The organism is Rhizobium sp. UBA1881, assembly GCF_002338015.1.
Classification (GTDB): Bacteria; Pseudomonadota; Alphaproteobacteria; order Rhizobiales; family Rhizobiaceae; genus Rhizobium.
This window is the reverse complement of sequence record NZ_DDHH01000150.1, coordinates 1-50,423: the sequence shown is the minus strand read 5'-3', so window position 1 is coordinate 50,423 and position 50,423 is coordinate 1. Positions and strand designations below refer to the sequence as shown.

Genomic DNA, 50,423 nt, shown 5'->3' with positions numbered 1-50,423 from the left:
CTCTTCCGATCTCTCCCCGGGTGGGGAGGGGCGCCGTCGTCGTGCGGCTAGGGTCAGACCGCGCCGGTCTTGCGCTTGTTGAGGATGTCGAACGCGACGGCCGCAAGGAGCACCAGACCCTTGATGGTCTGCTGCCAGGCGGCGTCGACGCCCATGATCGACAGGCCCATGTTGAGCACGCCCATGATGAGCGCACCGATGATCGCGCCGGTCACCTTGCCGACACCACCGGTGACGGCCGTACCACCGATGAAGGCCGCGGCGATCGCGTCGAGCTCGAAGTTGGTCCCAGCGGAGGCGACCGCCGAGCCGGCGCGTGCCGTGGTGACAACGCCGGCCACCGCGGCAAGCAGACCCATGTTCACGAAGATCATGAAGTTCACGCGGCGGGTGTTCACACCGGAGAGGATCGCGGCGGAGAGGTTGCCACCGATCGCATAGATGTGGCGGCCGAACACCGTCTTGTTCATGACGAACGTGTAGATCACGACGAGCGCGCCCACGAGGACCAGGACGATCGGCGTGCCGCCGGCCGACTTCGCCAGCAGGTACGTGATGAAGCCGATGATCAGCGCGATGACGACGAGCTTGCCCACGAACGCGACCAGCGGCTCAGTGACGAGGCCCTCGCGCCGAAGGACACGGCGGGTGCGGAGCTGGCCGAAGACGAGACCGCCGATCGCGAGGCCGCCGATCAGCAGCGTGAGCGCGTCGAGGTCCCCGGCAAACCCGAGGACGTTGGGAAGCGAGCCCTTGGAGATCGCGTTGAAGTTGTTCGGGAAGCCCGAGATCGTGGTGCCGGCGATGACGATGGCCAGTCCTCGGAAGATCAGCATGCCAGCGAGTGTCACGATGAACGCGGGTATGCCCATGTACGCGATCCAGAAGCCTTGCCACGCTCCCACGACTGCACCCACGGCGAGCCCGATCACGACCGCGAGGAGCCACGGGATCTGCTCCTGCACGATCAGCACGCCCATGACGCCACCGACGAAGGCGACGACGGAGCCGACCGACAGGTCGATGTGCCCCGCCACGATCACCATGACCATGCCGATGGTCAGGATGAACACGTACGCGTTCTGCTGGACGAGCGCAGCCACGTTGTTCGGGATGAGCAGGCGGTTGTCCGTGAGGAACTGGAACACCACGACGATGATGATGAGCGCGGCCATCATCCCGTAGTCGCGGAGGTTCTTGCTGAGGTACTGCGTCAGTGCGCTCATGCCTGAGCACTCTCCTTCTCCATGGTCATGTAACGCATCAGGGACTCCTGGTCCGCTTCGCCGCGGGGCAGCACCCCGGTGATCCGGCCCTGACTCATCGCGAACACGCGGTCGCAGATGCCGAGCAGCTCGGGGAGCTCGGACGAGATCACGATCACGGCCTTGCCCTGCTCCGCCAGCTTGTTGATGATCTGGTAGATCTCGTACTTCGCACCGACGTCGATGCCGCGCGTGGGCTCGTCGAGGATGAGCACGTCCGGGTCAGCGAAGATCCACTTGCTCAGGACGACCTTCTGCTGGTTGCCGCCGGACAGCGAGCCGATGGCGGCCGCGCCACCGTCGGTCTTGATGTGAACCTTACGGATCGAATCCGTAACCAGTTCGCGCTCGCGGCCACCCGAGGTGAAGAGCCCCCTGGTGAAAGCGCCGATGCTGGCAAGCGACAGGTTGGTGCCGACAGTCATCGTCTGCACCAGACCATCGCGCTGGCGGTCTTCGGGCACGAGGCCGAGGCCACTTGCGATCCGGTTGGCAATGCTAAGGCCGGCGACGTCCTGGCCTTCGAGAAGAATGTGCCCGCCGCTGGCGTGCAGGCGTCCGGCCACGCATTCGAGAAGCTCGGTACGTCCGGCGCCCATGAGGCCATAGATGCAGACGATCTCGCCAGCGCGCACATCGAGCGACAGGCGGTCGACCGCGTTATAGGCAGCACCGGAAGGGCCGGGAACGGTGAGTTCCTTGATCGACAGCGCAACCTTGCCCATCTCGTAGCCATCAGGCGGGCTGCCGAGGTCGAAATTCTCGCCCACCATGTTGCGGACGATCCATTCGAGATCGATGTCCTTGCGTTCGGCATAGGCTGTCATGGTGCCGTCGCGCAGAACCACTGCGTGATTGGTGATCTGCAGCGCCTCTTCGAGGTGGTGCGAGATATAGACGATCGATACGCCGCGGCTGGTGAGGTCGCGGATGACCTTGAAGAGCACTTCGACTTCGGTGGCGCTGAGCGCAGACGTCGGCTCGTCCATGATCAGGATACGCGAATTAACCGACAGTGCACGGGCGATTTCCACGATCTGCTGCTGGCCGAGGCGGAGATCCTCAACGGGGGTCAGCGGATCGATGTCCTCTTCCAGCTCTTCGAGCAGCGCGCGGGTCTGACGCTCTTCTTCGGCGAAATCGACGGTTCCGGCCGTGATGATCTCGCGCCCCATGAAGATATTGTCTCGGACGCTCAAGTTGGGCGCCAGGCTCAGTTCCTGGTGGATGATCGAGATGCCGCATTCGCGGGCATGCGTTGACGACACGAAGTTGACGGTCTGTCCGTCGAGGATGATCTCACCCGAAGTCGGGCGCACGACACCCGACAGGATTTTCATCAGCGTTGACTTGCCGGCACCATTTTCGCCGAACAGCGTGGTGACCTGGCCGCGATGGATGTCGAAGTTCACGCCCTTGAGGGCCTGCACGCTACCATAGGTCTTGGCAACGTTGCGGGCGCTGAGGACGACCTCACCGATCTCACCTTTGATCTGGCGTTGGCTTGCCTGGCTCATTTGACTTCAACCTTGACGGGGGTGACGAGCCAGTTCTTCGGGTTGATGAGCTTGAAGACGCCTGTGACAGTGACCGTCTTGCCGGTCAGCTGAGCGGGGTCGATGCTTCCGAGTACTGCCTTCTTCATCTCGTTGTTGATTGCCGAACCGGCGTCCTGGTACTCAATCTGATTGGTGAACTGACCGAACTCGATTGCGCCCGTTGCATCGCGTAGATCTGTGCCGTTGATAGCTGGACCGGTCTGCATGCGAATGACGACTTCGGGAGGCAGCCCATCAACCTTCACTTCGTTAATGTTGCCCTTGCGCTCGCCGACGACGCCGGTAAACGACACAGGCAGAACCGGGCCGGTGGTCGTTGCGACGCCGTATTTCTCGCCCGCCGCCTTCTTGTCGGCGAGGGCAGCCGGTGCAAGCTCGGCAGCTGGAACCGCGCGCTTCTCGACATCAGCCGCGATCTTCGGGAACTGCTCCACACCGTAGGTCTGCGAGGAGAACGCCTGCTGGCGCACGTCGTTTTCGGAGCCGATATGGACAACCTTCGTGTCCAGCGCGATCGCACCGACGACAACCACGACCGCCGCAATGCCGACCGCGATTTTCAGTTTGCCGCTCTTTGGCTGGGAAGCCGCGTAGTCCGTTTCTATGCTCATTTTCTGACAACCTTCGGCGCGAGGCCGGATTTCCTGTTGAGGGAAAGAAAAGGGGGGGAGGGATTATCGACGTCGCGACCGGTCGGTCGGGCAACAATCCTGTGTACTGGCTAAGGAGTTGGCGAGGAGGCCGCCAAGCGGCGATCGCGCGTCGGGGCGGAAGTGCTGGCGTGACGCCAAGCCATGTCTGGAAACAGAAATTCGCACCGTCGTGATCCTCCTCAATAACCCGGCGTTTGTTTCTCCTCCAACCGCCAGGCGCGTCACGCAGATACCGTGGAAGCCCGTAAGCTATGGTATCGCCGTGTTATCAATGGCAGTAAACATGTTATAAAGATTGCACCTTGTCAATCGACCATTCGGTGGCATTTTCGATTTTCGCCGATGTTTGTGGACTCTGAGGATGATCGCATATGCGCCCGGCAAAGGCGCCTACAAGGCAACATTTTGTAATGCCTCGCATTCTTGGTTCGCGTGCTCGGCCCAAGCTTATGTGATCACAAGATATTGATATATATATTTTTATTAGAGTCGCTAGATGGCATGCGCGTCGGTGCGGTGAGGGGCGGTCGCTTCACTTGCATGATGGCATTCCGTCGAACGCATCGCGCATCATGTCCATTTGATGATCGACAGTATATCTGAAAAAAATTGCGACGACAGAAAAAAAATTCATTTGCGGTGATAAGTTTGTGTTATATTCTTAGTGACACGAAATCCGGCGCTTGCCGGTTTCCGGTTGCTGTCCAATGTGAGGTCTTTCAGTCTGATCTCGCGAGGAGCAGTCGCAATGCGACGTACTTGCCTGAATGGCGGCGCTTGGCGCGGTCCGTCGGCGGTCGTCTGGGAGGAGTGATCATGAATGGGATGAGGATGCCGTATTCAGCGGCATGGATTATCGCGGGAATTGTCGTAGCCGACGAGGCTTGCGATGTCTGAACGTGGACAGATCATTATCGGTATCGATGCCGGGACCTCGGTGATCAAGGCGGTTGCCTTCGAGCTTTCCGGGCGCCAGATCGCGTCCGCTTCGGCGCGCAACCAATATGCGACGGGCGATGATGGTTCGGCGACGCAGTCCCTGACGCAAACCTGGGCCGACTGCGTGACCGCGCTGCGCGGCCTCAGCGAAAAGGTGCCGGGACTTGCCGAGCGCACTGCCGCCATTTCCGTGACGGGGCAGGGCGACGGCACATGGCTCGTCGGTGCCGGCAACCGGCCGGTTGGCGATGCCTGGCTCTGGCTCGATGCCCGCGCGGCTCCCACCGTGACGCGGCTCAGCGCTGGCGCTGGCAATCGCGCGCGTTTCGAAGCGACCGGCACCGGCCTCAATACCTGCCAGCAGGGCGCGCAGATCGCCCATATGGACCGCAATCAGCCCGATCTTCTCGATCGCGCCGAGGTCGCGCTTCATTGCAAGGACTGGCTTTATCTCAATCTCACGGGCATCCGCGCCACCGATCCCTCGGAAGCAAGCTTCACCTTCGGCAATTTCCGCACGCGGCAGTATGACGACGCGGCGATCGATGCGCTGGGCTTGTCGCGCCGCCGTTCGCTATTGCCACAGATCATCGATGGCACCGAGGTCACTCATCCGCTTTCCGCCGATGCGGCGCGGGCCTGTGGGCTTCTTGCCGGTACGCCCGTCAGTCTCGGCTATGTCGATATGGTGATGACAGCACTTGGCGCTGGCGTGCGCAGCGCGGGCCAGAATGCTGCCTGCTCGACCATCGGCTCCACCGGCGTTCATATGCGCGCCAAGGCAGTGGCCGACGTGCAACTCAATGCCGAGGGCACTGGTTATGTGATCGCCTTGCCAATGCCGGGGATCGTCACCCAGGTGCAGACCAATATGAGCGCCACGATCAACATCGACTGGCTGCTGCAAATGGCCGGCTCGCTGATGGCCGACGGTGGAAAGACCGTGTCTCATGCCGATCTGATCGCCCGCATCGACAGCTGGTTCGCTGAAAGCCGGCCCGGTTCAGTGCTCTATCACCCCTATATCTCGGATGCCGGCGAGCGCGGTCCATTCGTCAATGCCGCGGCTCGAGCTGGGTTCACCGGTCTTTCCATGCGCCACGGCTTTGCCGATCTGTTGCGCGCCGTCGTCGAGGGTCTCGGCATGGCGACCCGCGATTGCTACGCGGCGATGGGCGATATGCCTGAAGAGCTCCGGATTACCGGTGGCGCGGCACGCTCGCGCGCGCTTCGCGGTTGCCTGTCGGCGGCGGTCAATGCCCCGGTCAGGGTGTCGCGGCGCGAAGAGGCGGGTGCCGCCGGCGTCGCGATGATGGCGGCGGTGGCGATTGGCGCCTACCGCAACATGGATGATTGCATTGCCGAATGGGTGACGCCGCTTCTTGGCGAGGCTGAAGCGCCCGACAGCGAGCAGGCCGAGCGCTTCGAGCGCCTGTTCAAGGCCTACGTGATGGTGCGCGAGGCGGTCGCGCCCGCCTGGGATCAGCTGGTCGCCACGCAATAAACGGAAATCCCGCGCCGGGCCGCGACTGATGCGCGGCCGCGCTGAATGAATGTGTTGATGCACAAAGCATCCGAAGGAGCATGTTGATGACTGAGTCCGGAATGGTGGATCTGTTCGTGATCGGTGGCGGGATCAATGGTGCCGGCATCGCGCGTGATGCGGCGGGCCGTGGCCTGAAGGTCGTTCTGTGTGAGAAAGACGATCTGGCGCAGGGGACATCGTCGCGCTCAGGCAAGCTGGTTCATGGTGGCCTGCGCTATCTCGAATATTACGAATTCCGGCTGGTGCGCGAGGCGCTCATCGAGCGCGAGGTGCTGCTCAACGCCGCCCCCCACATAATCTGGCCGATGCGCTTCGTGCTGCCGCATTCGCCACAGGATCGCCCGGCCTGGCTCGTCCGTCTCGGCCTCTTCCTTTATGATCACCTGGGTGGCCGCAAGAAGCTCCCGGGCACCCGCACGCTTGATCTGCGCCGTGACCCCGAGGGTACGCCTATCCTCGACCAATACACCCGCGGCTTCGAATATTCAGACTGCTGGGTCGACGATGCGCGCCTCGTGGTGCTCAACGCGGTCGATGCCGCCGAGCGTGGGGCCGAGGTTCTAACCCGCACGGCAGCCGTCTCCGCTAGGCGCGAGAACGGCGGCTGGAGCATCACCACCAGGAACAGCGTCACCGGCGAAACCCGCAATTTCCGCGCCCGCTGTATCGCCAATGCCGCAGGCCCGTGGGTGTCCGACGTCATCGGCCGCGTGGCCGGTGCCAACAGCAGCCGCAATGTCCGGCTGGTCAAGGGCAGCCATATCATCGTGCCGAAGTTCTGGGCGGGCTCCAACGCCTATCTCGTGCAGAACCACGACAAGCGCGTGATCTTCATCAACCCCTATGAGGGCGACAAGGCGCTGATCGGCACGACCGATATCTCCTACGAAGGCCGGGCCGAAGACGTCGCGGCTGACGAGAAGGAAATCGAATACCTCCTCACCGCCGTCAATCGCTACTTCAAGGAAAAGCTCCGCCGTCAGGATGTGCTGCACAGCTTCTCCGGCGTGCGCCCCCTGTTCGACGACGGCAAGGGCAATCCGTCAGCCGTGACGCGCGACTACGTCTTCGATCTCGAAGAGACCGGCAACGCGCCGCTTCTCAACGTCTTCGGCGGCAAGATCACGACCTTCCGCGAGCTTGCCGAGCGCGGTATGCAGCGCCTGAAGCATATCTTCCCGCAAATGTCGGATAATTGGACGGAACACGCAGCGCTTCCGGGCGGCGATATGCCGAAGGCCGATTACGAGACCTTCTTCAATGGCCTGAAGGAAACCTATCCCTGGATGTCACGCACGCTTGCCGGTCACTACGGCCGCCTGTATGGCACCCGCACCCGCAAGATCGTTGGCAATGCAACGGGTCTCGAAGGCCTTGGCCGTCACTTCGGTGGCCATCTTTATGAGGCTGAGGTTCGCTATCTCGTTGCGAGCGAATGGGCGCTCACCCCCGAGGACGTGCTTAAGCGGCGCACCAAGCACTATCTGCACCTGACCGAGGCCGAGCAGGCCGCCTTTGCCGATTGGTTCGCCGGCGCGAATCTCGTTGCGGCCGCCTGAGGATACCGATCATGGCATTGACCCTTTCCTTGAACACCAATCCGCTCGTCAATCGTTTCGCCGAGCCTGATGACCTGATCGAAACCGTGGCGCGGGATTTGCGCATTCGTGACCTGCAGCTCACCCACGAATTCATCAATCCGAGCTGGCAAGCGCCCGTCATCCGCAGGCTGACCCGCGACATGTCCGCAGCACTCCAGCGCACCGGCGTCCGGGTGACCTCGGGCATGACCGGGCCTTACGGCCGGCTCAATCATTTCGGTCATCCAGATGCAGATGTTCGTCGCTACTATGTCGACTGGTTCAAGACCTTCGCCGATATCACCGCCGATCTCGGCGGGACTTCGGTTGGAACGCAGTTCGCGATCTTCACCTACAAGGATTTCGACGATCCCGCGCGGCGCGAGGAGCTGATCAAGATCGCCATCGACTGCTGGGCCGAGGTTGCCGAGCACGCCAAGTCGGCTGGTCTGTCATACGTGTTCTGGGAGCCGATGAGCATCGGTCGCGAATTCGGCGAGACGATCGCCGAGTGCATGAAGCTGCAGGACCGCCTGACGGCCGCCAACATGGCCGTGCCGATGTGGATGATGGCCGATATCGACCATGGGGACGTGACCTCGAGCAACCCCGATGATTTCGAACCCTATGCGTGGGCGCGTGCCGTGCCCAAGGTCTCGCCGATCATCCACATCAAGCAGAGCCTGATGGACAAGGGGGGGCATCGGCCCTTTACCGCCGAGTTCAACGCCAAGGGCCGCATCCAGCCGCCGGAGTTGCTCAAGGCATTTGCCGAGGGCGGGGCCAAGGATAACGAGATCTGCCTTGAGCTGTCCTTCAAGGAACGTGAGCCGAACGACCGCCAGGTGATCTCGCAGATCGCCGAAAGCGTCGCGTTCTGGGCCCCCCACATCGACACCGGCATCGCCGACCTGCATATCTGAGCGAAAGGCGAATCAAAAAAAGAGGCGGGATATGCGCGTGGGAAAATCGGGAGAAGACTGTCGATGAACGATCCGGAAGAATCGCTTGCGGTGCGAGCCGCCTGGCTGCATTACGCTGGCGGATTGACGCAGTCCGAGGTGGCCAAACGTCTTGGACTGCCCTCGGTGAAGACGCACCGCCTGATCGCGCGCGCAGTGGCCGAAGGTGTCGTCAAGATCAGCATCGAAGGCGACATCATCGAATGCGTGGCGCTGGAGAACAGCCTGTCTGAGCGCTTCGGCCTGCAATATTGCGAAGTGACGCCCTATGTTGGTGAAGACGAGTCGATCTTTCGCACACTTGGCCTTGCCGGCTCCAACTTCCTGAAGCGCGAGATCGAGCGTGGCGACAATACCGTGATCGGGCTTGGCCACGGACGCACGCTGTCGACCGCAGTGCATCTTTTGCCGCGCGTCTCCGCCCGTGACCTGCGCTTCGTCTCGCTCCTCGGCGGCTTGACCCGAAACTACGCGGCCAACCCCTACGACGTCATGCACCGCATCGCCGAAAAGACCGGCATGCCGGCCTATGTCATGCCCGTTCCGTTCTTCGCCAATACGGCTGAGGACCGCGAGGTGCTGTTGGCCCAGCGTGGCGTGAAGGAAGTGATGGACCTTGCAAACACCGCCACGCTCAAGCTGGTCGGACTCGGCACCGTCGACACGCATGCGCAGCTTGTGCAATCGGGCATGATCGAGGCGCGCGAGATCAAGGAAGTGGCGGCTGCCGGCGGTGTCGGTGAAATCCTCGGCTACTTCTTCGATGCCAACGGCCGCATTCTCGACACCGCGCTGACCGAGCGAACGCTCTCGGCCAACCTGCCGCAGCCGAGGACGGAGCGGTTGGTGGCGCTTGCCGGTGGCGGCGGCAAGGTTGAGGCGATCCGCGCGGTTCTGCGCAGTGGCAGCCTCCACGGGCTTATTACCGACGAACGCACGGCCGAAGCGCTTCTGCGCTAGCCGGATGATCAGATAGACGACGATAGGGAATAGGATTGCAGATGGCCAACTCACCGCGTTTCTGGATCGGCACCAGCTGGAAGATGAACAAGACGCTTGCCGAGGCGCAGAGCTTTGCGAGCGGCCTGAAGGCCGCGGATGGCGCGCGCGATCCGCGCATCCAGCGTTTCGTCATTCCGCCCTTCACGGCGGTGCGCGAGGCCAAGGCCATGCTGGCCGAGACTTCCGTCAAGGTCGGTGCGCAGAACATGCACTGGGCCGACGACGGCGCATGGACCGGCGAGGTGTCGCCGGTGATGCTCAAGGACTGCAACCTCGACATTGTCGAACTCGGTCACTCCGAGCGGCGGGAGTTCTTCGGCGAGACCGACGAAACCGTTGGGCTGAAGACCGAAGCGGCCGTCCGTCATGGTCTGATCCCGCTCATCTGCATCGGCGAGACGCTGGCCGACCGCGAGAGCGGCCGTGCCGCTGAGGTGCTTGCAACCGAGGTTCGCGGCGCACTTTCCAAGCTGACTGGCGCGCAGAAACAAGCCGAGATCCTGCTCGCCTACGAGCCGGTCTGGGCGATCGGCGTCAACGGCATTCCGGCGACGGCTGAATATGCCGATCAGCGCCAGGCCGAAATCATCGCTGTTGCCGAGCAGGTGCTGGGTCGTCGTATTCCTTGCCTCTACGGCGGCTCGGTCAACCCCGGCAATTGCGAAGAACTCATCTCAAGCCCACATATAGACGGACTTTTCATCGGCCGTTCGGCCTGGAACGTCGAAGGTTATCTCGACATCCTGGCGAAATGCGCCGCCAAACTTGACGCAAAACTCGAAGGAGAAAAAGCATGAAACTGGCAATCGCAGGAGACAGCGCGGGCGAAGGCCTCGCCAAGGTTCTCGCCGACCATCTGAAGGATCGCTACGAAGTGTCGGAAGTCTCACGCACGAGCGCGGGCGCCGATGCATTCTACGCCGGTCTTTCGGATCGCGTGGCGTCGGGCGTCATCGATGGCACCTATGATAAGGCAATTCTTGTCTGCGGCACCGGCATCGGCGTTTGCATTTCCGCCAACAAGGTCCCCGGCATCCGCGCCGCGCTGACGCACGACACCTATTCCGCCGAGCGCGCTGCACTGTCGAACAATGCCCAGATCATCACCATGGGCGCGCGCGTTATCGGACCTGAACTCGCCAAGGCCATCGCCGATGCGTTCCTGGCGCAGACCTTCGACGAAAACGGTCGCTCCGCCGGCAACGTCAAGGCGATGGACGAACTCGACGCGAAGTACAATCAGCGTTGATTGAATAAACCATACGGCCCGCGCCTTGCGGGCCGTACCTCCATGAGCGCGTTGACCAGGTCCGCGTTCATCGCGCAGCGGCCTTGCGCCGGCTGCCACGTTTCTCCACACGAATATCCAAACGCCACTGAAAACGACAATCGCCAGCCGCGTCGTTTCCATAAGCTCTTGACATCAAAGGGCGGCGAAGCCGGCTCTGATGATTTGAGACGGAGCGCCCTGTGACACACGAATTTTTATTCCCGCTTTCTCGCCGCCAAGCAATGCTTGCCGGAGCAACGATTTCATTCGCGATGGCCACACCGGCCTTTGCCGCTAAGCAAAAGACACCACACACTGCAAAAGGAGCAACTCCCATGACTGGGAACTTTGTGAAGACAAAAGACGGCGTTGAAATCTTCTTCAAGGACTGGGGTCCGAAGAACGCCCAGCCAATCGTTTTCCACCATGGCTGGCCGCTTTCATCCGACGATTGGGACGCACAGATGCTCTTCTTCGTCAGCAAGGGCTATCGCGTCATCGCCCACGATCGTCGCGGCCACGGCCGCTCCGCCCAGGTAAGCGACGGTCATGACATGGACCACTATGCCGCCGACGCGTCCGCCGTTGCCGAACACCTTGATCTGCGCAACGCCGTCCACATTGGCCACTCGACAGGTGGTGGCGAGGTCGCCCGCTATGTCGCCAAGTATGGTCAGCCGCAGGGACGTGTCGCCAAGGCCATTCTGGTCAGCTCGGTTCCTCCGTTGATGCTGAAGACGCCAGCCAACCCCAATGGCACGCCGATGGAAGTCTTCGACGGCTTCCGCACGGCGCTTGCCGCCAACCGCGCCCAGTTCTACATCGACGTCGCCTCCGGCCCCTTCTACGGGTTCAACCGGCCTGGCGCCAAGGTCTCCCAGGGTGTGATCAACAACTGGTGGCGGCAAGGCATGATGGGCTCAGCCAAGGCGCATTATGACGGCATCAAGGCATTTTCGGAAACGGACCAGACGGAAGATCTAAAGGCGATCACTGTGCCGACGCTGGTGTTGCAGGGCGATGACGACCAGGTCGTGCCCTACAAGGACGCCTCGCTCTTGCAGGCGAAGCTTCTGAAAAACAGCACTCTGAAGGTCTATCCCGGTTTCTCGCACGGCATGCTGACCGTGGATGCCGATGTGATCAACCCCGATCTGCTTGCCTTCATCAAGGGCTGATCGCGCATTGATCGATCACCGTGGCGTGCGTGGACGACTCATCTCGTCGGTCACGTACGCCCTGGTGCAAAATTTGGCTTTGCCGGAAGACCGATTGCGATTCTCGGATGTCTCTTATGCAAATTTATCTCTGCTCATTATCAGGGCAATGAGATACATAATTGGGCATTCAAAAAGGAGAAATGCAATGAATATCGCCAACAAGATTGTCGAGTACTTTCAGCTCGGCAGAGCATACCGCGAACTTTCCCGCCTTGACGACGCTGCCCTCAAGGACATCGGTGTTAACCGCTCCGATCTGAAGCGTCGCGTATACGGTCGCTGATCACATCACTACCTGATTGCTTCCGATGGGCCTGCTTAAGCGGGCCTTTATCGTTTTTAGGGCTTCACAATACGAATTCAGGGCGTTCGATACTGCCTATCCGCCCCCGAAAAATGCCCCGTCGTCGACGCCGCTCGCAGCCGGCTGATGCACTCGTGTTAACCTTTTGTTAACCAATTCATCGTTAATAAATCTCAACGATTTCTTAACGTAGATGACCAAGTTGCTAACAGACGCCCGCTCCATCCGTATCAAGGGCCGCTCGTTTCTGGCGGTGATGCTTTCGCCGGACCTGCCGCTCGATGACTGGCTGGTACGGCTGGATGATCTGGCCGCACGCTCGGCCGGTTTTTTCCTCGGGCGCCCGGTCGTCCTCGATATCAGTGAGCTTGATATTGACCGCGCGCAATTGAAAGAGCTGATCGCAGCGCTCGGCGAGCGCAATGTCAGCATTATGGGCATTGAAGGCGGGCGTCCTTCGCTGATCGGACCAGGTATGCCGCCGGCGCTCAAAGGCGGGCGTCCGGTTTCCGATTTCGAAATGCCGCAGAACGAGCCTGTTCTCGAAGCGCCACGCAAGCCTGACGCAATCGAGACGCGGCAAACTCCGCAGTCACTGGTTATCCGAGAGCCGGTTCGCTCTGGACAGTCGGTGATTTTCGCGGAAGGCGATGTGACCATCATCGGGTCGGTTTCATCGGGTGCGGAAGTCATCGCTGGCGGTTCGATCCACGTCTACGGTGCCTTGCGTGGACGGGCAATGGCGGGGTCGTTGGGTAATGCCTCGGCGCGTATCTTCTGCCGCAGGCTCGAGGCTGAACTGGTTGCCATCGATGGCATTTACAAAATGGCGGAAGACCTGGAGCCGGGGCTTCGCGGACAAGCAGTCCAGCTCTGGCTGGAAGACGACGCGATCAAGGCCGAGAAACTTAGCTGAGCCCAGGTTGGCCAGGATATTAGGAGAGAAAGATGGGGAAAGTCATCGTCGTCACTTCAGGCAAGGGCGGAGTTGGAAAGACAACCTCCACCGCGGCACTTGGAGCGGCTCTTGCACAGAGAAACGAGAAGGTTGTCGTGGTCGACTTCGACGTCGGGCTGCGTAACCTCGACCTGGTCATGGGCGCCGAGCGCCGGGTCGTTTACGACCTGATCAACGTCATCCAGGGCGACGCCAAGCTGTCACAGGCCCTGATCCGCGACAAGCGTCTCGAGACCCTCTTCCTGTTGCCTGCCTCGCAGACGCGTGACAAGGACAATCTGACGGCCGAAGGCGTGGAACGCGTCATGGCGGATCTTAAGCGCCATTTCGACTGGGTCATCTGCGACAGCCCCGCCGGCATCGAGCGCGGCGCGACACTTGCCATGCGCCACGCCGATGTTGCCGTCGTCGTCACCAATCCCGAAGTTTCGTCGGTTCGCGATTCGGACCGCATTATCGGCCTGCTCGATTCCAAGACGCTGAAGGCAGAGCGCGGCGAGCGCATGGAAAAGCATTTGCTGCTCACCCGCTATGATGCCAACCGCGCCGAGCGCGGTGACATGCTCAAGGTGGACGACGTCCTGGAAATCCTCTCTATCCCGCTGCTCGGGATCATTCCCGAAAGCATGGACGTTTTGCGCGCGTCCAACATCGGCGCCCCGGTCACGCTCGCAGACACCAAGAGCGCGCCCGCCATGGCTTACTTTGACGCCGCACGCCGCCTGGCCGGCGAAGAAGTGGCGATGACAGTGCCGGGTGAGAAGCGTGGTATCTTCGGCAAGATTTTTGGAAGGAAGGCCGCATGAGCATTTTTCGGCTTTTTGGAAAACAGAGAACCGCACCGGCTGCCCGCGAGCGCCTGCAGGTGCTCTTGGCTCATGAGCGGTCCTCGACCGGCTCGGATCTGATTTCGGTTCTGCGTGAGGAAATCCTCGCGGTCATCGCCAAGCATGTGCAGGTCGACAGCGACCGTGTGCACGTCAAGATGGATCGCGATGAGCACATGTCGATCCTCGAGATCGACGTTGAAATCCCGCTGAACGCAGCCCGTGCTGCCTGAGCGAAAATAGGGCAGGCGGCATATCGGTGCCGCCTTTCCATGGCCAGAAGGTTGGCTTAGTCCCGGCCAATCGGCAAGCTACCAGTTATTCTTGGCCAGTTCCCACTCGCCATCAGCGCCGATTTCAACGCGCTTGTTGCCGCGGTAAAAGACCGGTTTGCCGGACTTCTTGTCGATCGCGAAGCGGCTCGGCGAAAACTTCGCCTTCTCCTTGCCGTCCAAGGCAAGCGTCAGCGCTTCCTTGAACTTCCCGTTTTTGCATAGTGCCATGAACTGGGCTTCATTCATCGGAGCACTCCTTATCGACGCATGCCGTTGTTTGACCGCCCTACGCGGCCGCAATGGTTGAGAGCAGTGACCTACTGCAGACACATGGCGTTCCGCAAGCCGAATGTCACCTCAGCGTCCGCCCGCGATCATGCGCCGGGCCGACGATGAACGGGGCGGATGGCTTCGCCCCATCACCGATTTGCCGATGTCCTGTCCCTACGAAGGCATGCTAGGTCGCCCCGATCAACCCGCCATTAGTCCAGTCACGCCTCGCCTCCAGTAGCCCGCAGCCAGCGTCTGGTCGCGTCCGCAGGCCAGCGTGTCGCGCCAATATTCGCGGATCTCCTTGGTGGCCTCGTTCTCGGAGGCAAACCAACCGAAGCCAGACAAGCCCGTCGGCCATTGCACGGCTCGGATCGCGCGAACCAATTCGCCGTGCTCGCCACTGGGAATGCCGTTGCGATGGATCCAGCGAAGTTCGATCCCCTCGGGATGAGCGATCGGCTGTTCGTCGGTCGCTTGCGCGACTTCGACGAAGGCGTGGCCGCGCGCATCAGCCGGCAGTCGTTCGAGGATGCGGCTGAGTGCCGGCAATCCGGTCTCGTCGCATCCCATGATGTACCAGTCAGCCGGTCTTACAGGACGGCCTAGCGGCCCCATGATGCCGACCACGTCGCCTTCCTTGGCGTGCATGGCCCAGGCGCAGCCGACACCTTCGTGCGCGCTATCGCCATCGCCGTGGACGACGAAATCGACGTCGATATAGCCTGCCTTCGCGTCCATCTTGCGAATGGTGTAAACGCGCGCCACCGGCTTTTGCTCTTCCGATGGCCAGAATGTCAGGCCGTTTGGCCCGGCGATCGGCCATACCGGCTCGGGAATGTCCGCCGTCGGAAAATACATGCGGATGTGCATGCTGCTGGGGTTGTCGAAGCGCTCGAGGTTGCTGCCCGTCAGGCGCACGCGTCGCATGCCAGGCGTGACCTGCCAGGCGCGCTCGACCCGCATCAGCCGGAAGGACGAGAGTGTCGTGTCGCCGGCGAGGTCGCCCGTCCAGACGAATTGCGGCTTTTCACTCTTCGCATAGAGTTCAACGGCAACACCGAGAAGCTCCTTGGCGCGGCGAAGGCCCTCTTCATCAGGCGACGAGGCTTCCATCGTCAGCTGTTCGGATGTCATGTCGAAGCGCGCGGAGGCGAAAGGGAATTCGAAGGTCACACTGTCATCGGTCTGTACGACGGCGGCATCGAAGCTCGCCAGCCGGTCGACGATCAGGTGCAAATATTCAGGCAGCTTCAGCAGGCGGATGTCAGTGCTGCAGCGTAATCGTGTGGGTTCGGTCATCGGGTATCACCTCGGGTAAACGACCGGGGAATGGCAAGCCATCCCCGATGGGACATCGGACACCCCGATCCCGCCCGTGGAATGATCCCGGAGCTCGTGTTGTTGCCATAACCTTTTGTACCTGCCCTGAAGTGCGCATGCACGGAACGGTATAGGCCACGTGTCGCCGGTTTTCTACACCCATGCCGGCTTTAGACGTCCGCAATCTTGCCAATCCGCAAGGAGGTGGGCGAATTCGGCTGACCGGTTAGTGAGGCATGCGCCGGGCATATGAGACTAAGTGCAACCGGCGTATCATTGCGCGCGACGCGCCATCCCTGATAAAGCCGGTTGCTGGAGGCCTAATCCGAGAACGCGGGAAAACGATCAATGGCGACACTGCGCCAAGTTGCTGAACGTGCGGGCTGCTCGACGGCGACGGCGAGCCGCGTTCTGAACCATAGCGGCCCGGTCAGCCCCGCGATGGTCGGCAAGGTGCGCAAAGCGGCTGGCGAACTTGGTTATCGCGCTCCTGGAGCGACCGCCAAGGGCGGCCGGCGACCCGTCATCGGCGTCCTCGTGCCGAGCCTCACGAACCCTGTCTTCGCCGCATCCCTGTCGGGTATCCAGAATCGCATGCTTAGCGCCGGTCACAGTGTGCTGATTGCTCAGTCCAATTATGATCCGCTGCAGGAAGCGGACGCCGTGTCGGGCTTGATGAGCGAACGGCCGACCGGATTGATCTTGACCGTCTGCAACGGCCTGACCAGTCAGGCGCTACTGGTAGATCTGCCGCCGACAGTGCTCTTGCACAATCTGCCGACGGAGCGCCATCCGGCTGCCGTCACTGTCGATAATTTCGCGGCAGGCCGGGACCTTACGCGCTACTTGCTGCAGATGGGGCATGAGCGGATATTGTTCGTCTCGGGCAGCTTCGCCGCTTCCGACCGTGCCGCGCGCCGCTACCAAGGCTATATCGAAGCGTTGCGGGAAGTCGGGAAGCGGCCGCTTGCTGCCATGCAGATCTCCTTTGTTTCGGAATACGACCAGATCGATATCCTGACCGCCATCAGGGATGGTCGCCCGACCGCGATTATCGGATCCAATGACCTTCTGGCGCTTGGGGTGATCGCAGCGCTCCGTCGCGAGGGCCTCTCCGTGCCGCAAGACATGTCGGTGGCAGGCTTCGATGGTATCGTGATCGGCCGGCTGGTCGATCCGCCTTTGACCACGATGAACATGCCGGATGCGAGCATGGGCACGACAGCGGCGTCTCTGCTCCTCGACATGGTCGAAAACGCCGCGCCCGACCGACATCTGGAGCTTGCCTTTTCGCTAAACAAGGGCGGGACGGTCCGCGATCTGAACCAGTCATCCAAATAGGAAAGCCGCCGCACGAGGTGCGACGGCCAGGCATGATCATCAGGTCGAGCTTAGCTTAGCTGCGCGGCAGCATGCCTTCGACGTCGGCGGCTGCGTCGTCGAGTGCTTCCTTCGGTGCCGAAGACTGGTCGACGATGCGCGAGAGGTTGTCGACGATCGTCTGGGTGACGCGAACACCGTTGGAGCCCGGGAAAGCGTACCACGGAACCATCAGCGGCATCTGCTTCAGGCCGGCGTGGAACAGCGGATTCTTGGTGTAGAAATCGCCCAGATAGTCTGGCGACTTGGCGGCCAGTTCGTTGTTCGGAACGTAGCCGGTGCCGGGGACGACGACCGAGGCGCCGTAAGGACCTGCCGCGAACTTGGCGAACTTCCAGGCGGCTTCCTGCTTGGCGGCATCCTTGGTCAGGATCACGACGGCGTTGCCACCGGTCGGTAGGTGGCCCTTGGCGGGGTCGAGCAGCGGCAATGGAGCCGTGCGCAGGTCGAACTTGTCGCCAACGTTCTTGATGGTGTTGCGCAGCGCGCCTGTTGTCTGGAACTCGAAACCGACCTTGCCGGCCGCGAAGGCCTGCTCGCCGGCAGACTTCGTAAACACCGGCAGGCCGCCTTCCTTGACCATGCGCTCGATCACTTCGCCGGCCTTCTGGCCTTCTGGACCGTTGAAGGTGACTTTGCTCTCGTCTTCGCTGAGCATGGAGCCGCCGGCGCCGAACAGCAGCGCCGAGAACATCCAGTCGTCGCCCTGCCAGCGGAAGTCGATACCATCGACGCCGTTGCCGAGCGCCTTGATCTTACCGCCGAGCGCGATCACTTCGTCCCAGGTCTTCGGCGGGTTCTCGGGGTCGCCACCGGCAGCCTTAACGAGATCGGCGTTGTAGTACATGATCGGGGTCGAGGTCGCGAAAGCGAGGCCGATCTGCTTTCCCTTGACCTGGGCGAGCTTCAGGATCGTGTCCGAGAAGCCCTGCTCGGCCATGTTGCCGTCTTTCTTGACGAGCGGGCCGAGGTCGACGGCGACATCGCGCTCGTCGATCATGCGCAGGCGGTTCAGCCCAATGAAGGTCAGATCAGGCATTTCCGACGTGCCGACCTGGCGAAGGATCGTCTGGATGCCTTCTTCATAGGTGGCGGACGGGCTTGCGAACTGGATCTTGATATCCGGGTTTTCTTCCATGAACTTCTTCGAGATCGTGTCCATCACGTCCTTGAAAAAGCCTGGCATCGGATAGTGGACCGTCAGCGTCGTCTCGGCAAAAGCCGGCACGGTTGTCGCCATCGAGATGGCCGCTGCGGCGAGAAGCTGGGTGATACGTTTCATCGCTCGTTCTCCTGGATTGAGGCGACCGGTCAGCCTTTGAGACCGGTCATGGTGATACCCTCGACGAAGCGCTTCTGCGCGAGCAGGAATGCGGCGACGAGGGGAAGGGTAATGATCATGGTGGCGGCCATCAGCGCGCCATAGTCGTCACCGGCCTCGGCGGCGCGGAAATACATCAGTCCGAGGGGCGGCGTGGCGTAGTCCTGCTTGGTGATGACGACGAGAGGCCAGTAGAGGTCGTTCCAGTGGGCGACGACCGAAAAGATCGAGAAGGCGGTGACGGCGGGCCAGGCATTTGGGACGATGACGCGCGCGACAATCCCGAGTTCCGACATGCCGTCCAGGCGTGCCGCATGGATCAGATCGTCGGGCATCGCCCGGAAGAACTGAAGGAACATGAAGATCGCAAAGACCGAGATCGAGAACGGAGCCACCAGCGCAGTGTAGCTGTTGAGCAGCGACAGACTGTTGAAGCCCACATAGAGCGGCAGGGCGGTTGCATGGATCGGCACCAGTAGGCCAAGCATGACGAGAACCATCATCAGCCGCGCCGCGCGGAACTTCAGCTTTGCCATGGCGTAGGCGCAGGGAATGGCGATCAGCACCTGGAAGAAGAAGATCAGCCCGCAGACCAGCACCCCGTTCCACAGTAGCGTTCCCATCGGTACGCGGGTCAGTGCCTTGGTGAAGTTGGCGACGTAGTAGAAGTTGGTCGGGATCAACGACAGGGCGGAGGTGAAGATCTCGCTCTGCGCCTTGCCTGCCGTCGACAGCATGAAGACATAGGGCGCGAGGAACAGCAGCGCGCCGAAGGAGAGCAGCGCCAGGCGGCTGACGCGGCCGAGGGTCCACCGGTTGGTGGTCATCGTGTTTACGCTCATGAGTAGTGCACCCGACGGTCGAGAACATTGTACTGGAGGAAGGTGAGCACCATCAGGATGGCGAGGAACACCACCGTCATCGCCGATGCATAACCGACGCGCAGATAGACGAAACCTTCCTGGTAGATGCTGAAGAGCAGCACTTCGGATGCATGGTTCGGCCCGCCTTGAGTGAGGGTCTGGACTGTTTCGAAGACCTTCACCGAGTTGATGATGCTGATCGTCGTGACGAACAGCGTCGTCGGTCCGAGCATCGGCCAGGTCACCAGACGGAACCGATCGAAAGCCGAGCGGGCGCCATCGACTTCGGCAGCCGCATAGAGCTCACGCGGAATGGCGGTGAGACCGGCGAGGAATAGCACCATGTTGAAGCCGACGGACTGCCAGACACCGATGATCGACAGGCTGTAGAGCACGGTGCTCGAGGCTGCCAGCCAGTTGGGGCCGGGAATGCCGACCAGCGCCAGCAGGCTGTTGATCGGCCCGATGGTCGGGTGGAAGAGATATTGCCACACGGTTGCCATGGCGACGATCAGCGATGCCACCGGCAGGAAGTAGACCGTGCGGAAGAAGCTGCGCGCGGTGGTCTCGCTTTCGATCATGAGAGCGACGACAAGGCCGAGGACAATCGAAACAGGGGCCACGATCGCCGTATAGCAGGTCGTGTTCCACAAGGCCTTGCGGAAGGCGCGATCGTTGATCAGGTGCGCATAGTTCTCGAAACCGACAAAGCGGAACTTGCCCATGCCGAGCTCAAAATCGGTGAAGCCGAGCAGGACGACGGCAACCACGGGCAGGAGCACGAAAACAAAGATCAGGATGATGGCGGGCAGTGCCAGGAGCCAGGCGGTGCGCGCTTCGTTGCGTTCGCGTGCTGCCGTGGTCTTGCGGGTTGCAGGTGCGTCCATGGCGATACTAGCCATGAGCCTTCTCCAAAGTCGCTTCGATGGTAATCGGGCTTGCTTTCAGGCGGCTGCCGTCCTCTGCAAAAACCATCGCCTTGTCCGCCGACAGCGAGAGAGAAACAGGCATTCCCGCCGAGACACCGCTGGCCTCCGCCGGCGAGAGCTTGGCGATCATGATTTCGCCGATCGCATCGAGCTTGCAGTAGAGGATGACCTCGGAGCCGAGGAACTCGATGCGCTCGACCTTCGCCGCGAGACCGTCCTCACGATTATCCGCCAGACGGACAAATTCGGGGCGGACCGCCAGGCTGACCGGCGTGCGGGCTGCGATCGGAGTGTGCAGGCCGAGCCTGACGCCGCCGAAGGACACCAAGCCGCTTTCGGCGAGCGCCGGCACGACATTGATGCGTGGCTGGCCGACGAAGCGGGCAACCTCGAGATGCGCGGGGTCATCGTAAATGACCTGCGGGCTTGCCAGCTGAAGCAGGTTGCCGCTGATCATCACGGCGACGCGGTCGGCCATCGACAGGGCCTCGGCCTGGTCGTGGGTAACGTAGACGGTCGGCACGCCGGCGCGCCGATGCAACTCCACGATCTCGCCGCGGGCGTGGACGCGCAGGTTCGCATCGAGGTTGGAAAGCGGCTCGTCCATCAGGAACACGCTCGGATGGCGCACCATGGCGCGCGCCAGAGCCACACGCTGGCGCTGGCCGCCCGACATCTGGCCCGGCTTTCGGTCGAGCAGATGGTCGATCTTCAGCGACCTCGCCATTTCGGCGACATCACGCGCGATCGCCGCGCTGATTGCGCGCTGGCCGGGAAGCATGGAGCCGACGAATGGCAGGCGCTGCGCACCGGAGAGGCGGCGCATGGCGAGCGGAACGGCAATGTTCTGGCCGGCCGTCAGATGGGGATAGAGCGCGTAGGACTGGAACACCATCGCGATGTTGCGATCGGCGGCCGCAATCGCTGACATGTCCTCGCCACCGATGATGATCTGGCCCTGGTCGGCGTGATCGAGGCCGGAAAGGATGCGCAGCAGCGTGCTCTTGCCGCAACCCGACGGACCGACCAGCGCGATGAACTCGCCCGGCTCGACGTCAAGGCTGACGCCCTTGAGGATGGCGTTGCCGGAGAAGGATTTGGTGATGCCGCGAAGGGAAAGCGCGCTCATTGCGCTCGCTCCCGCTGCTTCTTCGGCGCTGCCTGCGGGTAGACCTCTTCCACGACATCGTCGAGGAAGTAGGCGGTCATCCCTGGTACGGCGACCAGTTCGGTCGTGACGTCGTCACCAAGCTCGTGCACGGCCGCACCCACCAGGCGCTCTCCCGGCATTTCACGTTCCATCGTGTCGAGGATAAAGGCTGTCGGCGGCGCCCAGACGACCGAGGTCTGGCCGAACTCGCCCTTCCACGTCCAGTGCAGGTGCCCACTGCCGAAGAGCGCGACGTCGTGAGCGGCGATCAGGTCGTAAAGCTTGCGGCGCTGCATCGGGCGTACGCTCCAGTAGCCGGTGTCGCCTTCATTGGCGTCGTCTACGAATAGCGGTTTGTGCGCGAAGATTGCGACGCGGCGCTCACCGCGCTCGGCGAGCGTCTTCTGCAGCCAGTCGAACTGTGCCTGTTCTTCTGCATCCTCGAAGCCCATGAGCAGGCTGTTCAGACCGATGATGCGCCAGTTCCCGATATCCTGCGCGAAATAGTCGGGGCCGACGAGATTGCGCCAGCGGGCGAGACGCTCCGCATTGACCGGCTGGGCCGAGCCCGGGAGGTGTCCGACATCGTGATTGCCGGGAACGATCAGCATGGGGATCGACACCTGGCGCATCAGTTCCATGGAAAAGGCCAGATCTTCGTCCTTGTCGGCGCCGTCAACGCTGAGGTCACCGGTGTGCACGATGAGGTCAGCGCCGGTTTCCTCGATCCAGCGGAGCAGGGGCGCCCAGTTGCCGTTGAAATGCGGCTTGTTGGGGCTCAGATGTGTATCGGTAATATGGATGATCTTCACGGCGCTTCTCCAATTCCACACGCCGGCCAGGCTGCGGCCAGCGACGTCTTCGGCGCCTCTTTAAAGCGATCATGTGTCGGGGGCGTAACACGGCTTTCCAACCGCGTTTCATTTTCGTCATCGAATTGTCACCGCGCATTCGAGCCTTTCTCTAGGGCCCGTTCAGGACCGACACAGCGCAGGGATCATCCATTCGATGCAGTGGACCGCGGGAACGCGCCAACCGTCATCTAACTGTAAAGGAAACATTCTAACTAGCTGCTGGACAGATTGCACAGCTGTGCAACGGGAGTTGAGAGATGGTTCAAGGCGCGTTTTTGGAATTGCGGTCGGTTGCCTGCAGATATGGCAACACCCAGGTTCTGGAGGACATAGACCTCAATATCGAGCGCGGGGAATTCGTCGCCTTGCTCGGGTCATCAGGCTGCGGAAAGACGACACTGCTGCGCGTCCTCGCCGGCTTCGTGACGCCGTCCTCGGGATCGGTCTCCGTGCGCCATCGCGAGGTGACGCACCTGCCGCCCGACAAGCGCGGGATGGCGCTCGTCTTCCAGTCCTATGCGCTCTGGCCACATATGACGGTAGCGCAGAATATCGGCTATGGCTTGAAACTGAAGAAGGTCCAGCGCAGCGAAATCGACAAGCGGGTCTCCGCCATGCAGTCTCTTCTGGGGCTGGATGGACTGGGAGCACGAAAGCCGGCGGCCTTGTCCGGCGGTCAGCGCCAGCGCGTCGCGCTCGGCCGTGCCTTGGCGGTTGATCCCGAGATCCTGCTGCTTGACGAGCCGCTTTCCAATCTCGACGCCCGCATAAGGCTTAGCGTTCGCCACGAGCTCCGCGCACTGCAGAAGCGCCTTGGCATCACCGCCGTTCACGTGACGCATGATCGCGAAGAAGCGATGGTGATGGCCGACAGGATCGTGATCCTCAATGCCGGTCGGATCGCTCAGCAGGGCACGCCTGAAGACGTCTACAACAGGCCGGCCTCGGCCTTCGTCGCCGCCTTCATGGGCGCCGAGAACGTGATCTCGCTGACTGGCGCGCCTGATGGCAACGACTTCGTTATCGCCGCGGGCCCAACGAATGCCGTCGGCCATGTCGCTCTGATGGGGCGGGACCTCGTGCAAGGCACCGTCGAGGCGCGCTTCCGGCCGGAGGCGGCGCAAATCCTCGCTGCCGAGACAGCGGTTGTCGGGTCGGGCGTTACGCTCGATGGCGAGATCGCAGCCGTGAGCTATCCAGGTGGCCATTGGCGCCATGCCGTTCGTGTCGGCGACCGCGAGATCATGGCGGACGCTACCCGCGCATTTGAGCCGGGCGAGCGCGTCCGCGTTCATGTGCCAGCCGAGGCTCTGTTTCTCTTCAATTCGCCGAGCACCGAGCCGGCAAACGCCATTTCCCAGGTTTCGCCCGGGAAAGGCCACGCCTGACCTTTTGATGCCTGACTTTCAGAACCTCACATTTTCATAACAAGGAGAAGCCTGATGCAGAGATTGACGTATGCCGCTATCGCCGTTGCTCTCGCGACGTTGCCGGTAAAGGCCGAAGAGCTGACGGTCGCCACCGCAGGCGACCAGAACATGGTCGATTACATCAACCAGTATCTCGGACCGTTGTTCGAGAAGGCCAATCCGGGCGACACGGTTCGCGCCGTCGGCACCGGTCCCGGTGATGCAGGCTCGCAGAAGATCCTGGAGCGTTTCGACGCGCAGGCAGCGGCCGAAGCCAAGGTCTGGGATGTCGACGTTGCCGTCGTGCACGAAAAGTTCGCCGGCCCGATGGTCCAGAAGGGTTACCTCGAGAAGTATCGCGGCAACATTGATACCGGCAAGCTGGTGACCCGCGGCAACGCGAAGAACGCGCTCGGCTCGGATGTCGATGGCTTCGTCATGCCGATGTTCAACAGCCAGACGGCGATCGCCTATAACCCGGCACTGGTTGCGAACCCGCCGAAGAGCTACGCGGAACTCGCCGAATGGGCAAAGGCTCATCCGAAGCAGTTCGGGTACAACGGCATCAAGGGCGGCGCTTCTGGCGTGTCCTTCGTCATGGGCTGGGTCTATGCCTTCGGCGGTGGCGATGCCAACAACCTGATGACGGGTCCGTTCAAGCAGGAAGAAACCACCAAGTGGGACGGCGCCTTCAAGAGCCTGGCCGATTTCACCAAGAACGCCACGCTGACGCCTGGTAACGCCGGCACGCTCGATCTTCTCAGCCGCGGCGAAATCGCCATGGGCCCTGTCTGGGTCGACATGTTCTACAGCTGGCAGGCCAATGGCCAGCTGCCGCCGGAAATGAAGCTGGTGCTGCCGGCCCCGGGTATGCCCGGCCAGCCGATGCACTATGTCGTTCCTGAAAAGTCGGGCCACAAGGCGCTTGCGGAAAAGTTCATCGCGCTCGCCACCAGCCCGGAAGTTCAGGCCGAAGGCATCGTGAAGCGCTTCAACTGGTATCCGGGTATCGACGCCAACTTCGTCAAGCCGAAGCTCGACGACGCGACCTGGAACAAGCTCTTCGTCGACATCACGCCTGACGATCTTGCCAACAACGGCAAGCCTTTCCCGATCGCGCCTTACAATACCGCGATCCTCGAAGCCTACGAAAAGTCCGTAAAGTAAGTCTGCGAACCGCCTTCTCTCCCGGGGGAGGGCGGTTCGATTGACCGGATGAGAGGTGGCACGCGGTGTCGTCGTCCTTTTCGGCGGCGCTCGTCTCTGTCACCGCCTCCTCTCATCCGCCTCGCTCGCGTCTCAAGGTCGTAACATGTCGAAACGCCTACTTGGTCTCCTGCTTGTCCTGCCCGCGCTGGCGGTCATTGCAGCCCTGTTCATTCTTCCGTTGATCATGTCGGCGGTCGGCGCCTTCAGGGTGGAAGGTGGAGCGCTCGGCTTCGACAATTTTGTCAAGACCTTCGACCTCTACACCAGCGACATCGTCTTCACCGTTGTTATCGTTGGCCTATCGACCGTGTTGATCGGCATCGGCGCGATCGCGATTGGCGGCTATCTGACGCTCGGCGAACATCCGCGCGCCGTCGCGATCCTCCGCTGGCTCTATCGCTGGCCGATGTTCATTCCGTTCATCGTCGTCGGCCAGATCCTGCGTACCTTCCTCTCCAAGAACGGCATGATGAACAACACTGCCGTCAGCCTCGGCCTGATGAACCCACTCGATGCCGTGAGTTTCCTCGACTGGCGCGGCATCGTCATCGCTTTCGTCTGGAAGCAGACGCCGTTCGTGGCATTGCTGGTCGCCGGCGCGATGGCCTCCATCAATCGCAATACCATCGAGGCGGCCCGCAATCTCGGCGCGTCGAAATTACGACTGCTGTTGGAGATCATCGTCCCACAGGTCGCCGTCACGCTCACCGTCGGTCTGATCCTCTCTTTCGTCACCATGATGTCGGTGCTTTCGGTGCCTTTGATGATCAACGCGCAATCGCCGACCATGCTCACCGCCGATATCGCTTTCCGCGTCAACGCCTATGGCGACTACGGCGTTGCCAACGCGCTCGGCCTGGTCTCGCTGGTGCTGGCGTCCTCCGTCGCCTGGATTTATCTCCGCCAAAGCCTGAAGGAGCGCGCGTGATGACGACGATTTCTCGATCACGAGCCTCTCTTGCTGGCCTGTGGTGGGTGCCGCGCGGCATCGTCTTCGGACTGATGGCCTTCTTCATCTTCGGCCCGCTCGCCAATCTGGTTTTGTGGACAGTTGCCGAGAAATGGTACTTTCCGCATAGCCTGCCGCTGGAATACGGCTTCAGCTCGTGGGTGAAAGTCTTCGCGCCGCGGGGCGGGGCGCTGGATTCGCTGCGCAACTCACTTGTCGTTGCGGTCTTCACCGTCATCGTCTCGCTTCTTCTCGCCATCCCGGCCGGCTATGCGCTGGCGCGGCTGAAGCTGCCGCTGCGCAGCGCGATCCTGCTCGCCTTCCTCATCCCGCAAGCCTTCCCGAACCTCACGGTCTATGTGAACGTTGCGCGCATCTTCTACGAGATTGGCCTCAACGGGACGATCCCAGGTGTTGTCCTCGTGCATGTCTCGCACGGCCTGGTTTACGCGGTGTGGATCGCCACGGCGGCCTTCTCGGCGATCGATGCGGAGCTGGAGCAGGCTGCGCGCGTAACCGGCGCGGGCGCCATGCGTACCTTCTTCGATATCACCCTGCCGCTTGCCGCTCCCGGCCTGATGGCAAGCGCGATTTTCGTCTTTCTGGAAAGCCTTGATGAGTTCACCGGCAGCTACTTTGTCGGCGCGCCTGATGTGAACATGCTGCCGCTGCTGCTCTACACGACGGCCTCAGGTGGCAACTATCAAATCGCCTCGATCACGGCTCTGCTTCTCCTCATCCCGTCGCTTGTCTTCATGCTGATTGTCGAGCGGTTCCTGAAGGCGGATGTGATATCACGCGTCGGACACTGAGGCTTAAACCGCTAGTGGCGGCTAGTTGGCCGGAGCGACCTTGTAGACGTCGTCTCCGACAAAGACGATGACATAGCCGCCACGCCCGGCTGCCTTCGTCGCCCACGACGTCAGCTGGCTGGCGTATGGCTCCTCGCGCCACGACTGCGGGTGGTCGGGATCGACAAGCACCGTGAGTTGATCGCCCTGACCGTACACCATCATCTTCGCGACGACAGGGTCCCATTGCGGTCCAAGCTTAGGGTCTGTCATCCATGCGCAGAGAAAATCGCGACAGAGATCCGGACGGTCGTCGTAAATGAGGCAGCCCTGTCCCGTCACGCAGTTCACGCACAGGGCATTCGCAGGCTTCGAGAGCTGATCGATCTCCGGCAGCCGGCAGCACAAGGTGCAGGTGCCGCAGGCGCGGGATTCCATGACGGATGTCACTTGATTGGTCATCGCTGGCAACGGTTCACATCCCGCTTCCTTCGGGAAGACCTGATCTCGGTGCGATCGTGACCTCCGCACCATAGGCCTCACGCATGTCATGCTCCTCGCCCGGCCCGCGATCGGCGGCGTGGTGGAGCAGTGTCGAGGCGTATCCCTGCGCATTCGATCCCTGGATTAGCGTCACGTCTGCATTGCCGGGATTATAGGATCGCTCGAACCAGTCGACCGGTTGCTGCAGGAAGTTCATTTCGAACGCCCGGTTGGTGACACCGTGGCCGACGATGACGACGGTGTCGTCTCCATCGCGGCTGTCGTGCAGTGCCGTCTGGATGAACAGGCGCATGCGCTGGGCGACATCGGCGCGGCTCTCGCCATCGGGCGGTCGTGCGTAGAATTTTCCACTATTGTTGCGCAGCCTTGCCCATTTCTCGAATTCGTCGGGAAACTTCTGCCTCTGCTCCGCGTGGTCGTAGATCTCGGTGAAGAGGCCGAAATCCTGCTCGCGCAACAGATAGTCTTCGCGGACCTTGCCTATGAGGTTGGGCGACAGAACCGAAACAAGGGCATCCTTGGTCTGGCGCGTTCGCAAGAATGGGGAATACCAGATCTGCAACTGCGGGACGTCGGCCAACGTCTTCAGGTGGGAGGCTATCGCCTCGGCCGCGCCAATCGCCTGCCGGTGTCCCCATCTGGTCAGCGGGACATTGTGATCGCCGAACTGGCCGTAAGCCCGCTCATCAAGATTGCCGAGGGATTCGCCGTGGCGAACAAGAAATATGCGCATCATGCGGCCCAGAATGTCCGAAATGGAATCGTCTTATCATGACCGCTGCGCGCTTGATGGGCAACGCCGGGGATGTCGGGCCCAAGGGCCCGACCCGCTATCGACGTCGGCGCAGCTCGCTGCGCAGGACGAAAACCAGAAGGCCGGCCACCATCGCGGCAAGCGCGAACCAGGTCAGCGCATACTGGAGATGGTTGTTGGGGAAGCTCACCTGCGTCAGCCCCCCGACGGGAAAGCCACCCGGATTGGCGGTGGCAACGGCGTCGATGAAGTATGGGGCGATATCGGTGACGCCCCGCTTTGCAGCCATCGCCTCCACGTCGCGCGAGTACCAGCGATCGTTCGCCGGATCGTTCGACTTGATGAAGGTGCCGCCCGGCTCGTTGAGACGTAGTAAGCCGGTAATCTTGACCGGGCCGGAGACCTGACCCTCAAGGCGCGTGTTCACGTCGCGTTTGTCCGTCGGCACGAAGCCGCGGTTGATCATCACGGATGTCCCGTCGGCAAGCGTCAGGGGCGTGATCACCCAATATCCGGCGCCCAGCGTCGTGGCCGCGAAGACGAGGCTTTCCTTGTCGTTCTGCAAGGCGCCTTCAGCCGTGACGCGGCGGTATTCGTCATTTTCTTTTGTGATATTTCCCCAGTCAGCGCGGGCGGGGGCGGCCAACGGTTCGGCATGGATGCGCTGATCGACACGGGCGATCAGATCCAGTTTCCAGGCGCGGCGTTCGACCTGCCAGACACCAAGCGCGAAAACCGCACAAAGGACGACGACGAGGAAGCCGCAGAAGATCGTAAGTGCGATCGCCGAACGACGTTTGGGAGCTTGGTCTGCAGGGGAGTTTGTCAAGGTCTTGAACCGTAACGGGCGGCGTTGCCGCCGCCCGTCCATTGTGCCCGTCAGGGCATGTTTTTCATCATTTCCGGGTTCATCGGCATCATGTTCGTATTGAGATGATGCATGACCCAGAGCGAGCCGGAGAGTGCGATAACCACGAGCAGGATCGTGAAGATCAGCGCCAGCAACGTCCAGCCACCCTCGGAGCGAGAGTTCATGTGCAGGAAGAAGATCATGTGAACGACGATCTGGATCACGCCGAAAATCATGATCAGCGCAGCAGTGACAGCCTTGTTGTCGAAGACGCCGGCCATGACGAGCCAGAATGGAATGGCCGTCAGGATGACCGACAGGACAAAGCCGATCATGTAGCTCTTGAAGGTGCCGTGAGCGGCTTCATGCCCATGGCTGTGCCCATGATGGGCTTCGTGAGCATCCTCGTGTGCGGGTGCGTGCGAACTCATCCGAGTACTCCCATAAGATAAACAATCGAGAAGACGCCAATCCAGACCACGTCGAGGAAGTGCCAGAACATCGAAAGGCACATCAGGCGACGCTTATTCTCGGGGATCAGGCCATGCATCGAAACCTGCACCATCAGCGTCACCAGCCAGATGATGCCGAAGGTCACGTGCAGACCGTGGGTCCCGACCAGCGTGAAGAAGGCCGACAAGAACGCCGAACGCTGCGGCCCCGCACCTTCATGGATCAGGTGGATGAACTCGTAGAGTTCGAGCGCGATGAACACGGCGCCAAACACGCCGGTGACGGCGAGCCAGAACAGTGTTTCAGCCTTTTTCGCTCGCTCCATCTGCAGCATGGCGAAGCCATAGGTGATGGAGGAGAGCAGCAGCATGGAGGTGTTGACCGCCACCAGCGGCAGATCGAAGAGATCTGCCGGCGATGGGCCGGCCGCATAGCTGCGGCCGAGAACGGCGTAGGTTGCGAACAGGATCGCGAAGATCAGGCAGTCGCTCATCAGGTAGAGCCAGAAACCCAGCATGGTGCTGTTTTCGGGGTGATGCTCTTCCGTCAGGTAGAATTCGGGCTTCTCAGCCGTGTCGATTGCAGAGTTGCTCATGATCTTACACCTGCTCGGCAAGCAGCTTGGTGCGCTTGTCTTCCGTTTCCACGACTTCCTCTACGGGGATGTAGAAGTCACGCTTGTAGTTGAACGTGTGACCGATGGTGACCACGAGCATGGCAAGCGCGGACGCCGCGACCAGCCACCAGATGTACCAGATCATCGCGAAGCCGAAGACGACGCTCAGAGCACCGAGGATGACACCGGTACCGGTGTTCTTCGGCATGTGGATCGGCTTGAAGCCTTCCGTCGGACGGACGTGGCCGCGAGCCTTCATGTCGTACCAGCTGTCGTGGTCGTAGACGATCGGCGTCATCGCGAAGTTGTAGGCCGGAGGCGGCGACGAGGTCGACCACTCGAGCGTACGGGCACCCCACGGGTCGCCGGTTGTGTCACGCAGCTCTTCGCGCTTCAGGAAGCTGACGACGAGCTGGATCAGGAACGAACCGATGCCGAGCGCGATGAGGAATGCGCCGAAGGCAGCGATGATGAACCAGATCTGCAGCGACGGATCTTCGAACTGCGACATGCGGCGGGTTACGCCCATCAGGCCGAGAACGTAAAGCGGCATGAAGGCGAAGTAGAAGCCGACCAGCCAGAACCAGAAGGACATCTTACCCCAGAACGGATCGAGCTTGAAGCCGAAAGCCTTCGGGAACCAGTAGGTCACGCCGGCCATCAGACCGAACACCACGCCGCCGATGATGACGTTGTGGAAGTGGGCGATGAGGAACAGCGAGTTGTGCAGCACGAAGTCAGCCGGCGGGATCGCCAGCATGACACCGGTCATGCCGCCGATGACGAAGGTCACCATGAAGCCGATCGTCCACAGCATCGGGACTTCGTAGCGGATACGACCGCGATACATCGTAAACAGCCAGTTGAACATCTTCGCCCCTGTCGGGATGGAAATGATCATCGTAGTGATGCCGAAGAAGGAGTTCACGCTTGCGCCCGAACCCATGGTGAAGAAGTGGTGCAGCCAGACGAGATACGACAGGATGGTGATGACGACTGTGGCGTAAACCATCGAGGCATAGCCAAACAGGCGCTTGCCGGTGAAGGTGGCGACGACTTCGGAGAAGATACCGAAGGCAGGCAGCACGAGGATGTAAACTTCCGGGTGACCCCAGATCCAGATGAGGTTCACATACATCATCGGGTTGCCACCAAGGTCGTTGGTGAAGAAGTTCGTGCCGGCGTAGCGGTCGAGCGACAGCAGCGCGAGCGTTGCGGTCAGGATCGGGAAGGAGGCGACGATCAGCACGTTGGTGCAGAGCGAGGTCCAGGTGAAGACGGGCATCTTCATCATGGTCATGCCGGGCGCGCGCATCTTCACGATGGTCGCGATCAGGTTGATACCCGACAACGTCGTTCCGATACCTGCAACCTGCAGGCCCCAGATGTAATAGTCGACACCCACGCCGGGGCTATATTCGACGCCCGAGAGCGGCGGATAGGCCAGCCAGCCGGTACGAGCGAACTCGCCGATGAACAGCGACATCATGATCAGGACCGCGCCGGCCGTCGTCATCCAGAACGAGAAGTTGTTCAGGAATGGGAAGGACACGTCGCGTGCGCCGATCTGAAGCGGAACCACGAGGTTCATCAAGCCGGTGACGAACGGCATTGCCATGAAGAAAATCATGATGACGCCGTGGGCCGTGAAGACCTGGTCGTAGTGGTGAGGCGGGAAAATGCCGGGATTGCCGTTGAAGGCCATCGCCTGCTGGGTACGCATCATGAGAGCGTCGGCAAAGCCGCGCAGAAGCATGACCAAGGCAAGAATGACATACATGATGCCGATCTTCTTGTGGTCGACGCTGGTGAACCACTCTTTCCAGAGATAGGTCCAGAGTTTGAAGTAGGTGATGAGACCGAGGACCGCGATCCCGCCGACCACGACCGCGCCAAACGTGGCGACGAGAATCGGCTCGTGATAGGGGATTGCCTCGATCGTCAACCGGCCGAAGATCAACTTCAGAAGGTCAGGATTGGAAAACATGGAGTAACCCGTTCATTGGTGTCTTTTAGACGCAAAGCGCCAGGTTGAATTATTTCGTCGCAGCAGGCGCGCTCGCGTCGGACGACGGCATAGTATGGCCGTCGTGCTGCATGGTTGTTCCGGACATGGTCATGCCGGGCATGTTTTCCATGTTGCCGGCACCATGGGCGGGGGCTTCGCCTGCGGCAGCTGGCTCGGGAAGGTGGATGCCGTCGATTGGCTCACCGTCGAATTTCAGCTTGTCGCGGTTCTCATGGCTTTCCTTGCCGGCGCCGCCCATCATGTCGATGTGCATCATTTCGCTCATGCACATTTTGCCGGGGGTGGCGCACATGTTCAGGATCGCGTTGAAGAGATCCTTGTCGGCGGTGGCGAAGTAGCGAACCGGCTCGCGCTCGCTCGGACGTTCGAGCTTGAGATAGGCGTCGCGGTTCAGCGCGGTGCCCTGGTTCTTGACCTGAGCCACCCAGCTTTCGAAGCCCTGCTGGTTCATGCCGTGGAACTTGAAGCGCATGTGGGAGAAGCCGGCGCCGCTATAGTTCGCGGAGAAACCGTCATACACGCCTTCCTTGTTGATGACGGCGTGCAGCTTGGTCTGCATGCCGGGCATCGCGTAGATCTGGCCAGCGAGTGCGGGGATGTAAAACGAGTTCATCACAGACGACGCGGTGATCTCGAAGTTGATCGGAACATCGACGGGAGCCGCCAGTTCGTTGACGGTTGCGATGCCCAGTTCCGGGTAGAAGAACAGCCATTTCCAGTCGAGAGCGACGACCTGGACGGTCAGGGGCTTTACGTCGGCGGGTATGGTGCGCTCCGCATCGATGCGGTCAAGGGGACGGTACGGATCGAGCTTGTGCGTGGTGATCCAGGTGATCGCACCGAGCACGATGATGATCGCGAGTGGCGCGGACCAGATGACCACTTCGAGGCGCGTGGAATGGTGCCATTCGGGATCATACGTGGCGGAGGTGTTCGACTGGCGGTAGCGCCAAGCGAAAAACAGCGTCAGACAAATCACCGGGATGATGATCAACAGCATCAGCAGGACTGACACGATGATCAGGTCTCGCTGTTGCATGGCGATATCGCCGGAAGGCGACATGACCACCAGGTTACATCCTGCGAGCATAAAAAATAGCGGCAGAATGACGAGATGGCGGGAAAACTTTGACAGCTTTTGCACGTCGTTATTGCTCTTTTTGTTTCGTCCGATCCGCGACTAAAGCACTATAACTTGTAGCAACATGAGGTGTTTGGTCGCAGCGCAGCAGAATTGCCGCAGTGCGGGATACGACGGAGCGCGTGCGATGTCAAAAACTTGAGGCGACGAATAGAAGCATTTTTTTGCACGGCGCCGCATTCGTGCAACTATATATCCCAGAAAGGCCCCTCGACCACCATTCAGGGCCTTATTTTAGCATTCTCGCGCACATTTCTTCACGCGACGCTAATTTTCAAAATCCCTAGGAAACTATTTCTGATCTCCGCACTTGATAACGGTGAGAGTTCGTTCAAACTCTTAGGTGAGACGCTTTGCCGCAAGCGTCTTAACGAGGGAGGCGTTTTGAATATGGCTACTGTGACTAACTATGGTCCTTCGTCCACGTCCATGGAGCGTGACGCGAGACAAATTCATGCTGACAAGCCGGTTTCTCCGGGCAGCATTGCAATCGGTGTCGTCATTGGACGTACATCCGAGTTCTTCGATTTCTTCGTCTACGGGCTGGCGTCGGTGCTGGTCTTTCCGCAACTTGTCTTTCCGTTCGCGCCGGACAGGTTGACGGCTACACTTTATTCCTTTGCGATCTTTTCGCTTGCATTCCTGGCACGACCAGTCGGCTCCGTGGTCTTCATGACGATCGACCGCCTGTATGGCCGCGGCACCAAGCTCACCATCGCTCTGTTCCTGCTTGGTGGGTCCACCGCATCCATTGCGTTTCTGCCTGGTTATACTGAGATCGGCGTCTGGTCGATTGCGCTTCTCGCGCTGTTCCGCTTGGGGCAGGGCTTTGCGCTCGGTGGTGCCTGGGATGGCCTGGCGTCCCTGCTGGCCTTGAACGCGCCGAAGAATCACCGCGGATGGTATGCGATGATCCCGCAGCTTGGCGCGCCGATCGGCTTTGCGTTGGCCAGCCTGCTCTTTGGCTACTTCGTCGCCAATCTGTCATCGGAAGATTTCCTTAGCTGGGGCTGGCGGTATCCGTTCTTTGTCGCCTTCGCCATTAACGTCGTTGCACTTTTTGCCCGTCTTCGCCTGGTGATGACGAAGGAATTCGGCACGGCGCTGGAACAGCATGAGCTCGAGGCGGCCCCGATTCGCGACGTCGTGCGCATCCACGGTCGCGATATCCTGATCGGCGCCTTTGTGCCGCTCGCGAGCTTCGCGATGTTCCACCTCGTCACGATCTTCCCGCTTGGTTGGATGAGCCTCTACGGCGACCAGCCGATCGGCGCCTTCATGCTGGTCCAGACGGTCGGCGCCATGGTGGGCATCTTGGCGATCATCGCTTCTGGCCTGATGGCTGACCGTATCGGCCGGCGCGGCCAGCTGGCGGTCTGCGCGGTTTTGATCGCGATCTTCAGCTTTGTTGGTCCCATCATGCTGGGCTCGGGTTCGAATGGGCACGATGCCTTCGTGATCATCGGCTTTGGCGTCCTCGGGCTGTCCTTCGGACAGGCCACGGGCTCGATCTCCTCACGCTTCGGCCGGGGTTATCGCTACACTGGCGCTGCGTTCACGTCCGATCTGGCGTGGCTCGTCGGCGCCGGCTTCGCGCCGCTGGTCGCACTCAGCCTCTCCAGCCGGTTCGGACTGACCTTCGTTGGCTATTACCTGCTATCGGGCGCTATCTGTACGCTTGCTGCTCTGGCGTTCAGCCGGGCGCTGGAACAGCGCGACTGATCGATCGACGCCAATAAACAAAGCCCGCCTGAACTGATGTTTGGGCGGGCTTTTAACATTTGCGTATGAGCTATGGTGGGTCGCCTAACTCACTGGCTCCGGCTTTTTTGCGGCGCGCGCGGCCGTAAGCTCGGCGGTTGTGTGGTTCAGGCGGTCTGCGAGGACGCGCATGATCTCGACAGCCATCTCGGGAAAGTCGCTCAAAAGCTTCAGGAAATGCTCCTTGCTGATCCGGAGCACCTCAAGCGCCGAGGTGGCACGAACCGTCGCGGTACGCGAGACATCGCAGAGGATGGCGATCTCGCCGACGATGGAGTTGGGATCGACATCGGCGACTTTGATGTCGCCCGCGGGTGAGCGAACAAGAATGTCTGCTGTTCCCGACAGGACCACGTAGGCGGCGTCGCCCGGGTCACCTTGTCGGAACAGATCCTGTCCTTCACTATATGTCATGCGGTCTGAGGTGAAGGCCAAAAGTTTGAGCTTGGCCGGTGCTATCCGTGAAAAGATTGGCACGCGCCGTAGCATCTCGACTTCGTCTCTAAGCAGCATGACCTTATCTTCTCCCTGCGCGCTCGTGGCTCGCTTGCTAGAATTACGCGCGTCCTTTTTTGGCTGGACGTCACTTTTGTAGCCCCTTTAGAATATTACGATAACAGTTCCTTGAACATACCGTTCTGTTCGGAAAGTTCCGGAAAATTACCGGCCTCGACCAGGCTTCCACGATCAAAAAGCAGGATTCGATCGAAGAGCGCGGCCAATCGGGCGTTCGAAAGAACCCAAACGATCGCTGGCCGCTCGCCCTCTTGATGCAGCTCGTTGACGAGATTGTTGGTGATCTGGTCCTGCACGCGCTGATCCAGCGCCGACAGCGGCCGATTGAGGATAATGTAGTCGGACCGCCTGAGCAGCGTACGCGCCAGGTTCAGCTTCTGGCGCTGGACCATCGTCAATCGCTTGCCGCCGGAGCCGACATCGAACTCCAGGCCAATCGACAGGACATCGTCGAAGAGCTCGAGCGTTTCGAACAGGCCGACCATGATCGACCGGATGCTTTCGGACGCGTCGGCACGCTGGTAGGCGATGCGACCGAAGAGAACGTTGTCCATCAGGCTTGCTGACGAGATGAAATGTTCGGGGTCGTAGCGCTCAATGACAGCGGCAAGATCATCGGGAATATTCTCGTGGAACTGCTTGCGGGCGCTAACGATCTTGGCGGTCAATTCGTCGGTCAGGAGACCGAAGCGATGGCGAGGCTCGATATATGCGAAGCTCAGGCGGATAATCGCCGAGCGCTCTTCCGGCGTCGCGTCGTCAAACTTCCGGCTGCTGAGCTTCTGCAGCAGCGCCTGATAGGTCGGGATGTCGTCCGCCGTCATGAAGGTCAGCTGCTGAAAGAACGGGTGGTCCGGCGGTAGATCGTGGAAGAGTTCGACCGCGTTTTCAGCGATTTCCAGACCCATGGCGTAGAGGTCGTTGCTCAGTCCCGTTTCCCGGAACAGTGTCTGGAAATAGGGATGGGCCGCCAGGCGCCGATTGTTCATGATCGGCCGCTTCATGGAGCCAAAAAGCAGGTTCTCACCAACCGTCGCTTGCGCATTGTAGCTATCGAAGTCGAAGGGAACGACGATGTTGCCGAGCTCCGACTGCTGCATTTTCTCGCGCAGCGCGGCGCGCAGATCGACGATATGTTCTGCAAGCTTTATATGGACGTGCGTATCAACAGTCGAGCGCAGCGCGAGGTCGAGAATGTCCTCCGTGATCAGCACGGCGTCGAGAGCCGGCCGCATCGCGGTCAGGATATCGCCGGGACCCGTGGCGCCCGCCGCACGATAATCCACCCAGTCGCTGTTCGGATCGAGCGTCGGGTTGCCGGCCTTGATGGCTTCGGCGGCATGCCACTTGGCTTCCTGAGCCGTCTGCTCGTCGTAGTCAGGATCTTTCAGCGGCGCGTGCTTCAGCCCATAGAGAAGGTTGTCGCGAAGCGTGCCCTGGAAAAAATACAGGTCTGACGACGCATATGAAATCCGGCGGCCGGAAACCGATTCCGGCAGCTCCAGCAGATCCTTTCCGTCGATGGTGATACGGCCTGAATTCGGCCAGACCACGCGGCCAAGCGCCTCGGCAAAGGCTTCGGCACCACTCGAATTGGGGCCGACGACGGCCACCGTCTCGTTCGGCTTGATTTCGACGGAGACGTGATCGATCAGCTTGGCGCCGCTGTCGTCGCTGACGGCAAGATTGGTAACGACGATGGGGGCGGCCAAAGCCGCGACCTCTTCGATGGCAACCTTGTGGATGCTGTCGTCGATCAGCGGCTCGACGTTGAACTGCTCGTAGACCTGCTGATACTTCACCTGCACGTCCTGACGCATCTGGTCCCAGTCGATAAGCTCCTTCAGCGGTCCCGGCAGGTCTTTGTAGGCGCTGATGACCGCCACGAGCTGCCCGATATCCAGCCTGCCCTGAAGCGCCAGATAACCGCCGATTGCGTAAAACAGGAACGGGGTGACCTGAGCCAGGAAGTTGTTGAGGAACTTGACCAGGAACTTCCACTGATAGAGATCGTAGCGGATCGAGAATATGAGCCCGAGGCGCGCCGCGATGTCGGCACGTTCGAGGTTTGACGTGTCATTGCCGTGGATTGTTCCGATGCCATCGACGATTTCGCCGACGCGGCCGGAAAGCTCGCGCGCCGTCAACTGGCGCTGACGTCCAAGTTCCAGGAGCCGTTTGCGCATGCGGGGAATGACCACTGCTTGAACGCCGACAATCCCTGCGGCGATCATGCCCAGCCAGAAATTCTGCACGATGATGAAGGCGAGCGCCGTCAGGGCCTGGCCGCCGAGCAAGGCAGGCGAAACGAAGGCGTCCCCGGTGAAGCCGCCCATTGGCTCGACTTCGTCCTTGATCATGGTGGCGATTTCAGCGGATTTCACGCGCTTGAAGTGATTGGGCGGGAAACGCAGAACCCGATCGATCAGCTGGAAGCGGATACGCCGCAGCATGCGCTCGCCCAGCCGACCCTTGTAGGTATTGATGTAGAACTTGAAGAGACCGTTGAGCACCACGAGCGCCAAGAAAACCAGGCTGAGTGCCATCAGCATCTGCTCGCGACCGAGTTGAATGCCCTGGAAAAACTCCACCTTCCCGATCAGCGGAAACGTGTAGGACAGATGCATGAAGGTTTGCGTTGCGCCTTCGCCCTCGAAGCCCGAGCCCTGGATAGGTCCGTTGACGATCTGCTTGGGCAGGTCGAAGGACAGGAAGTAGGGCACCATCGAGAGAGCGACAACCGCCAGAATCCAAAGCTGCTGCAGCCGCGTGTTCGACCAGATGTAGCGCGCGAGGCTTTTTTCCATTGCTAACCGTCGATTGTCTGGAAAATTTGAGACATCAATCCTGCACGTGAAGGCGGTGGTACCGAGAACAGGATCATGCTACCGGATCGCTCAATAAAAACAACGCGAAGCGGCGTGTATTGCTGGACACCGATTCACGCGAGAACTGTTTTATATCACATGATTTTCATAAAGGGCGAGAGTTTCACGCGAGCATAGCGCGAATGATTTCCGCCGTTCGTCTCGCGCCTTCTAGGTCGATCGTAAGATCGGCGGTGCGACGCTTTGGAGCCGAAAGTGCCGCGCTCACGGCTGCTGCCACATGATCGGCCGTCAACCCTTTTTCAGGAAGCAAATCGGCCAGTCCAAGCTTTTCGAGGCGCTCGGCTCTGAAGGTCTGTTCGGTCTCCCCGCCTGCCACGAACGGGATCAGGATCGGCCGGCAATCGGTCCGCAAGAGGTCACCTACAGTGTTGTAGCCGGCTTGCGAAATGGAAACGCGCGCGGCGCCGAGCAGCGAGGGGAAATCCTTGCGGAACCGCACGAGCGTGACATTGGTCGGGATCGCTTGCGATAGGGACGCGAAATCTGCCTCCGGCAGGTTCGGACCGCTGATCAGCAGCCAGCGCAGATCGGCCGGCAGGGTCTTCGCGGCTTCGCCGGTTGCATTCAAAAGCTCCATCCCAACCGCGCCGCCGCCGGCGGATGCGATAATGTCGAAGGTCTCCGACGCCTGCTTCGGTGTTGGCGGCGCCACGATGCCGGTGTAGGAGACCTTGTCGGCGATATCTGCTGTCAGCGGGAAAGTGTCTTCGAGGCGCACGAAGCCCGGGTCACCGTGAACGAGCACGCCGTCGAAATGCGCCTGCACAAGGCCCACGGTCTCGGCGTCGCGCCCAGCCTTGCGGTTCTCCTGCAATATGTCGCGCACCGAGCTAAGCAGTTTCGGTCGCGGGTTCGACGCTTCGATTGCTTCGATCAAAGGCAGGAGTTCGAAGCGCATCTGCCTGCGTCCAAATGGAAAAGCCTCGATGATGACGACGTCGGGCCGCGCGTCGTGAAAGGCCTGCAATAGAAGATCGCGACGACGATCCAGGAAGTCCTGGTCGATGGCGACACCCCGCTCATCGGCAAGCCCGGAAAATCCGGCGTTGCTGGCCACCACGGGCGGCAATGCCACCGTCTTCAACCCCGCCGCCGGGAAGCCGGCAACGGCCAGGCCGCCAGTTACGACAGTGACATCGAAACCGTCGGCCTCAAGGGCATTTGCGATGCGGCTTGCGCGCGCGATATGACCGATACCGAGCAGGTGCTGAACGTAGAAGAAAACCCTTTGGGCGCTCATGATGCTTTCTGCCACTCTTGTTGGAAAAGCTGGCTGAGCTGATCGATGCTGGCATTGTAGTCGAAGTGGCTGCGCACACGGCTCTCGGCAGCGTCACCCAGCCTTTGCCGCAGGTCCGGATCGCGAATGGCTGCCTCAAGCGCCTGGGCCAGCGCCTTGGGATCATCCGGTTCGACCAGCAGTCCATTTTCGCCATCTACCAACAGTTCCGGTACTCCGGACACGGAGGTGGAGATGCAGGCCAAGCGCTGGCTGGACGCTTCGACCAGAACATTCGGCAACCCATCGCGGTCGCCATTGGCCGCGATACGGCAGGCGAGCATGAAAAGATCGGCTCGGCGATAGTGATCCAGAACCTCTTCCTGGGCGAGCGCTCCCTTCCAGGTGATGCGCTGGGAGAGCTTGAGTTCGCTAGCCAGTGCCTTCAGTTTGGCCAGTTCGTCACCGCCGCCGATATGCTCGAAACGCCAATTGAGATCGCTGGGTAGCAATGCCAGCGCTTGCAGCAAGGTGTCATAACCCTTCTTTTCCACCGCGCGCCCTACACTGAGCAGGAAGACGGGTTTTGTCGGGTCGCTGCCATCATGGCCGGATCGTTCGCCAGAGAAATGACCGAAGCGGGCGAGATCGAGACCGTGATAGCTCAAATGCACTGCATCCTTGCGCGATGTCAGCGTGCGCATATGCTGGTAACCGTTTCGGGTGCAGGTGACGGCCCATCGGGCGCTGGAGAGTTTTTCAGTCAGTTCCCAGTCCGGAGATGTCCAGATGTCCTTGGCGTGGGCAGAGCAGGTCCAGGGCACACCTGTCAAAAGGCTCGCATATTCGGTAACGGAGGCTGGCGTATGGATGAAATGCGCGTGCAGCCATTGTCCGCCATCCGGCCATTCGCGGGCGAGCACCATTGCCTGGCCAAGCCTTCGGAAGCGATTGCGCGAGACATCACGCGGCAAGTCCTTGAAAAAACGCTTCATGAGCGTGCCAAAGCCCGGTTTGCGGAGGCTTGCAAACAGCCCCTTCAGCACACGCAATGGCTCTTCGTGGAGGTATTCCGGCAGATAGACGACCCGCGCCTTGATCTCGTCGTGAACGGGATGGCGCTTCTTGTCGGTTGGACGCCGCATGGAGATCAGGGTCAGGTCAAAACCGGCCTTCTCTAGCCCCAGCAATTCCTGCGCGATGAAAGTTTCCGAAAGGCGCGGGTAGCCCTTCAAGACGACAAGCAGTTTGCGGCGTGGCAGCAATGATAAGACTTTCACTCGGCGCCGACGACGGAAAGGTGGCGGCCACGGTTGTCGAGCCAGCTGCCAACTGTCTCGGAGATATGGTTGAGGCCTTCAAGCCGCATGTTGGATCCGCTCATCGAAGGCGGCTGTCGATGCGGCAGACGCTTCAGCGCATCGGCCATGACGGCAGCGTCAGCCGAGGCTTCCGGCAAAAGCATCTCTACGAGGCCGAGGTCGCTGGCCCGCTTGGCGCGAAGCAGCTGTTCTTCGCGCGGCTTGACGCGGGGCACGATCAGCGCGGGCTTGTCGAAGGAGAGGATTTCGCAATAGGTGTTGTAGCCACCCATCGCCACCACGCCAGCGGCGCCGGCGATCAGTTCTTCCATATTGTTGTCGAATTCGATCACCTGGATGTAGGGGATCTTCGACCCCTTCTGCACCAGCGTCGTGCGCTCCGCTACCGGCATGTAGGGACCGAGCACAACCAACGCCTTTTGCTGCAAGGTCGGATCTTGCTCGTAGGCATTCATCACGTCGTGCACCAGATCCGAGCCATCGCCACCGCCACCTGTCGTGACGAGAATATAGTTGTCGCTGCGGGCATTGATTGAGGTTTTATTGGCTGAGACGCTGCGCTGCAGGAAGCCGACGAAGTCCATCTTGCGGCGAACGCTGGCCGGCACATCGAGGCCGATGAGCGGGTCGTAGAAATCAGGCGGGCCATACACCCAGATCGAATCGTAATACTGGTCGATCTTCTGCATCACGCCGTTCTTCTTCCACTCGGCGTCGAGCAGGTGAGGGGCGTCCATGATCTCGCGCAGACCAAGCACCAGTGTCGTGCCTCGTGCCTTCAGATAGTTCAACGTCTCCTCAACCTCGCCCTTCAGTCCCATCGGCTCCTTGTCGACGATGAAGATATCTGGCTGAAACGTCTCTGCTGTGTGGCGGATGATCGATTCGCGCATCTTCAGCGTATCCTGAAGATCGATATGGCTTGCCATCGACGTATACTCGCCGTTGCGCAGCTTGATGACGCTCGGCACCTTCACGAAGTCAACACGGGCGCGATAGTCGAAGGCACCGGCGATCGTCGCACCTGAGATGATCAGGATGTTGAGGCCGCGATAGTCCTCGACCAACGCATGCGCGATGGTTCGACAGCGTCGCAGATGGCCGAGCCCGAACGTGTCATGGCTGTACATCAGGATGCGTGCGTCTTCCAGGCGCCTGGCCATGGACATTCCTTCCGGGCTATTCATCATCTAGCACCGCCGCTTTCAACGGCGCTGGCGACGGATCGGGGAAGGATCAGTCGTCGGCCGTTATTTGTAGGGATCTGCCGCATCACGCAAGCCGTCTCCCAGAAAGTTGAACGCCAAAATAACCAAGACCACCGGTATAATCGGGAAAAGCAACCACGGATAGAACGCAATAACGCTTACGCTCTTGGCTTCCGTGAGCAAAATGCCCCAGCTTGTGATCGGCGGGCGAAGGCCAAGCCCCAGGAAGCTCAACGCCGTCTCGCCGAGAATCATGCTGGGAATGGAGATTGTTGCCGAAGCGATCAGGTGGGACATGAAGCCCGGGACGAGATGGCGACCGATGACGCGAGGCGTGCTTGCGCCCATCAGCTGCGCTGCCTGCACGTAATCCTCTTCGCGCAACGCCAAGAGCTTGGAGCGCACGGCGCGCGCCAGGCCGGTCCAATCGATAATGCCGAGAATGATGGTGATGCCAAAATAGATAACAATTGGGCTCCACGTCACCGGCATGATCGCTGCCAGCGCCATCCACAAAGGCAGGCTCGGAAGTGACTGCAGCACTTCGATCAGGCGTTGTACGATCAGGTCGAACACGCCGCCACGGTAGCCTGCAAGGCCGCCAATGACGATGCCGAGGCAGAAGCTGATGGATATGCCGATCAGGCCGATCGTCAGCGAGATGCGGGCTCCGTAAAGAATGCGCGAAAGCACGTCGCGCCCCAAACGGTCGGTGCCAAGTAGAAACATCTGTCCCCCCTCGGCGGGGCAGACCATATGCAGGGTGGAATCGAACACGCCCCAGAATTTGTAGGCGTCGCCGCGGCAGAAGAAACGGATCGGCTGCACGTCGCCAGGCTTGTCGCTGTAGAGGCGATGCAGCGTGTCCATATCAAGCGACATGGTACGACCATAGACGAACGGACCGACGAATTTGCCATCATTGAAAAAGTGCACGCGCTGCGGTGGCGAGTGGATAAAATCGACGTTCTTGGTGTGCAGCCCGTAAGGCGCCACGAATTCCACGACGATGATCATCAGATAGACGGCGATCAGGAAGACCGCCGATGCAAGCGCCAGGCGGTGCTGCTTGAATTTCCACCACATCAGCTGCTTTTGCGACGCGAGGTGGATGCGCGATTGCGCCGCAGTCATGCTTTCGGTCGCCATCGGATCGAATGGCGCGGTCGAGACGTAGTGCGGCAAAGGTGCGCCGGGTGGGGGCAAGGGCGACATTATTTGGTGCTCCTGCCTTGCAGGCGAATACGCGGGTCGAGGAAGCCAAGGGCGATGTCCGATATCAGCACGCCAATGACGTTCAGGAAGGCCAGGAACATCAGGAATGAACCGGCAAGATACATATCCTGGCTCTGAAGCGCCTTGATCAGCATCGGGCCCGTGGTTTCAAGTGACAGCACGATAGCGACGATTTCCGCGCCCGATATGATCGAAGGAAGGATCGAGCCGATATCAGCCACAAAGAAGTTCAGCGCCATGCGAAGTGGGTATTTTATGAGCGCGCGCAAAGGGGGAAGGCCCTTGGCGCGCGCCGTCACGACATATTGCTTCTGCATCTCGTCGAGCAGGTTGGCGCGGAGCCGTCGGATCATGCCTGCAGTGCCGGCCGTGCCGACGATGATCACGGGGATCCACAGATGGGACAGGATCGATCTGGCTTTCTCCCAGCTCATAGGCTCGGCGAGATATTTCTGGTCCATCAAGTGGCCAATCGAAACCCCGAACCAGATGTTGGCGAAATACATGAGGATCAGCGCCAGCATGAAGTTGGGAATGGCGATGCCGAGCAGGCCGAACAGTGTCAGGCCGTAATCGCCCCAGCTGTACTGATGGGTGGCGGAATAGATGCCGATCGGAAAGGCGATCAGCCAGGTCAGAAGGATCGTCGTAAAGGAGACAAGAATGGTCAACCACAATCGGTCACCCACGACCTCCGACACTGGCAGCTGGTATTCGAACGAATAGCCGAAGTCGCCGTGCAGCATGCCGCCGACCCAGTAGAAATAGCGGACCACGGCCGGCTTGTCGAAACCGTACTGCTTTCTGAGTTCCTCGATTTCCTGCAGGTTGGCGCTTTCACCCTGGGCGCGCAATTCAGCGATCTGACTTTCGAAGAAGTCGCCTGGCGGCAGTTCGATGATGGTGAAGACCAGTGCCGATATGACGAACAGCGTGGGCACCATGGCGGCGATGCGCCAGAGGATATATCTCAACATCGCTCAGGCCTCCTTGAACCAGAAGGTGTCGGGCATGTAGATGCCGAGATAGGATGTCGGGTCAAAGCCATAGAGGCCTTGCTCCGGCACATTTTGCAATTTCGCTGATTTTAAAATGGGTTGCAGCGTGCTGTTGATCAATCCGATCGAGAAGACCTGCTGCGTGTAAAGCGACAGCATCTGGTGCCAGATCGCTTGACGTTCCTCGAAGTGAGAGGTCGCGCCCCAATGGCTGAGCAAGGTAACAAGCTGCTCGGCCTCCGGCAGATCAGGCGCGGTTCCAGCCTGGCCGGCGGATAGGTGGTACATGCCCCAGAGCGGCCATTGCAACTGATCGTCCATGGTTGGCGCCAGTTGGCTCGGCGACATGTCGGCGGTCGCCACCCCGTTGTCGATGCCGAACCAGATCGACATCATGATACGGCCGCTCATGGCGCGGTCGCGGAAGACGTCGCGCTGCGAGGTGCGGGTGTAGAGCGCAATGCCAACCTCGCGCCAGTGATCGCGTACCAATTCCAACACGTCGGTGTCGAGATTGCTCTCGCCAGCGGTTTCCACCGTGATCTCGGCGCGGCGCCCATCCGGGAGCAGGCGAATGTCTTCGCTGTCGCGCCCGGTCAGCCCCAGCTCGTCAAGCAGACGGTTGGCTTCATCTGGATCATGGGCGATGAAGGCGTCGGCATATTCCTGTTTGAACAGCGGACTGTCCGGCAAAACGGTGTCCGCGCTCGGCTTGCCAAGGCCGTAGAAGGCCACCATGTTGATTTCGTGACGGTCGACAGCCAGCGAGAGGGCACGCCGGAAGCGTGTCTCGCGGAAAAGCTTGCGCCAGACATCGTCAGCGCAATTGAGGTTCGGCAAAAGCGCCACGCGCGATCCGCGCACCTGCTTCCACAGGTTTACCTTTACGGGAAAACGCTTCTCGGCGTCCTTGAGATACGTATAGTCGTTGAAGTCGACGCCTGTTGCCTGCAGGTCGGATTCGCCCGCGCCCGCCTTGGCTGCGATGATCGAGGACGAGCTGACGTTCATGATGAACCGATCGACATAGGGCAGTTGGACGCCGTTCTCGTCGATCCGGTGGAAGAATGGGTTGCGCACAAAGACAAACTGCTCTGCCGGCGGCGGCGTGGTGTTGATCCAGGGATCGAGCGACGGCAAGTCGGGGTTTTCGGGGCGCGAGGCGCGCGACATCTTGATGTGCAGATCGGCCCATTTCTTGACGCGGTTCTGCTTCATCAACGCCGAAAGGCGAAAGTCGTCCTGATACTTCTTGTGGAACTGCTTCAGATAGTGCGCCGGCCCGTAAATGACCAGCGGCAGCGGTCCGGCAAGTGCCGGCATGAAGTTGGGGTTCGGCCGGTCCCAGGTGTAGCGCACGGTGACGGGGTCGAGGACCTCGAAGCGCGGAAGGTTACCGTGCGGACGAAGCTCAAGCGCGCCTCCTCCCGGTGTCAGCTCCTTGTTGAGGATGACATCCTCCCACCAGTAGCGAAAATCGTCGGCAGTGAAGGGCGATCCATCGGACCAGCGGTGCCCTTCGCGCAGATGGAAGGTGAAGACGGCGTCGTTTTCCGAGGTGAAGCCCATCAGGATGTCGGGCTGGAACTGCAGCTTGGTATCGTAGCCGACAAGCCTGGAATAGCCATAGACTGTCATGTAGCGGATGTCTTTCGCGCTGCCGATGATGGTGCGCACGGTGCCGCCGTAGACCCCGGGCTGTCGCCCGGTGGCCTTCATGTTGATGATCCTTGGATGGGTAGGCAGGCGCTCCACCATTGGGGGGATGCGATCTGCCCGCAGCCAGTCGCGCAGGAATTCGGGCTCGATATCCCGCTCTCCAACCGCTTTTGCCAATGACGGGGCGATCGCTGTGCCAACCAGTCCACCGATAAAGCCGCGACGCGTTACCATGCGCGCAACTCCTTTGCGTCGGCGCCTTTCCGGGCGCGCACGAAATGACCGTTGCCAAGATCGGCATAGTCGAGTTCCGATACGTCGTCGTGTTCGGCAGTAAAGGTCACGCCCCAGTTCTGCTTGTCAGCCGCACCGTTCTTGCGCAGAGCCTCGAAGTCCAGCGGCCGGTCAAGATCGGGGAAGGGGACGGCGGCCAGGAGAGATTTGGTGTAGGGATGGACCGGATCTCGCAGGATGATCTCCCGCGGCGCGATCTCGACGATGCGCCCCTTGCACATCACCGCGATGCGATCGGCCATGTAGTCGACCACGGCCAGATTGTGTGAGATGAACAGATAGGTCAGCCCGAGTTCCTTTTGGAGATCCTTCAACAGGTTAAGGATCTGGGCCTGGACCGAAACGTCAAGTGCGGAGACGGGTTCATCGAGAATGATGAGCTTAGGCCCGAGTGCCAGCGCGCGCGCAATCCCGATGCGCTGTCGTTGACCGCCAGAGAAACTGTGCGGATAGCGGTTGAGATAGCGCTTATCGAGCCCGATCGCGCCCATCAGCGCTTCAACCTTGCGATTGCGCTCTGCACTGTCACCGCGATCGTGGATTTCGAGCGGCTCGGAAAGGATATTGCGAACAGTCATACGAGGAGACAGCGACGATACCGGGTCCTGGAAGACCATCTGGATATTGGTGCGCAGTTCCTGCAGATCATCGCCGGTGACGGACAGGACGTCGACGACATCCTTGCCGTCGTTGAAGATCACCGAGCCGCTATCCGGCGCCATCGCCCGCATGAGGATCTTGCTGACGGTGGTCTTGCCGCAGCCAGATTCACCGACGAGGCCAAGGCACTCGCCACGGCGAATATCGAAGCTGACATCGTCGACCGCGCGAACGCCCGCGTGGTCGCCCATGCCGAACAGGCCGCGGTTGCGTGTCTTGAAGGTCTTGGTCAGATTGTTGACCGACAAGAGCACCTCAGGCCCCTCGACCGCCACCTTGGCCTTTTTCTTGCCGACGAGGGATTCGAGGTTGACCGGAACGTCCCGCAGCGCCTTCAGCCGCTCGCCTTCTCGCATGTCGAAGTGAGGAACGGCGGCCATCAGGCCCTTGAGATAGGGGTGCTGCGGATTGCGGAAGATCGATTCCACCGGCCCAGCTTCCATGATCTCGCCATGGTAGATGACGACGACTTCGTCGGCCATGTTGGCGACGACGCCGAGATCATGGGTGATCAGCAGCATTGCCATGCCAAGCTTGTGCTGCAGATCGCGCAGCAGTTCGAGGATCTGCGCCTGGATCGTCACGTCGAGCGCGGTCGTCGGCTCGTCGGCGATCAACAAAGCGGGGTTGCAGATGAGCGCCATGGCGATCATGGCGCGCTGGCGCATGCCGCCCGACAGTTCGAAGGGGTACATGTCGAATGTCCGCTTCGGATTGGCGAAGCCGACAAGACCGAGCATCTCCTCCGTCTTCTGCCGTGCTTCTTTCTTGGTCGCGTCCGTATGGATCAGCAGCGATTCACTGATCTGATTGCCCACAGTGTGCAGCGGTGACAGCGATGTCATCGGCTCCTGGAAAATCGTCGCCATGCGCCGGCCGCGCAAATCGCGCATCTCTTCGCTGTCGCGCGAGTATTTCAAAATATCCGTGGCCTTGCCGTCCAAGGGGTCGGTGAAGAGTATGCTTCCCGTAGCCTGGGCGGGATTGGGCAAAATACCCATAATGCTTTGGCTGATAACCGACTTGCCAGAACCCGACTCGCCCACCAGCGCCGTCACCTTGCCCGGCAGGATGCGCAAATTTGCGTTCTTCACGACACGCAGCTTGTCGCCGAAAACCGTAAAGGAGATATCAAGATTTTCGATGCGTAGCAGATCGGACGCGGACGCCATACCAATGAGATTCCCCAGTTTTCTTCGTATCTATTGCGAAGACACTAGCGTACGGCAATCAGGGTGTCCAGTTGATGACGAACTGATTGAAATTGGGGAGATTTCTGCCTTTTTGTCAGCCTCGGCCCAAGGCATCGCTCCGAACGTTACTGCATGAACTTGTCAGCTGTCGGGGCTGTGGCCTGCTTGCGAGCATCGCGGTGGAGAAGGATGACCTGCTCGGCCTCCGACAGCGCATCGTGAGGTGCCTCATCGATGCCCTCGTCGGTGTGCAGCTGCGGGGTTGGCGCGTGCGGTTGCAAAACAGTGATTTTCTGGCGCACGCCGCGCAGCTTTTCCTCACCCAGCGTCGTCCATTCTCCGCCGCAATAGCCAGCAAAGGCCTGGCTGGCGACGACCTCGCGCGAATATTTCTTGGTCAGCGACTGCAGCCGCTGCACCTCGTTGACGGCGGAGCCGAAGGCCGAAAACGTCAGCCTGTCCTTCAAGCCGACATTGCCGAACATGACATTGCCGACATGCAGGCCGATGCCGTAGGAGATCTTGCCCAAGCCGTTGGCCTGGCGCTCGCTGTTGAGTTCGCAGACCCGAGACTGGGCCTGGTGAACAGCCGACAGGGCGGCCTGACAGGCGATTTTCGACGGATCCTTGTGGCGCCCGCATGGATAGACGGCTAGGAAGCCATCCCCTATGAAGCTCAGGATCTCGCCACCATTTCGATTGAATGGCGCGGCGATTGCGTCGAAAAACTGGTTCAGCGTGTCGATGTAATTCTGGCGGCCTTCCTTTTCGGCGTAGACGGTAGACTGTCGCATGTCACCCATCACCAGCGCGGCACGGATAGTTTCACCATCTCCGCGACGAATCTGGCCGTTGAGGACGCGCTTGCCCGCATCACCGCCAAGATAGGTGGTCAGCATGTTGTTGGCGAGCTTGCCGAGTACGGCCATCTTGGCTGCAACGGCGAGGTGGTTCTGCATCCGCAACAAGGCGTCGATCATGTCGTCGGAAAAGCCGGAATGGCTGTCGGTCGACCATGAACCCATCATGCCCTGCACCGAGCCATCGCCGAATGGCTGCACGAAGGCGAGGTAATCGGTGATACGTTCAGCCCGCAGATCGGCGAAAACGGGAAACTCCACCTGCCCGTCGGCCGGTATATGGCGACGGATATGCTGTAAATTATTGTCGAGGAGATAGTAATAAGGGCTCTGCAGGAAGCGATCGGGCTTCTGCCCCGCTGCATGGCGATACCCTTCAATCGTCACACCGCTTGCTCTTTTCCAAGTGAAACTGAGTGCATCGTACAGGGGATGCAACATCGAGAAGGTGAGGTGAACCCGCGCGATCGGAAGACCTGCAGCCGCGATGCGCTCGCAGAAGCCGCGAACGATGTTTTCTAGATCGTCGCCAGCCAGCGACGAATTCGTCAGCCACTCAGCAACACGGTCCAGTAGAATTGAAGATACCCTGGTATCGATCGCGCCCATGCCTGCTAATATCCTCATAAGGCGCGTCACCCCCGAAAAAAAGACGGAAAATCGTCCAGACGCGTCATGTGCGCCAGGCGAAATTCAGGATGAACGAGCAGTATTATTGTGTCAACGATCCGCCAGAGCGGCGGAGGTACCTGTCAGGCCACAGGTGAATGCGGCCGGATAAGCTGCCTTTTGATGGTTGGTTATACACTCTAGATAGGTCCGCCATCCACACGAGACAATGGGCGTGGGCCAAATTCCGCTGTTCCTCCAAATGTCTGCGGGAGGCGGAGTCATTTTAGCAACACCGCGACGATCAGCCTGCTAGGTGCCGCCCCGTGTTCACGTTCGCGTCAGTTGTCCAATATCCCGATTAGCGGGTTTAATTCGCCGCGATCTTACACTAGATCAGAATTCCTTTCTGTTTCAGGCGAGACCCGCTTTGCAAAGCACCTCTGTATTCGACGATCTTTCCAACAAGATTGAGACCCGCACGGCTCGCGCCGGTATCATCGGCCTCGGCTATGTCGGCTTACCGCTCGCCATGGCGATCGCCCGTAGCGGCTTCGCGGTCACCGGCTTCGATGTCGATCCGAAGAAGATCGTCGCCATCGATGCGCGCAGCTCCTATATCGATGCGGTCACCAGCGCCGACTTGCAGGCTCAGATCGATGCCGGCCGCTTTGCCGCGACGACCGAATTTGCCGGCCTAGCCGAGTGCGACGTCATCGTCATCTGTGTGCCGACGCCGCTCACCAAGCACCGGGACCCGGACTTGTCCTTCGTCGAAGCGACGTCGCGCACGATCGGCGAGCATCTGCGCAAGGGCCAGCTGGTGGTGCTGGAATCGACCA

The 50,423-nt window shown here is 60.4% G+C and carries 45 protein-coding genes; 18 read left to right on the top strand and 27 right to left on the bottom strand.

What is annotated here, in order from left to right; all coding sequences use genetic code 11:
- Nucleotides 1-53: 53 nt before the first annotated feature.
- The 3 genes from mmsB to B3605_RS18075 are packed head-to-tail and all read right to left on the bottom strand — an operon-like array spanning nucleotide 54 to nucleotide 3,435.
- Complete coding sequence (mmsB, locus tag B3605_RS18085) at nucleotides 54-1,226, bottom strand: multiple monosaccharide ABC transporter permease (RefSeq protein ID WP_296435395.1); 1,173 nt, start codon at nucleotides 1,224-1,226, stop codon at nucleotides 54-56.
- Nucleotides 1,223-2,782, bottom strand: a complete 1,560-nt coding sequence (locus B3605_RS18080) for a sugar ABC transporter ATP-binding protein (RefSeq protein WP_296435393.1) — start codon at nucleotides 2,780-2,782, stop codon at nucleotides 1,223-1,225. The genes mmsB and B3605_RS18080 overlap by 4 nt, the downstream gene beginning before the upstream one ends.
- Entirely contained in the window at nucleotides 2,779-3,435 is a 657-nt protein-coding gene (locus tag B3605_RS18075; RefSeq protein ID WP_112944110.1) for a DUF2291 domain-containing protein, read from the bottom strand. The genes B3605_RS18080 and B3605_RS18075 overlap by 4 nt, the downstream gene beginning before the upstream one ends.
- A 931-nt stretch (nucleotides 3,436-4,366) precedes the next feature.
- On the opposite strand from B3605_RS18075, the gene B3605_RS18070 reads away from it, so the two are divergent.
- The 11 genes from B3605_RS18070 (at nucleotide 4,367) to minE (ending at nucleotide 14,318) form a co-directional block, all read left to right on the top strand.
- Nucleotides 4,367-5,920 carry an FGGY-family carbohydrate kinase gene (locus tag B3605_RS18070; RefSeq protein ID WP_112972797.1) on the top strand — a complete coding sequence of 518 codons (1,554 nt, stop codon included), beginning with the start codon at nucleotides 4,367-4,369 and terminating at the stop codon, nucleotides 5,918-5,920.
- An 86-nt stretch (nucleotides 5,921-6,006) separates the two neighbouring features.
- Entirely contained in the window at nucleotides 6,007-7,521 is a 1,515-nt protein-coding gene (locus B3605_RS18065; RefSeq protein ID WP_296435391.1) for a glycerol-3-phosphate dehydrogenase, read from the top strand.
- Between the two features lie 11 nt (nucleotides 7,522-7,532).
- Nucleotides 7,533-8,465 (top strand): TIM barrel protein, encoded by a 933-nt coding sequence (locus B3605_RS18060; protein WP_112972799.1) that lies wholly within the window; start codon nucleotides 7,533-7,535, stop codon nucleotides 8,463-8,465.
- Between the two features lie 63 nt (nucleotides 8,466-8,528).
- Nucleotides 8,529-9,464, top strand: coding sequence for a sugar-binding transcriptional regulator (locus B3605_RS18055; RefSeq protein ID WP_112972800.1), 936 nt, complete (start codon nucleotides 8,529-8,531; stop codon nucleotides 9,462-9,464).
- Between the two features lie 41 nt (nucleotides 9,465-9,505).
- Nucleotides 9,506-10,303, top strand: a complete 798-nt coding sequence (locus B3605_RS18050; RefSeq protein ID WP_113012149.1) for a triose-phosphate isomerase — start codon at nucleotides 9,506-9,508, stop codon at nucleotides 10,301-10,303.
- Nucleotides 10,300-10,755: an RpiB/LacA/LacB family sugar-phosphate isomerase gene (locus B3605_RS18045; protein WP_111565101.1), complete on the top strand. Its 456-nt coding sequence runs from the start codon at nucleotides 10,300-10,302 to the stop codon at nucleotides 10,753-10,755. Before B3605_RS18050 ends, B3605_RS18045 begins: the two co-directional genes overlap by 4 nt.
- A gap of 356 nt (nucleotides 10,756-11,111) precedes the next feature.
- Complete coding sequence (locus tag B3605_RS18040; RefSeq protein ID WP_409457191.1) at nucleotides 11,112-11,954, top strand: alpha/beta fold hydrolase; 843 nt, start codon at nucleotides 11,112-11,114, stop codon at nucleotides 11,952-11,954.
- A 187-nt stretch (nucleotides 11,955-12,141) separates the two neighbouring features.
- Nucleotides 12,142-12,279, top strand: coding sequence for a DUF1127 domain-containing protein (locus B3605_RS18035; protein WP_112822711.1), 138 nt, complete (start codon nucleotides 12,142-12,144; stop codon nucleotides 12,277-12,279).
- A gap of 214 nt (nucleotides 12,280-12,493) precedes the next feature.
- Nucleotides 12,494-13,216, top strand: a complete 723-nt coding sequence (gene minC, locus B3605_RS18030) for a septum site-determining protein MinC (protein WP_112972803.1) — start codon at nucleotides 12,494-12,496, stop codon at nucleotides 13,214-13,216.
- A gap of 32 nt (nucleotides 13,217-13,248) precedes the next feature.
- Complete coding sequence (minD, locus tag B3605_RS18025; RefSeq protein ID WP_112822707.1) at nucleotides 13,249-14,064, top strand: septum site-determining protein MinD; 816 nt, start codon at nucleotides 13,249-13,251, stop codon at nucleotides 14,062-14,064.
- Nucleotides 14,061-14,318, top strand: a complete 258-nt coding sequence (gene minE / locus B3605_RS18020; RefSeq protein ID WP_112822705.1) for a cell division topological specificity factor MinE — start codon at nucleotides 14,061-14,063, stop codon at nucleotides 14,316-14,318. Before minD ends, minE begins: the two co-directional genes overlap by 4 nt.
- Nucleotides 14,319-14,396: 78 nt before the next feature.
- Here minE and B3605_RS18015 read toward each other — a convergent pair whose 3' ends face one another.
- Nucleotides 14,397-14,606 carry a hypothetical protein gene (locus B3605_RS18015; RefSeq protein WP_112822703.1) on the bottom strand — a complete coding sequence of 70 codons (210 nt, stop codon included), beginning with the start codon at nucleotides 14,604-14,606 and terminating at the stop codon, nucleotides 14,397-14,399.
- A 225-nt stretch (nucleotides 14,607-14,831) separates the two neighbouring features.
- On the bottom strand, nucleotides 14,832-15,932 hold the full coding sequence (locus B3605_RS18010; protein WP_296435388.1) for a siderophore-interacting protein: 1,101 nt from the start codon (nucleotides 15,930-15,932) through the stop codon (nucleotides 14,832-14,834).
- Between the two features lie 369 nt (nucleotides 15,933-16,301).
- Between B3605_RS18010 and B3605_RS18005 the strand changes: the two genes are divergently transcribed.
- Nucleotides 16,302-17,294, top strand: coding sequence for a LacI family DNA-binding transcriptional regulator (locus B3605_RS18005; protein ID WP_112972806.1), 993 nt, complete (start codon nucleotides 16,302-16,304; stop codon nucleotides 17,292-17,294).
- 55 nt (nucleotides 17,295-17,349) lie between these two features.
- On the opposite strand, the gene B3605_RS18000 is transcribed toward B3605_RS18005, so the two are convergent.
- From B3605_RS18000 to B3605_RS17980, 5 genes are read right to left on the bottom strand one after another with little or no spacing between them, the layout of a single operon-like run.
- Complete coding sequence (locus tag B3605_RS18000; RefSeq protein ID WP_296435386.1) at nucleotides 17,350-18,615, bottom strand: ABC transporter substrate-binding protein; 1,266 nt, start codon at nucleotides 18,613-18,615, stop codon at nucleotides 17,350-17,352.
- 29 nt (nucleotides 18,616-18,644) lie between these two features.
- Nucleotides 18,645-19,481 carry a carbohydrate ABC transporter permease gene (locus B3605_RS17995; protein WP_296435398.1) on the bottom strand — a complete coding sequence of 279 codons (837 nt, stop codon included), beginning with the start codon at nucleotides 19,479-19,481 and terminating at the stop codon, nucleotides 18,645-18,647.
- Nucleotides 19,482-19,492: 11 nt separating this feature from the next.
- Nucleotides 19,493-20,419, bottom strand: a complete 927-nt coding sequence (locus tag B3605_RS17990) for a carbohydrate ABC transporter permease (protein WP_113199004.1) — start codon at nucleotides 20,417-20,419, stop codon at nucleotides 19,493-19,495.
- Nucleotides 20,412-21,575 carry an ABC transporter ATP-binding protein gene (locus tag B3605_RS17985; RefSeq protein WP_112972809.1) on the bottom strand — a complete coding sequence of 388 codons (1,164 nt, stop codon included), beginning with the start codon at nucleotides 21,573-21,575 and terminating at the stop codon, nucleotides 20,412-20,414. The genes B3605_RS17990 and B3605_RS17985 overlap by 8 nt, the downstream gene beginning before the upstream one ends.
- Nucleotides 21,572-22,408, bottom strand: a complete 837-nt coding sequence (locus B3605_RS17980; RefSeq protein ID WP_296435383.1) for a metallophosphoesterase family protein — start codon at nucleotides 22,406-22,408, stop codon at nucleotides 21,572-21,574. Before B3605_RS17980 ends, B3605_RS17985 begins: the two co-directional genes overlap by 4 nt.
- A 299-nt stretch (nucleotides 22,409-22,707) precedes the next feature.
- On the opposite strand from B3605_RS17980, the gene B3605_RS17975 reads away from it, so the two are divergent.
- From B3605_RS17975 to B3605_RS17960, 4 genes are all read left to right on the top strand, one after another.
- A complete protein-coding gene (locus tag B3605_RS17975) occupies nucleotides 22,708-23,838 on the top strand; it encodes an ABC transporter ATP-binding protein (protein WP_296435381.1) in 1,131 nt (376 codons plus the stop codon).
- A gap of 54 nt (nucleotides 23,839-23,892) precedes the next feature.
- Complete coding sequence (locus B3605_RS17970; RefSeq protein ID WP_112944097.1) at nucleotides 23,893-25,026, top strand: extracellular solute-binding protein; 1,134 nt, start codon at nucleotides 23,893-23,895, stop codon at nucleotides 25,024-25,026.
- Between the two features lie 145 nt (nucleotides 25,027-25,171).
- Nucleotides 25,172-25,996, top strand: a complete 825-nt coding sequence (locus tag B3605_RS17965) for an ABC transporter permease (protein WP_112972850.1) — start codon at nucleotides 25,172-25,174, stop codon at nucleotides 25,994-25,996.
- Nucleotides 25,996-26,829: an ABC transporter permease gene (locus B3605_RS17960; RefSeq protein WP_112972812.1), complete on the top strand. Its 834-nt coding sequence runs from the start codon at nucleotides 25,996-25,998 to the stop codon at nucleotides 26,827-26,829. The genes B3605_RS17965 and B3605_RS17960 overlap by 1 nt, the downstream gene beginning before the upstream one ends.
- A gap of 21 nt (nucleotides 26,830-26,850) precedes the next feature.
- Here B3605_RS17960 and B3605_RS17955 read toward each other — a convergent pair whose 3' ends face one another.
- The 7 genes from B3605_RS17955 to cyoA form a co-directional block, all read right to left on the bottom strand.
- Entirely contained in the window at nucleotides 26,851-27,270 is a 420-nt protein-coding gene (locus tag B3605_RS17955; RefSeq protein WP_296435379.1) for a hypothetical protein, read from the bottom strand.
- A gap of 13 nt (nucleotides 27,271-27,283) precedes the next feature.
- Nucleotides 27,284-28,045: a histidine phosphatase family protein gene (locus tag B3605_RS17950; protein WP_112972852.1), complete on the bottom strand. Its 762-nt coding sequence runs from the start codon at nucleotides 28,043-28,045 to the stop codon at nucleotides 27,284-27,286.
- 97 nt (nucleotides 28,046-28,142) lie between these two features.
- Entirely contained in the window at nucleotides 28,143-28,895 is a 753-nt protein-coding gene (locus B3605_RS17945) for an SURF1 family protein (protein ID WP_112972853.1), read from the bottom strand.
- Nucleotides 28,896-28,945: 50 nt separating this feature from the next.
- Nucleotides 28,946-29,347: a cytochrome o ubiquinol oxidase subunit IV gene (cyoD, locus tag B3605_RS17940; RefSeq protein WP_112822537.1), complete on the bottom strand. Its 402-nt coding sequence runs from the start codon at nucleotides 29,345-29,347 to the stop codon at nucleotides 28,946-28,948.
- Nucleotides 29,344-29,964 (bottom strand): cytochrome o ubiquinol oxidase subunit III, encoded by a 621-nt coding sequence (cyoC, locus tag B3605_RS17935; protein ID WP_112822538.1) that lies wholly within the window; start codon nucleotides 29,962-29,964, stop codon nucleotides 29,344-29,346. The genes cyoD and cyoC overlap by 4 nt, the downstream gene beginning before the upstream one ends.
- 4 nt (nucleotides 29,965-29,968) lie before the next feature.
- A complete protein-coding gene (gene cyoB, locus B3605_RS17930) occupies nucleotides 29,969-31,972 on the bottom strand; it encodes a cytochrome o ubiquinol oxidase subunit I (protein ID WP_018896980.1) in 2,004 nt (667 codons plus the stop codon).
- 49 nt (nucleotides 31,973-32,021) lie between these two features.
- Nucleotides 32,022-33,158 (bottom strand): ubiquinol oxidase subunit II, encoded by a 1,137-nt coding sequence (gene cyoA, locus B3605_RS17925; protein WP_112944093.1) that lies wholly within the window; start codon nucleotides 33,156-33,158, stop codon nucleotides 32,022-32,024.
- Between the two features lie 387 nt (nucleotides 33,159-33,545).
- Between cyoA and B3605_RS17920 the strand changes: the two genes are divergently transcribed.
- Complete coding sequence (locus B3605_RS17920) at nucleotides 33,546-34,877, top strand: MFS transporter (protein WP_112972813.1); 1,332 nt, start codon at nucleotides 33,546-33,548, stop codon at nucleotides 34,875-34,877.
- A gap of 84 nt (nucleotides 34,878-34,961) precedes the next feature.
- On the opposite strand, the gene B3605_RS17915 is transcribed toward B3605_RS17920, so the two are convergent.
- From B3605_RS17915 to B3605_RS17870, 10 genes are all read right to left on the bottom strand, one after another.
- A complete protein-coding gene (locus B3605_RS17915) occupies nucleotides 34,962-35,429 on the bottom strand; it encodes a cyclic nucleotide-binding domain-containing protein (RefSeq protein WP_112972814.1) in 468 nt (155 codons plus the stop codon).
- A 95-nt stretch (nucleotides 35,430-35,524) separates the two neighbouring features.
- The gene (locus B3605_RS17910) at nucleotides 35,525-38,239 is read right to left on the bottom strand and encodes an ABC transporter ATP-binding protein (RefSeq protein ID WP_183795494.1); all 2,715 of its coding nucleotides are present in this window, start codon (nucleotides 38,237-38,239) and stop codon (nucleotides 35,525-35,527) included.
- Between the two features lie 184 nt (nucleotides 38,240-38,423).
- On the bottom strand, nucleotides 38,424-39,563 hold the full coding sequence (locus B3605_RS17905; RefSeq protein ID WP_112972816.1) for a glycosyltransferase family protein: 1,140 nt from the start codon (nucleotides 39,561-39,563) through the stop codon (nucleotides 38,424-38,426).
- Entirely contained in the window at nucleotides 39,560-40,807 is a 1,248-nt protein-coding gene (locus B3605_RS17900) for a glycosyltransferase (RefSeq protein WP_112972817.1), read from the bottom strand. Before B3605_RS17900 ends, B3605_RS17905 begins: the two co-directional genes overlap by 4 nt.
- Before the next feature lie 11 nt (nucleotides 40,808-40,818).
- A complete protein-coding gene (locus B3605_RS17895; protein WP_112822656.1) occupies nucleotides 40,819-42,027 on the bottom strand; it encodes a glycosyltransferase family protein in 1,209 nt (402 codons plus the stop codon).
- Nucleotides 42,028-42,114: 87 nt separating this feature from the next.
- Nucleotides 42,115-43,287: an ABC transporter permease gene (locus B3605_RS17890; RefSeq protein WP_162725353.1), complete on the bottom strand. Its 1,173-nt coding sequence runs from the start codon at nucleotides 43,285-43,287 to the stop codon at nucleotides 42,115-42,117.
- Nucleotides 43,287-44,285 carry an ABC transporter permease gene (locus tag B3605_RS17885; RefSeq protein WP_112972819.1) on the bottom strand — a complete coding sequence of 333 codons (999 nt, stop codon included), beginning with the start codon at nucleotides 44,283-44,285 and terminating at the stop codon, nucleotides 43,287-43,289. The genes B3605_RS17890 and B3605_RS17885 overlap by 1 nt, the downstream gene beginning before the upstream one ends.
- Before the next feature lie 3 nt (nucleotides 44,286-44,288).
- Nucleotides 44,289-46,199, bottom strand: coding sequence for an ABC transporter substrate-binding protein (locus tag B3605_RS17880; RefSeq protein ID WP_112822546.1), 1,911 nt, complete (start codon nucleotides 46,197-46,199; stop codon nucleotides 44,289-44,291).
- Nucleotides 46,193-48,091, bottom strand: a complete 1,899-nt coding sequence (locus tag B3605_RS17875; protein WP_296435368.1) for an ABC transporter ATP-binding protein — start codon at nucleotides 48,089-48,091, stop codon at nucleotides 46,193-46,195. Before B3605_RS17875 ends, B3605_RS17880 begins: the two co-directional genes overlap by 7 nt.
- A gap of 146 nt (nucleotides 48,092-48,237) precedes the next feature.
- On the bottom strand, nucleotides 48,238-49,581 hold the full coding sequence (locus B3605_RS17870; RefSeq protein ID WP_112944083.1) for an adenylate/guanylate cyclase domain-containing protein: 1,344 nt from the start codon (nucleotides 49,579-49,581) through the stop codon (nucleotides 48,238-48,240).
- Nucleotides 49,582-50,011: 430 nt separating this feature from the next.
- Between B3605_RS17870 and B3605_RS17865 the strand changes: the two genes are divergently transcribed.
- Nucleotides 50,012-50,423, top strand: a 412-nt coding sequence (locus B3605_RS17865; RefSeq protein ID WP_296435366.1) for an NAD(P)-binding domain-containing protein, incomplete at its 3' end; no start/stop codon positions are given.

Excerpts from the sequence above, each read along its gene's own strand:
- B3605_RS17870 (WP_112944083.1), bottom strand. The coding sequence starts at position 49,581 with ATGGGCGCGATCGATACCAGGGTATCTTCAATTCTACTGGACCGTGTT.
- B3605_RS17950 (WP_112972852.1), bottom strand. The coding sequence starts at position 28,045 with ATGCGCATATTTCTTGTTCGCCACGGCGAATCCCTCGGCAATCTTGAT.
- B3605_RS18060 (WP_112972799.1), top strand. The coding sequence starts at position 7,533 with ATGGCATTGACCCTTTCCTTGAACACCAATCCGCTCGTCAATCGTTTC.
- B3605_RS18005 (WP_112972806.1), top strand. The coding sequence starts at position 16,302 with ATGGCGACACTGCGCCAAGTTGCTGAACGTGCGGGCTGCTCGACGGCG.
- B3605_RS18080 (WP_296435393.1), bottom strand. The coding sequence starts at position 2,782 with ATGAGCCAGGCAAGCCAACGCCAGATCAAAGGTGAGATCGGTGAGGTC.
- B3605_RS17905 (WP_112972816.1), bottom strand. The coding sequence starts at position 39,563 with ATGAGCGCCCAAAGGGTTTTCTTCTACGTTCAGCACCTGCTCGGTATC.
- B3605_RS18040 (WP_409457191.1), top strand. The coding sequence starts at position 11,112 with ATGACTGGGAACTTTGTGAAGACAAAAGACGGCGTTGAAATCTTCTTC.
- minE (WP_112822705.1), top strand. The coding sequence starts at position 14,061 with ATGAGCATTTTTCGGCTTTTTGGAAAACAGAGAACCGCACCGGCTGCC.
- B3605_RS17885 (WP_112972819.1), bottom strand. The coding sequence starts at position 44,285 with ATGTTGAGATATATCCTCTGGCGCATCGCCGCCATGGTGCCCACGCTG.
- B3605_RS18055 (WP_112972800.1), top strand. The coding sequence starts at position 8,529 with ATGAACGATCCGGAAGAATCGCTTGCGGTGCGAGCCGCCTGGCTGCAT.
- minD (WP_112822707.1), top strand. The coding sequence starts at position 13,249 with ATGGGGAAAGTCATCGTCGTCACTTCAGGCAAGGGCGGAGTTGGAAAG.
- B3605_RS18050 (WP_113012149.1), top strand. The coding sequence starts at position 9,506 with ATGGCCAACTCACCGCGTTTCTGGATCGGCACCAGCTGGAAGATGAAC.
- B3605_RS17955 (WP_296435379.1), bottom strand. The coding sequence starts at position 27,270 with ATGACCAATCAAGTGACATCCGTCATGGAATCCCGCGCCTGCGGCACC.
- cyoC (WP_112822538.1), bottom strand. The coding sequence starts at position 29,964 with ATGAGCAACTCTGCAATCGACACGGCTGAGAAGCCCGAATTCTACCTG.
- B3605_RS17995 (WP_296435398.1), bottom strand. The coding sequence starts at position 19,481 with ATGACCACCAACCGGTGGACCCTCGGCCGCGTCAGCCGCCTGGCGCTG.
- B3605_RS18070 (WP_112972797.1), top strand. The coding sequence starts at position 4,367 with ATGTCTGAACGTGGACAGATCATTATCGGTATCGATGCCGGGACCTCG.
- B3605_RS17975 (WP_296435381.1), top strand. The coding sequence starts at position 22,708 with ATGGTTCAAGGCGCGTTTTTGGAATTGCGGTCGGTTGCCTGCAGATAT.
- B3605_RS17880 (WP_112822546.1), bottom strand. The coding sequence starts at position 46,199 with ATGGTAACGCGTCGCGGCTTTATCGGTGGACTGGTTGGCACAGCGATC.
- B3605_RS18010 (WP_296435388.1), bottom strand. The coding sequence starts at position 15,932 with ATGACCGAACCCACACGATTACGCTGCAGCACTGACATCCGCCTGCTG.
- B3605_RS17890 (WP_162725353.1), bottom strand. The coding sequence starts at position 43,287 with ATGTCGCCCTTGCCCCCACCCGGCGCACCTTTGCCGCACTACGTCTCG.
- cyoD (WP_112822537.1), bottom strand. The coding sequence starts at position 29,347 with ATGAGTTCGCACGCACCCGCACACGAGGATGCTCACGAAGCCCATCAT.
- B3605_RS17960 (WP_112972812.1), top strand. The coding sequence starts at position 25,996 with ATGACGACGATTTCTCGATCACGAGCCTCTCTTGCTGGCCTGTGGTGG.
- B3605_RS18035 (WP_112822711.1), top strand. The coding sequence starts at position 12,142 with ATGAATATCGCCAACAAGATTGTCGAGTACTTTCAGCTCGGCAGAGCA.
- B3605_RS17920 (WP_112972813.1), top strand. The coding sequence starts at position 33,546 with ATGGCTACTGTGACTAACTATGGTCCTTCGTCCACGTCCATGGAGCGT.
- B3605_RS18075 (WP_112944110.1), bottom strand. The coding sequence starts at position 3,435 with ATGAGCATAGAAACGGACTACGCGGCTTCCCAGCCAAAGAGCGGCAAA.
- B3605_RS18065 (WP_296435391.1), top strand. The coding sequence starts at position 6,007 with ATGACTGAGTCCGGAATGGTGGATCTGTTCGTGATCGGTGGCGGGATC.
- B3605_RS17965 (WP_112972850.1), top strand. The coding sequence starts at position 25,172 with ATGTCGAAACGCCTACTTGGTCTCCTGCTTGTCCTGCCCGCGCTGGCG.
- B3605_RS17985 (WP_112972809.1), bottom strand. The coding sequence starts at position 21,575 with ATGAGCGCGCTTTCCCTTCGCGGCATCACCAAATCCTTCTCCGGCAAC.
- B3605_RS18015 (WP_112822703.1), bottom strand. The coding sequence starts at position 14,606 with ATGAATGAAGCCCAGTTCATGGCACTATGCAAAAACGGGAAGTTCAAG.
- B3605_RS17990 (WP_113199004.1), bottom strand. The coding sequence starts at position 20,419 with ATGGCTAGTATCGCCATGGACGCACCTGCAACCCGCAAGACCACGGCA.
- B3605_RS17915 (WP_112972814.1), bottom strand. The coding sequence starts at position 35,429 with ATGCTGCTTAGAGACGAAGTCGAGATGCTACGGCGCGTGCCAATCTTT.
- minC (WP_112972803.1), top strand. The coding sequence starts at position 12,494 with ATGACCAAGTTGCTAACAGACGCCCGCTCCATCCGTATCAAGGGCCGC.
- B3605_RS18045 (WP_111565101.1), top strand. The coding sequence starts at position 10,300 with ATGAAACTGGCAATCGCAGGAGACAGCGCGGGCGAAGGCCTCGCCAAG.
- B3605_RS17970 (WP_112944097.1), top strand. The coding sequence starts at position 23,893 with ATGCAGAGATTGACGTATGCCGCTATCGCCGTTGCTCTCGCGACGTTG.
- B3605_RS17895 (WP_112822656.1), bottom strand. The coding sequence starts at position 42,027 with ATGGCCAGGCGCCTGGAAGACGCACGCATCCTGATGTACAGCCATGAC.
- B3605_RS17875 (WP_296435368.1), bottom strand. The coding sequence starts at position 48,091 with ATGGCGTCCGCGTCCGATCTGCTACGCATCGAAAATCTTGATATCTCC.
- B3605_RS17910 (WP_183795494.1), bottom strand. The coding sequence starts at position 38,239 with ATGGAAAAAAGCCTCGCGCGCTACATCTGGTCGAACACGCGGCTGCAG.
- mmsB (WP_296435395.1), bottom strand. The coding sequence starts at position 1,226 with ATGAGCGCACTGACGCAGTACCTCAGCAAGAACCTCCGCGACTACGGG.
- cyoB (WP_018896980.1), bottom strand. The coding sequence starts at position 31,972 with ATGTTTTCCAATCCTGACCTTCTGAAGTTGATCTTCGGCCGGTTGACG.
- B3605_RS18000 (WP_296435386.1), bottom strand. The coding sequence starts at position 18,615 with ATGAAACGTATCACCCAGCTTCTCGCCGCAGCGGCCATCTCGATGGCG.